Origin of the sequence: Rubrivirga marina (genome assembly GCF_002283365.1) — a bacterium.
Lineage (GTDB): Bacteria > Bacteroidota > Rhodothermia > Rhodothermales > Rubricoccaceae > Rubrivirga > Rubrivirga marina.
Window position 1 is genome coordinate 3,421,951 of sequence record NZ_MQWD01000001.1, and the last position, 56,493, is coordinate 3,478,443.

A 56,493-nucleotide genomic window follows, 5' to 3' on the forward strand; every position below is an offset into this window, starting at 1 on the left:
TCTACCCTTCGTTACTCCCTGGCCCTCGGGCTGATGCTCGTCTTCGGGCTCGGCACGACCGGCTGCTCGAACACCGGCCGTGGCGCGGCCATCGGCGCCGGCACCGGCGCCGTCGTCGGCGGCGTCATCGGCCGGGCGACCGGCTCGACCGCCCGCGGCGCCATCATCGGCGCGGCCGTCGGCGGCACCGCCGGCGCCGTCATCGGTCGTCAGATGGACAAGCAGGCTGAGGAGCTCGACGACGAGCTCGAGAACGCCACCGTCACGCCCGTCCCGGGCGAGGACGGCGAGACCGCCGGCATCGCGATCCGGTTCGACAACGCGCTCCTGTTCGACCTCGGCCAGGCCACCCTCCGGCCCGGCGTCCAGGCCGACCTCCGCGACCTCTCGTCGAGCCTCCGCAACTACCCGGACCACGACGCCGTGATCGTCGGCCACGCCTCGACCGACGGGTCGACGGCCACCAACCAGAGCCTCTCGGAGCGCCGCGCGCGCGCCGTCGAGGACTTCCTCGTGGGTCAGGGCGTCTCGGCCTATCGCCTCGAGGCCTACGGCCGCGGCGAGTCCGAGCCGCTGGCTGGCATCCCGGGCGAGTCGCCGCAGAACCGGCGGGTCGAGATCGCCATCTACCCGAGCGAGCAGTACCGGCAGAACGTCCAGAGCCAGTACAACTAGCCCGGCCCGCCTCGGGCGGCCTCTGGCCTCCCGTCGCTAGCTTCGCGGCCCCCGATGCTTCGGCGTCGGGGGCCGCCCCCGTTCTCCCCCGCCCCGATGCCCGACTCCCCCCGCGTCGAGACCCCGTACGCCGCCGACCGCCCCATGTCGCCCGAAGACGTGGCCCGGTGGCAGAACCAGCGGATCCAGGACACCTGGCGCATCTTCCGGATCATGAGCGAGTTCGTTGAGGGCTACGAGCGGCTCGGGACCGTGGGCCCCAGCGTCTCCGTCTTTGGCTCGGCGCGCACGCCGGAGGGCACGCCCCAGTACGAGCTCGGCGTGGCCGTCGGCCGTGAGCTCGCGCAACGCGGCTACGCCGTCATCACAGGCGGCGGGCCCGGGATCATGCAGGCGGCCAACGAGGGCGCCAGGAAAGCCGGCGGTGTGTCCGTCGGGCTCAACATCGCGCTCCCCCACGAGCAGCACGTCAACCCGTACGTCGACGCCGACCACGACCTCACGTTTGAGTTCTTCTTCGTCCGCAAGACGATGTTCGTCAAGTACGCCCAGGGCTACATCGTGCTGCCCGGCGGATTCGGGACGATGGACGAACTGTTCGAGAGCCTGACGCTGATCCAGACGCGCAAGACCGCGCGGTTCCCGGTCGTCCTGATGGGGAGCGAGTACTGGGCCGGCCTCATCGACTGGATCCGCGGGACGCTCTTGGACGGCGGGTTCATCTCCCCCGATGACCCCGACCTCTTCGTCCTCACCGACGACCCGACCGAGGCCGTCGACGTCGTCGACCGATACTGCACGGAGGCCGGGATCGCGCCGAACTTCTAGGAACGCGGCCGGACGCGGTCGTCCACCGCGATGGACATAGGAGGCGCACGAATCTCCCCTGAGCCGCCGTTCCCCTTCCTGGCACGACCTCTGTAGTTTTCCATCCGGTCCCCCTTACCGTCCTCACCCTCCCCTAGGATGACACGCATTGCCCTCTTCGCCCTCGCCGCCTTCGCTGTGGCCGCGCCGGCCTCGGCCCAGACGCCGGCCGACACCACCGGCGCCCCCGCCGACTCCGCGGCGTCGGACACGACCGTCGTCGTGATCGAGCTCGACCCGGAGCGCGCCCGCGGCCTCTACGACGAAGGCGTCGGCCTCCTCCGCGACCGCGACTACGCCGCGGCGCTCCCGCTCTTCGACGAGGCGCTCGTCTACGACCCCGAGTACCCGGCCGCCGCGCTCGGCCGCGCCCAGGCCCTCGTCGGCCAGCGGATGCTCAACGACGCCCAGGCCGCGTACGAGCTCGCCATCGAGCTCGCCGATCGGTCCGACGCATCGAACGCCGCCAGCATCAAGCAGACGGCCGAGAACCAGGTCGCCCAGGTCAGCCAGGCCCTCGAGAATCAGGCCGCCGCCGCGGCCGCCGCCCAGGCCGAGGCCGACGCCCAGGCCGCTGCCGGCGCCACGGCCGAAAAGGTGAATCAGGCCACGCAGATGCTCGGCGGCAACGAGATCACCTTCGAGCAGGCGACGGAAGCCTACGCGCTCCTCGAGCAGGCGCGGATGGACGGCTACGACCCGAACCAGGTCGCGTTCTTCTACGCCAAGGCCCTCAACGCGATGGAGCGCGGCGCCGACGCCATCCCGTACGCCGAGACGGCCGTCGAGCAGGCCTCGGACCAGGCCGACCCGTCGGCGGTCTACATCCAGCTCGGCCTCGCCCACATGGGCGCCGGGAACGCCGACGCGGCCCGCGCCGCCTTCGAGTCGGTCCAGGAAGGCCAGGCGTGGCACGGCTGGGCCCAGCACTACATCGGCCAGCTCGACTCGGAGGGCTAAGCCTCCGCTGGCGATCACGTGCGAGCGCCGCGCTGGGAACGTCCCCGGCGCGGCGCTCGTCCGTTCCGCTCGACCCTCGGGTCAGACGATGCGGCGGTGGCCGAGCCACCAGATCAGGACGAGGAGGAGGATCGGCGCGAGGAGGCTGACGTAGACGAGCCACTCGAGGCCGACGCCGTAGCCCTCGAGGGTCGGCGCGAGCAGGGCGAGGAGGGGGAGCATGAGGGCGCGGGGGTAGCTTGCCGAGAAGCTACGCCCCTCCCCCGCCTTCGATCCGCCGTGCCCGTCGCCGCTACCGCCCAGGTCCACCCCACCGCCTCCGTCGGCGACGACGCCGAGGTCGGGCACTTTAGCGTGATCGGGGCCGGGGCGGAGGTCGGACCGGGGGCCGTGATCGGGCACCACGTCGTGATCCACGACGGGTCCCGCCTCGGGACCGGCGTCCGCGTGGACGACCACGCCGTGATTGGGAAGCGGCCGATGCGGTCGCCGCGGAGCGCGACGACGACGGCGGGGCCAGAACTCCCGATCACGGACATCGGCGAGCGGACGATGATCGGGACGGGCGCCGTGGTCTACCGCGGCGCGACGCTCGGAGACCGCGTCCTCGTGGCCGACTACGCGACGGTCCGCGAGCGCGTGACGGTCGGCGACGAGACGATCGTCGGGCGCGGGGTGGCCATCGAGAACGACACGAGCGTCGGCCGGCGGTGCAAGCTGGAGACGAACGCCTACCTCACTGCCTACTCGACGGTCGAGGACGACGTGTTCGTGGCCCCCGGCGTGCTCACGAGCAACGACGACTACATCGGGCGGACGGAGGCGCGGAAGGCCGCGTTCGCCGGCCCGACGATCCGCGAGGGCGCCCGCCTCGGCGTCGGCGCCGTGATCTTGCCGGGGCGTGAGGTCGAGGGCGAGGCCGTCGTCGGCGCGGGCGCCGTGCTGACGGGGACGGCGGCGACCGGCCGCGTGCACGTCGGCGTACCGGCGCGCGACGTGCGGGCCGTGGTGCCCGAGCAACTCCGCGAGAACGGCGGCTGACTCGCTCGGTGGGCGGCTCGAGGCGGACCGTCTGGGGGCGACGATCCGCCCCGGCGCTTCACCGTCCGTCCGGGCGGGGCCGGCTACCTTCGAGGCACGCCACCTCCGCTCCCGTATGGACCTCCAGATGGTCGATCTGCGCACGCAGATCGAGGCCACCCGCCCCGAGATCGACGCCGCCATCGCCGCCGTGCTCGACCGGGGCGCGTTCGTGCGAGGCCCGTTCGTCGCCGCGTTCGAAGCCGAGCTGGCCACCTACCTCGCCGGCCTCGGGAGCGACGCCGACGTGTTCGCCCTCGGCGTCGGGAACGGGACCGACGCGCTCCAGATCGCGCTGATGGCGCTCGGCGTCGGGCCCGGCGACGAGGTCGTCTGCCCGTCGTTCACGTTCGTCGCGACCGCCGAGGCCGCGGCGCTCCTCGGCGCGACGCCCGTGTTCGTCGACGTCGACCCGGTCACATTCAACCTCGACCCGGCGAAGCTCAAGGCCGCGCTCAGCACGCGGACGAAGGCGGTCGTGCCGGTCCACCTGTTCGGCCAGTGCGCGGACGTCCCGGCGATCCGGGCGGTCTGCGACCCGCTCGGGATCCCCGTCGTCGAGGACATGGCGCAGGCCATCGGGGCGACGTGGAACGGGCAGCCCGCCGGCACGCTCGGCGCGCTCGGGTGCCTCTCGTTCTACCCGTCCAAGAACCTCGGCGCGTTCGGCGACGGCGGCGCGATCGTCACGACCGATCCCGAGCTCGCCGACCGCGTCCGCCAGATCGCGAATCACGGGGCGGCCAAGAAGTACCACCACACGGCCGTCGGCGTGAACAGCCGGCTCGACGCGATCCAGGCGTCGATCCTGTCGGTCCACCTCCGCCACCTTCCGGCGTGGACCCAGGCTCGCCGCGCCGCCGCCGCGCTCTACGACGGCGCGTTCGCCGGCATGGACGACGTCGTCCGGCCCGTGCGCGTGCCCGAGGCCCGGCACGTCTTCCACCAGTACACGCTCCGGGTCCCGGCCGAGCTCCGCGACGACCTCGCCGCCGACCTCAAGGCGCGCGGCGTGCCGACGATGATCTACTACCCCGAGCCGATCCACCGGATGCCGCCCTACACCACGGGTGCCGTCCTCCCCGAGACCGACCGTGCCTGTCGCGAGGTCCTCTCGCTCCCCATGCACCCGTACCTGACGGCTCAGCAGGTCGCGTTCGTCGCCGACGCCGTCCGCCAGTCGCTCGCCCCGGTGACCGCCTAGATGTCCTCGTTCGCATTCACCGACGCCGTCCGCGTCGGCCAGATTGGGGTCGGGCGCTGGGGCCGGAACCTGCTCCGCAACTTCGCTGCGCTCGACGCGGCCGAGGTCGTCGCCGTCTGCGACCCGTCCGACCCCGCGCTGGCGGAGGCGGCCCGCCTGGCGCCCGGCGCCCGCGCGGTCCCCAACGCCCTCGGCGTCCTCGGCGACGACACCGTCGAGGCCGTCGTGGTGGCGACCGAGACGCCGCTCCACGTCGAGATGGCCGAGGCCGCGCTCCGGGCCGGCAAGCACGTGTTCGTGGAGAAGCCGCTCGCCCAGACGGTCGACGAGGCGGAGCGGCTCGTCCGGCTGGCCGAGGAGCACGACCGGCGGCTGATGGTCGGCCACCTCCTCCGGTACCACCCGGCGTTCCGCCACGTCGAGGAGATCGCGGCGGAGGGCGCGCTCGGCGACATCCGCTACCTCTACAGCGTCCGCGTCAATCTCGGCGTCGTCCGCCAGCAGGAGAACGCGTTCGACAGCCTCGCCCCGCACGACCTCGCCGTGGCGCGGGCGTTCCTGGGCGACGCCGTCGCGGTGACGGCGCAGGGCCGGGCGATCCTGCAGGAGGGCATCGAGGACGTCGTGTTCGCGACGGTCGAGCATGCCGGCGGCGCGCTGGCCCACCTCCACTGCTCCTGGCTCGACCCCCACAAGGTGCGCCGGACGACGTGGGTCGGGAGCCGCCAGATGGCCGTCGTCGACGACATGGAGCCGGCCGAGAAGGTCCGCGTGTACGACAAGGGCGTCGACACGGTCGAGGGCGCGACGGACCTCGCCGGGGCCCTCGCGGTGCGGACGGGCGACATCGCCGTCCCTCGCATCCCGGCCGCCGAGCCGCTCCGCCTCGAGTGCCAGGAGTTCGTCGACGCCATCCGCGAGAACCGTCCCCCGCGGACCGACGGCGTCGACGGGCTGGAGGTCGTCCGCGTGCTGGAGGCGGCGAAGACGTCGCTCCGCGAAGGCCGCCGCGTCGAGATCGCGCGCTGACCCGGCCGCTCGGAGGGTCGCCCCGGGCGCCAACGTCCCGAAACGGTTTCGACGGGTCAGCCCGTCGGGACGGCCCACCCGTTGTGGTAGGCGGCGCGGAGGAGCGACGAGGCCTCCGGGTCGTCTCGGAAGTCGCCGGTCATGCCGTCGCCCTCCCAGTACAGCTTGCGCCCGGTCTTGTAGGCGATGTTGCCGAGCTGGGCGTTGACGGCGGCCACGGCGCCCGAGTCGATCCGCGTCGCGCACGCCTCTGGGGTCCGGTCCCGGACGCACTGGAGGAAGTTCCGGTTGTGCTCGCGGACGTAGTCGACGCCCTCGGGGACGCCCCCGACCTCGGGGGCCCGCTTCTGTGGCCCCTCCTGGCCCCACCCGACGAACTCCCGCTCGGGGACGACCTCGAACCCTCCTCGCGTCACGATCAGCGTGGCCTCGTTGCCGACGAACGCGATGCCCTCCGGCTTCCGGTCCGGCCCGAGGTCGATCCCGACGGCGTGCTCCCAGAGCAGCGAGTAGTCGCCGAAGTCGTACACCGTCTGCAGCGTGTCCGGCGTCTCGGAGGCGTCGTCGGGGTAGGCGAACTTGCCGCCGCTCGCCATGACGGAGCGGGGCGCGTCGGCGCCCATGGCCAGGAGCGCGATGTCGAGCTCGTGGACGCCCCAGTCGGTCATGAGCCCGCCGGCGTAGTCCCAGAACCAGCGGAAGGTGAAGTGGAACCGGTTGGGGTTGAAGGGGCGCGAAGGCGCCGGCCCGAGCCACATCGCGTAGTCGACGCCCGGCGGGGCGGGCTGGTCGGGCTGCGGCGGGACCGGCTTCATCCAGCCCTGGTACGCCCAGCACTTCACGAGGCGGATGCGGCCGAGCTCGCCCGAGCGGACGATCTCGATGGCCCGGGCGTAGTGCTCGCCCGAGCGCTGCCACTGGCCGACCTGGACCACGCGGCCCGTCCGCTCCTGCGCCGCGACCATCACCCGGCACTCCTCGACGGTGTTGGCGATGGGCTTCTCGACGTACACGTCCTTCCCCGCGTCCACGGCGTCGACGAACATCCGGGCGTGCCAGTGGTCGGGCGTCCCGATCACGACGACGTCCACGTCGGACGAGTCGAGGAGCTCACGGTAGTCGCCCGTGGTCCGCGGCGTGTTCGACCGGAGCCCGGCGTAGTCCGTGAGCCGGCTCGAGAGCACGGACTCGTCGACGTCGCAGAGCCAGGCCAGCTCCGTGTTGGCGTCGACCGCCAGCTGTGCCTGGAGGTCGGTCCACCCCATCCCCTTCGCGCCGATCAGGCCGATGCGAAGGCGGTCGGAGGCCGGCCGGGAGAGCCCGTGAAGCGTGTGCGGGAGGAGCGGGCTCCCGGCCACGAGGGTCCCGGCGGAGGCGAGGAAGCGGCGGCGAGTCGTAGGCATCGGCGGACGGGTGGCGGAACGAGACGAGAGTACGGCACGACGGCCTCGGCGTGGGCTCCGCCGTGCGCCCCCGGTGCCCCCGCCTCGGCGCCGAGGCGGGCCTACCCGAACGCGTCGACCAGGCGCTCGCAGGCCTCCTCCAGAACGGGGCGCTCCTTTGCGTAGCAGAACCGGAGGTGCCCGTCGCCGTCGGCCGGGTCCGCGAAGAACGACGGGCCCGGCACGCAGGCGACGCCGGCCGTCTCGATGAGGGTCGTCGTCGCGGCCCGGGCGTCCTCGAAGCCGGGCTGGCCGAGCCGCTCGCCGAGGCCGGCGAGGACGTAGTAGGCACCCTCGGGCGGGTCGGCCTCGAAGCCGCACGCGCGGAGGGCGTCGACCATCAGCGTCCGCTTGACCGTGTAGTCGGCGAGCATCTGCTCGTAGTAATCGTCGGGCAGCGGGAGCGCGGCGGCGAGCCCGTGCTGGAGCGGCGCCGGCGCGCAGATCGTCGTGAGGTCGTTGACGAGCCCGATCTTCTCGGCGACGGCCACCGGGGCGACGGCGTACCCGAGCCGCCAGCCGGTCATGTTGAACGTCTTGGAGAAGCCCGAGAGCGTGACGGTCCGCTCGTACGCGCCGTCGAGGGACGCGGGCGAGAGGTGGCGGCGGCCGTCGTAGACCATGTGCTCGTAGATCTCGTCGGTGAGCACCCAGAGGTCGTGCCGCTCCGCCTCGGCGTAAAGGGCGCGGAGCTCGCCCTCGTCCCACACCTTCCCCGACGGGTTGGCCGGCGTGCACACGAGGACGGCCTTCGTGCGGCCGGTGATCGCCGCCGCCAGTCGGTCGGCCTCGAACCGCCAGCGGCCCCCGGTCTTCGCGAGCGGGACGGCGACCGGCTCGACCCCCTGCAGCCGGAGGATCCCGGCGTGGTAGCCGTAGAACGGCTCGAACAGCACGACCTCGTCGCCCGGCTCGAAGAGGGTGAGGACCGTCGCCAGGAACGCGCCCGTCGACCCCGTCGACACGACGACCGACTCCGGCCCCTCCACCGGGATCCCGTTGAATGACCGGGCCTTCTCGGCGACCGCCTCGCGGAGGTCACTCGTCCCGTTGTAGGCCGTGTAGATCTGCGACCCGTGCTGGAGCGCCTCGACGGTCGCCTCGACGATGGGCGCGGGAGTGGCGAGGTCGCAGATCCCCTGCCCCAGGTTGATCCCGCCGACGCGGTTGACCTCGAAGGTCACGGCCCGGATGTCGGACTGGCGGAGGGCGTCGGTGCGGGCGGCGAAGGGCTTCATGCGGCGTGCGGAGAGGGGGCGACCAAGGTAGGCCGGTCCGCCCGCGAGCCCGACCGCCTCGGCGCCGAGGCGGGGGGACCCGCGCACCACGGAGCGGGCCGAGCACGCCAATCGGGGCCGGGGCGTTACGATGCGCCAGTGAGCGACGGCTGAGGGCGTCGCGTGTCTTCTCTCCGAACGTCCCCGTCCCCCATGCGTCTGCTCCTCCTCGCCACCGTCTTCGCCCTCGTGCCCGCCGCCGCCCAGTCGCCCACCGTCTCGACGCCCGAGAGCCGCGAGGCCGTCTCGCTGACCGTCTACAACGGCGGGTTCGCGGTCGTCCGCGAGGTCCGGCCGCTCGTGCTCCGGCGCGGCGTGCAGGCGCTCCGGTTCGAGGGCGTCCCGGCCCAGATCGACCCGACGAGCCTCTCGCTCGTCTCGCTCACGGCGCCGGGCTCGCTCTCCGTCCTCGAGCAGAACTACCAGTACAACCTGATCGGGACGAACTCGGTGCTCGACGCGGCCGTCGGGCAGCGCGTCCGGCTCGTTCGCCAGGTCGGCGAGCGGACGATCGTGGAGGAGGGCGTGCTCATCAGTCAGCCCGGCCAGGGCCGGATCATCGAGCTCGACGACGGCCGCGTGCTCGTCAACCCCGAGGGCACGATCGAGCTGCTGACGCGGCCGGAGGGGTTGCTGTCGCGCCCGTCGCTCCTGTGGCGGCTGGCGACCGAGCGCGCGGGCGAGCACCGCGTCGAGGCCCGCTACCTCACGAACGGGATGACCTGGAAGGCCGACTACGTCGCCGTCGTCAACGAGGCCGAGACGCGGGTCGACGTGACCGGCTGGGTCACGCTCCAGAACAACTCGGGCGCGTCGTACCCCGAGGCCGCGCTCCAGCTTATCGCGGGCGACGTCCGGCGGGTCTCCCCGAACCGGCCGCAGCCGATGTACGACCAGGCCGTGGCCGAGGTCGCCATGGCACGCGCCGCGCCGGCCCCGCCGCAGCAGGAGGCGTTCTTCGAGTACCACCTCTACACGTTCCCCGAGCCGACGACCATCGAGGAGCGCGAGACGAAGCAGCTCGAGCTCCTCTCCGCGGCCGACGTCGGCGTCGGGCGCCGGCTCATCTTCGACGGGACGGGCCAGTACTTCCCGTTCTACCGCCCGCGTCGCCCCGGCGCCGTCGGCGACGAGATGAGCGCGGCCGTCGTCCTCGAACTCGAGAACGCCGAGACGAACAACATGGGGATGCCGCTCCCGGCTGGCATCGTTCGCGTGTACAAGGCCGACAGCCGGGGCAACCTCCAGTTCCTCGGCGAGGACAGCATCGACCACACCCCGCGCAACGAGACGGTCCGCCTCTACGTCGGCGACGCGTTCGACGTCGTCGGGACGCGGCGCGAGATCGAAAACCGGCGAATCAACGACTACACGCGCGAGATCACCGTCGAAGTCGAGGTCCGCAACCGGAAGGAGACGGCGACCACCGTCGACGTCGTCGAGCGCGTGTTCTGGGGCGAGTGGACGATCACAGATTCGACCCACGAGCACGAGCGCCTCGACGCGCGCACGGCCCAGTTCACCGTGACGCTCGGCCCGGACGAGACGGAAACCGTCCGCTACACGGCGCGGCTGCGTTCGTAAGGAATCGGGCATGAGGGATGAGGCATGTGGGGTTACCTACCCGATGCCCCCCACCCGCCACAGTTCGATGACGCTAGCGCTCCTTCTGCTCACCACCCTGGCAGCCTGCGCCGACGCCCCCGAGGCGTCCCATTCCCCCTCCCCCGTCCCCCGTTCCTCCGACGGCCCCGCTGTCGTCACCGGCGCCCAGCGGCTGGTGAACGAGCGGTTCCGGCCGCTCGACGGGATGCGGGTCGGGCTCGTCACCAACCACACGGCGCGCGTCGACACGGCCGACGGCGGGCCGGGCCACCTCATCGACCGGCTCCACGAGGCGCCCAACGTGATCGTCGGCGCGCTCTTCGGCCCCGAGCACGGGATCCGCGGCGACGCCGAGGCGGGCGCGGGCGTCTCCGGCGGACGCGACGCGACGACCGGCGCGCCGGTCCACAGCCTCTACGGCGCCTCGAAGAAACCGACGCAGGCCCAGCTCCGAGGGCTCGACGCGCTCGTGTTCGACATGCAGGACGTCGGGGCCCGGTTCTACACCTACATCTCGACGATGGGCTACGCCATGCAGGCCGCGGCCGAAGCCGGCATCCCCTTCGTCGTGCTCGACCGGCCCAACCCCATCGGCGACCGGGTCGAGGGCTTCGGGATGGAGCCCCGGCACGAGTCATTCGTCGGCCTCTACCCGGTCCCCGTGACGCACGGGCTGACCGTCGGGGAGCTGGCGCGGATGATCACAGGCGAGGGCTGGCTCGACGGGCTGGAAGGCCTCGACCTCCGCGTGGTCGAGATGGAAGCGTACCGGCGCGGGATGCCGTGGGAGGACACCGGCCTGCCGTGGATCCCCCCGTCGCCCAACGTGCCGGACGTCGAGACGGCCCGCGTCTATCCAGGAACGGCCTTCTTCGAGGGGACGACCGCCAGCGAGGGCCGCGGCACGCGGGTCCCGTTCACGCACGTCGGCGCGCCCTGGGTCGACGCCGACGCCCTCGCCCAGTCGCTCACCGAGGCGGGCCTCCCCGGCGTCCGGTTCGAGCCCGCAACGTTCACGCCGGTCGACCTGCCCGGCCAGGGGACGAACCCGAAGTGGGAGGGCCGCGCGATCAGCGGCGTCCGCCTCACCGTCACCGACCCCGCCGCGTTCCGGCCCGTCGCGACGGGCGTCTGGGTCGTCGCGGGCGTCTACGCGCAGGCCGAGGGCAACGACCGGCGCGACTACGTCAAGGCCGACTGGCTGGCCAAGCTGGCCGGCACCGATCGCCTCCGCCGGATGCTCACCGACGGCACGTCGCCCGACTCGATCGCGGCGGCCTGGGAGGCCGAGGCCGAGGCCTTTGCCGAGCGCGCCGAGCCCTACCGTCTCTACGAGTAGCCTCGCCTCGGCGCCGAGGCGGACGGAGTCAGCCGGCGAGGTCGATCCGCACCAGCCGATACGCGCCGCCGACCACGTCGAACGTGAGGACGGCGGCCGACTCGGTGACGGCCTCGTCCTCGGGCACGACGTCACCGTCGGCGCCGTAGCCGACGGTGACGGTCACGACCCGGCGCGGGCCGTCCCGTCGGAAGTCGCGGGCCGTGAGGTCGAGGACGCCGTCGCGGAACGGCCCCTCCTCGAACACACCAGGGTAGAGCGCGGCATCGAAGTCGTCGCGCGACAACGACGCGGAAAACGCCGTGAGCGCCGCGACGGCGTCCGGTCCGGACTGGACGGCGCGGCGGAAGTCGGGCCAGAACGTGCGGAAGTCGGGCCGGGCCGCCTGTGCCCGGCGAAGCGAGTCCTGCCGGAGGCTGTCCCGGCGGAGCGAGTCGGCCCGGAGGCTGTCGGGCCGGAGGCTCGGGTCGGCGAACAGGCCGGAGTCGGCGTAAACCGTATCGAGTGGGACCGGCCGGCTCGGCCCCGTGCGGAGTTCGGACTCAGGCGGGGCCTCCGTCACCTCGACGCCCTGGGGACGGTCGCCGCCGCAGGCGCTGACCACGAGGGCGAGGAGGAGCGCGCCACGGCGCATCGCTACACCGCCTCGGCGGGCGCCTCGGACGGCGGCGGGGCCGCGGGGTCGACGTCTTTCGGCACGCCCCACAGGACCGAAGCCGCCACGCCCAGGTAGCCCCCCAGCAGGAGCAAGGGTGCGACGACGAGCGAGAGCGCGCTGTCGACCGGGTTCGGGTTCGTCGCGTTGTCGACCAGCATGATCACGTAGCCGAGCACGATGAGCCCGACGGCGCCGAGGAGCAGCCGGTAGTTCTGCCGGTCGAACGGCATCGTCGTGACGCCCCGCGTGGTGGGCGAGGTCGACGTGGAGCGGCGCGATTTGCGGGAGGCCATGGGGTCGGGATCAGACAGCCGCAAGATAACGGCCGCCGTCCCCCGACCGTGCTCCCCGCCCTCCCGGCTCAGCGGACGTGTCCACCGGCTGGCAGCCTCTCCCCTCCGCCCGCCGATTCGGCGGACCTCCGGGCGGCAAACCAGCCGTTGAGCCTCCACGCCGGATCACCCGGTCTCTGCTCACCAGCGCCCTCCCCTCATGCGCCGACTCCTCCCCCTCCTCGTCCTCCTGTCGCTGCCGCTCGCGGCCTCCGCCCAGAGCCACAGTGACATCGTCCAGGTCGCCTCGTCGAACAGCGACTTCGAGACGCTCGTCGCGGCCGTGCAGGCCGCCGGTCTCGTCGAGACGCTCCAGGGCGACGGCCCCTTCACGGTCTTCGCGCCCACCGACGCTGCCTTCGCTCGCCTCGGGAGCGACACCATCGAAACGCTCCTCCAGCCCGAGAACCGCGCCCAGCTCACGGCCATCCTCACGTACCACGTCGTGCCTGGCCGCTACGCCGCCGCGGACATCGCGGACCTGGACGAGCTCGAAACCGTCAACGGCCAGTCGCTCTCCCTCGGCGTCCGCGTCGACGACGCCGCGCTGGTGGCGACCGACGTGCCAGCCTCGAACGGCATCATCCACGCCATCGACCGCGTGCTGATGCCGCGCGAGATGCCGGCGAGCTCGGCGTCGCACCACTGACGCCGGCCCGGCTCTGTCCATCGCGGGGCGTCTCCAAAAGGGGGCGCCCCGTGTGGCGGGTCAGGGCGTGGGGCGGGCGCTGCCCTCGAGCCCGTCGGCGTACCCCGTCATCTCCAAGAAGCCGACGCCCTGGGCCGTTCCGGTCACGTCGACGGCGCCCTCCCAGTAGCGGATCGTCGCGTCGAGCTCCTGCGCCTCGAACGCCGCGACGACCTGCAGGTCGAGGCCCGCGCTCGGGACCCGGACGCGCCAGCGCGTCGGATACGTGCCCCCGGCCGGGCTCTCCCACGTCGCCAGCGGCTCCAGCACGAACTCTCCCGCGTCGAGGCGGGTCTTGGCGCCGTCAGGCGCGACGAGCGAGCCCTCCGAGAGCGGATCCTTCGTCCCGTCGGACTGGCGGAGCTGATAGAGCATGAGGTCCCGGCCGTCGTCGAGGTGGAGCGCGAACCAGTCCCACCCGACCTGATTGGGCCCGAGCGCCGAGGTCGACCACTCGCGGTCGAGCCATGTCAGGCCCTCGACCGGGACGGTCTCGCCGCTCGTGAGCGTGACCGTCCCCTCGGTCGCCATCCGCGTCTGGGCGTAGTAGTAGCTCGCGTTGCCCGGGCCGGCGCCCTTCTGGCTGAGCCCGCGGTCGCCCTGGAGCACGACCGGCTTGATCGGGCGGGCCACGAGGTCGAACGCGGCCCCGTCGGCCTCCCCGGTGATGCGGAGCGGGACGGCCCCGCCCGCCTCGGGGCTCGCCTGCACGAGGCGGACCGGCCCGAGGAAGGCCTCGACCGGTTCGGCCGTGGCGCCCGCCAGCCCGGCGCCGCCCCGCGCGAACCGCTCGGCGTCGTAGAACCGCTCGGCCCCGACGTCGCCGATCCCGACGTGGGCCATGTAGAGCTGGGTCGACGCCCACCCCGACGGCCGCGCCGAAGCGGACGAGTCGGGCGTGAGGGCCGAGCGGAAGACGGTGAACTGGATCCCGAACCGCCGGTCGGTCCCGTCCGTCGCGCGGACGTTGCCCGTCACGTACCACCACTCGGCCTTGAACGCCGGGTGCGGGCCGTGGTCCGCGGGGAAGACGAAGTCGCGGACGGCGTCGGCGCGGGCGTACCCGGTCGTATCCCCCGACATCGCCTCGGCGACGGACACGCTCGCGCCGACCGGCTGGCGGTCGCTAGAGCAGGCGGCTAGCGCGAGGGCGAGGAGCAGAAGGAACGGTCGCACCGGGAGATCAATCAGTTGGACGACCAGCACTCGGCGGCCCCGCGCGGGGATCCGAATCGGCGCCGCGACACCCGGTGCGTAGCGACCCAGCCCGTTCATTACGGCCTACGAGACCGGCCCCGGCACGGGCGTCGTGTTCGTCGAGACCTCCAACGACATCGAGTTCACGGACGGCCGGCGGTTTCGGATGGAGGAAGTCACCGTCCAGCGCTGTGAGGACGGGAAGGTCGTCCACGAGCGGTTCTACTACACGCCGCCGCCCGGCGCGCCGCCTGCGATCGGCGAGGAGTAGGCCGTCTGGACGCTGGAGGAGGCGGGGTCAAACCTGAGGGGGGGAGGCGACGTAGACTGCCGACCCTCACCCCGGCCCACGTCCCAATGCGCTTCCTGCTCGTCCTCCTGTTCTTCGTGGTCGTCCTCGGCGTCCTCCTCGCCACGCAGGACGCGAACCTGACCAACGAGGTCCGCCTCGCGCTGCCGTTCGTCGACGCCGACTGGACCGGCCCGGTCCTCTGGATGATCGCCGGGTGGTTCGGGGCCGGCCTTCTGCTGGGGTACCTCTCCGCGCTCCCCGGCCGCCTCGGTGCCTCGATGCGGGCCCGGAAGATCGAGAAGGAGCTGGGCAAGACGTCGGCCGAGCGGACCAAGGCCGTCGGGCACCTCAACGAGGCCGACCCCGCGCCGCCCCCCCGCAGCCCCCGCCCGGCAGCCACCGAGGCCGACGAGATGCAGCGGCTGGCCGACGAGGTCGCCCGGCGCACGGAGTCCGTCAAGCGCGACAATCCGCCGCCCCCGCCGCAAACGGTGTAGCCCGCGTCAGCGGACGCGCGTGAACGAGACGGTCCCGCTGCCGTCGGGCGTGTCGAACCGAGCGAGGTAGACGCCCGACGCCGCGCGGTGCCCGTCCGCGCCGCGGCCGTCCCACTCACCGACGCCGCCGGCCAGCGCGACGCGCGTCACGCGGCGCCCCGTCGCGTCGAACACGACCACCTCGCCCCGACCCGCCTCGGCACGGAAAGCGACGGAGTCGGTCGACGGGTTCGGCACGACGCGGAAGCCGAGATCGGTCTCGGGCGCCGGTTCGCGCCACGTGCCCTGCGACGCGCGCCAGAACAGGAACCCGCCGGACGACGTGCCCGCCACGATCTCGGGCCGTCCGTCACCGTCGAGGTCGCCCAGAGCCGGCGTCGTCCGCCGGCGCCCGGAGGGGATCGGCTCGGCGGGCTGGAACCGCGGGGCGGATGTGGACCCGACGTTCTGGTACACGAGCAGCTCACCGCTGGCCGTACCGAGGAGAAGGTCGAGGTCGCCGTCGCCGTCGAGGTCGCCGAGCGCGGGCGCCGTGTCGGCGTCGACGCGATCCGGGAGGCCGATCTCGAGCTGGAACGCCGCGTCCTCGGCGACGGGGGTCCCGTTGCTCTCGGTCTGGAACACGACCTCCGACCCGGAGCCGACATTCCGGTAGAGGCGGATCCGCCCACTCGATGCCCCGCCGATCAGGTCGAGGTCGCCATCGCCGTCGAGGTCGCCAAGCGTGCCGCGGGCGTACTGGCCGACGTCGACGTTCTGGAACCGCTCGTCCACGACCTCGAACGTCGAGCCCGTGTTCTCGAGGAGCGCGAACCGGCCGTTGAACCCGCCGACAAGGAGGTCGAGGTCGCCGTCGCCGTCGAGGTCCCCGAAGGCCGGGGCGTAGGCGCCGTAGTCGTAGGCGAGCTCCAGCCAGTCGTCGTCGGCCCGCTCGAGGGCCGGGGCCGAGGCCGTCCCGACGTTCTCGTACCGGACGAGGTTGGCACGCGACGTGTCGTCGGGATCGGTCTCGTTCGCGAGCACGAGGTCGAGGTCGCCGTCGTTCTCGAGGTCCACGAGCGCGGCCGTCGAGCGGGAGCCGAGGTCGAGCGACTCGATCAGCCGGTCGGTCTGGACCCGGAGGTCGGGCGCCTCGGAGGTCCCGGCGTTCTCGAAGTAGATGAGGTTCGAGACGGCCGTCTGCGACTGGAAGCACAACCCACGCTGGACGCCGACGACGAGGTCCGAGTCGCCGTCGCGGTCGGTATCCCCGTAGGTCGGCGCGTTGTAGCCGCCCGACGTGAGCGGCTGGCCCACGGGAAACCGCTCCGACGCGAGTGCAAGTTGCGGGTCGGCCGGGGTCCCCTCGTTGAGGAAGTAGAACAGGCTCGGCGCGAAGAAGTCACCCCAGAACAGCTCCGGGGCGCCGTCGCCCGTGAGGTCCTCGATGGCGATGGCGTTGGCCCCGTGCATCGTCCCCCGCCCGCCCGGCAGGTTCGGCGCCGCGCGGCCGGCGGCCGAGCGGCACTGCGGGTTCTCCTCGTAGATCACGATGTCCTGAAACCGATCGGTCACGAACCGGAAGACCGGCACGCCGTCGTCATCGACGCCCTCGTGGACGTACTGCGTGATCGTCCCGATGTCCGCTTTGCCGGCGTAGAGGTCAGGGTCCCCGTCGCCGTCGAGGTCGGCGAGGGCCGGGATCGAGGAGTCCTCCACGTTGACCGGCTCGCCGTCGGCGTCGCGGAGCGGGTCGGCGCCGACCTCGAACGCGGGCTCCTGCGCCGTCCCGACGTTCCGCCAGTAGCGGACGCGGCCGGGCTGGCCGCGCGCGAGGAGGTCGAGGTCGCCGTCGCCGTCGAGGTCGCCGAACGTGGACCAGTTTCCGGGCTCGATCCCGCCGAGCCGATCGGTCCGCCAGATCCAGTCGTCGCCCTCTCGCTCAAAGAACTGGAGCCCCGACCCGCCGACGTTGAGGATCAGGTCCGCGTCGCCGTCCGCGTCGATGTCGACGAGCGCCGGACGGGGCTCGAAGAAGCCGCCGACGAACGGGTGCGGCACCTCGACGCCGTCGGCAGTGACGGGGAACGGGGAGGCCTCACGGGTGAACGTCTGCGCCGCCAGCGGGGCGCTGGCGACGGCGGCGAGGAGGAGGAACGTGCGCACGATGCGGAGGGAGTATCGAAGGCGGCGGCCCCGACGGCCGAGCGCCGCCGGACGTGCCAGGAGTGCCTGCCTCGACGCCGAGGCGGGCAGGGTCGGCTAGTGGTTCGAGTGGTCCATGCCGGAGGGGTCCGTCTCCGAGTGGTCCATCTCGTCGTGGGACATCCCGCCGTGGAGCATCACGGGCTCGAGGCCGGACGGGTACGTGCCGAGCTGGACCACGCCGAGCAGCTCGCCGGTCGGCGAGAACGCGGCGAGGTTGCCGAACGCCTCAGCGCCCTGCGGCTGGCCGTCGGCGTCGAGAAACAGGAAGTCAGGCGTCCACCCGCCATTGAGGTTCGACGACGTCACGAAAAAGCGGGAGCCGTCGAACGCTGGCGCCGGGCTGTGCGGCTGGCTGAGCGGCGGGGCCTCGACGGTCCGCACGAGGGCGCGCGTGTCGGCGTCGAGGATCGACACGGCGTCGCCGCGCTGGTCCGGGATGAGGATCGAGGACCCGTCGTGGTTGGCGTGGGCGTGGTACGGCCCGTCGCCCGCCGGGTAGGCGTCGGTGAACGTGAGGTCGCCGTCCTCTGACAGCTCGAAGAACAGGACCTCGTCGGTCGAGCGCGAGGTGAGCGTCACGGTGTACGGGTAGCCGGCGGCGCCCTCCGCCATGCCCCCGTGGTCGGAGCCGCTCGCGTCGGCGTCCATCTCGCCGCCCATCGTGTGGTCCCCGTGGTCCATCCCCCCGCCCATGTGGTGGGCGCCCAAAATGCTGAAGTGGATGAACTCGCGCGGCGCCCCGTCGGCCGGGATCGGCACGATCGAGATGTCGCCGGTCTCGGCGTCGTAGACGAGCGCGCGGCTCTCGGCCTGCGTGCCGGTCAGTTCCGCCGTGATGGCATAGCGCCCGTCAGGCGTCGCGGCCATCGCGTGCGGCACGTTGAACGGCGTGGCGACGACCTCCATGTCCATCGTCTCGCGGTCGAGGATGCCAAACCCCGTCTCGAGCGGGTCGGAGAGCGTCGAGCGGCCAACGAACAGGCGGCTCGTGGACGGGTCGAGCGCCAGCATCCCCGGGGTGGCGAACCGATCCTCGGTCCGGCCAAGCAGGGCCGCCGGGTCCGAGGGGTCGAGCGTCAGGTCGAGCGACACCTTCGCCACGACGCCGGCCGACACGAGCGAGACGTACATCGCGCTCCCGTCGGGCTCGAAGGCGAAGTGGTGCGGGCCGTACGGGTAGCTCTCGATCCCGAGATCGTCGAAGTCGATCCGCCGGATGAGACGGAGCGTCTCGGCGTCGACGAGGGCGACGTGGTTCTCGGCTTGGACGCCGGCCGCGAGGACGTGGTGCGCGTCGGCGAACGGGATCGTGTCGCCGTCGCGGGCGCCCGCCTCGATCCACCGCGCGAGGTAGCGGGCCTCGTCGTCCTCCAGGTCGCGGAGGGCCGGGAACGGGATCTCGGCCGTGTCCGGCAGGTCGCGGACGAACCGGAGCATCAGGCTCCCCTCGCTGTCGAACGGGACCACGAAGCCGCTCGGGCCGGCCATCACGACGTCCATCACGTCGTAGTCGTCGGGGTTGGACGAGCCGAGCACGGCGCGGGCCGCCAGGAGCGGGCGGACGTACTCGTCGTAGTCGAGGGAGGAGACTGCGTCGTAGTCGACAGCCGACGGGTCGAACCCGTCACCGGGGCCGACCAGGTTGCCCGTCGTGTCGCACGCGGTGAGGACGAGGGCGAGGAGGAGAACGGGGACGGAGCGGAGCATCGGGGGAGAGCGACGGCGGAGAGAAGGTCGAACGCGGAGACGAGGACCCTGTTCGGATGCCCGGCGCCTCGCCGACCGTAGGAACGAGCGACGGGCGGAGGCCGTGCCGAGCCTCCCCAAGAGATCAGGGGCACACGGGGAGGCCCGCGTCCGCGGATCGCCTAGAGGACGGGAAACGGGCCCGCTCCAGACCGGCCGTCAGACGCCCTCGGCCGTCCGCGCCGGCGGCGATCGAGACCCGGAGAAGGTAGCGCACGACGTGCAGGCTCCCGGTAGCTTGAGGCGTCCTCTCCGGTCGCCGTGTCCCTCCCCCGTCCGCTCGCCCCGTCCGGCCACGTCGCCGTGGTCTCGCCGTCGAGCGCGGCCCTCGACCCCGCCGACGTCGAGGCCGGGCTCCACGCGCTCCACCGGCGGGGCCTGACCGTCGACGTGCTCGACGTCGCCGGCGGCCCCACCGCCTACCTCGCGGGGGCTGACGACGCCCGTGCCGACGCGCTCAACGCCGCGCTCCGCCGTGACGACCTCGACGCGGTCGTCTGCCTGCGGGGCGGCTACGGCCTCCTCCGCATCCTCGACCGGGTCGACTACGCCGCCGCGCGCGCGCACCCGAAGCTGGTCGTCGGCTACTCCGACGTGACGGCGCTCCACCTCGCGCTCTACGCCGAGGCGGGCCTACCCGGCGTCTCCGGCCCCATGCTCGCCTCCGACTGGGCCAAGGGGCTCGACGCCGAGACCGAGGCCGACTTCTGGCGCGTCGTCGGCGGCCACGCGGGCTACGACGTGGTCGGCCCCGGTGGGGAGGCGCTCTCGCCCCTCGCGGACGGCGACACCGAGGGCGTCCTCCTCGGCGGCAACCTCGCGCTCGTGACGGCCCTCCTCGGGACGCCCTACCTCCCCGATCTCGACGGGGCGATCCTGTTCGTCGAGGACGTCGGCGAGGCGCCGTACCGGATCGACGGGATGCTCGCCCGCCTCCGCCTCGGCGGCGTGCTCGACCGACTCGGGGGGCTCGTGTTCGGGATGTTTACCGGCGCCGACGTCCCGGAGGGCCGCCCGACGTACTCCGTCGACGAGGTGCTGGCGCAGTACGCGCCCCACGTCGGCGGGCCGGTGGCGACGGGGCTCGTCTACGGGCACGTGCCGCGGAAGAGCACGGTCCCCGTCGGCGTCCGCGCCCGGCTGACGTGCGGCGACGGCGAGGCTCGACTTCACGTGATCGATCCGGTGGCCCGATGAGTGGGGTCACTCTCCTCGGGCTGGTGGCGGCCGCCTGCACCACGGCGTCCTTCGTCCCGCAGGTGCTGAAGGCGTGGCGCTCGGGCTCCTCCGCCGACCTCTCGCTGGGGATGTATGGCCTGTTCACGCTCGGCATCGTGCTCTGGCTCGCGTACGGGCTCCTCATCCGCGACACGCCGATCATCGTCGCGAACGTCGTCACGCTCGTGCTCGTCCTGTCGATCCTCGTCCACATCCTCCGGTTCGGCAAGCCGCGGCCACCGGCGGCGTGAGGGGAGCGCCCCTCCCCCGTCCCCCTCCTCCCATCCCCCATGCGCCTCGCCCTGTTCGCCTCCGGCGGCGGCTCCAACGCCGGCGCGATCCTCGACGCCATTGACGCGGGCCGGCTCCGCGCCGAGCCCGTCCTGCTCGTGAGCGACCGGCCCGGGATCGGGGCGCTGGCGCGGGCCGAGGCCCGCGACATCCCAACCGAGGTGATCGCCCCGCTGTCGGACGCGTCCCGCTTCGCGCAGGCGCTCCTCAACGCGCTCGCCCGTCAGGAGGCCGACGCCATCGCGCTCGCGGGCTACCTCAAGAAGATCCCGGACCCCGTCGTGTGGGCCTTCAGGGACCGGATCCTCAACGTCCACCCCTCCCTCCTGCCGGCGTTTGGCGGAGCCGGGTGGTACGGGAAAAGAGTCCACCAGGGCGTCCTCGACGCGGGGTGCCGCGTGACCGGCGCGACGGTCCACCTCGTCGACGACGAATACGACACCGGGCCGATCGTGCTCCAAGAGGCCGTCCGCGTCGAACCCGACGACACGCCCGAGACGCTGGCCACGCGCGTCCTCGCCGTCGAGCACCGGCTGTTCCCCCAGGCCCTCGCCCTCCTCGCCGACGGCCGCCTCCAGGTGGAGGCCGGCCGCGTCCGCATCCTCCCTCCGTCCCGCCCCTCCGCATCGTGATCTCTGCCAAGGACCTCCCCGCCCCGGACGACCGCTACCCCGTCCGCCGCGCCCTCCTCTCCGTCTCCGACAAGGCCGGCCTGGCCGACTTTGGTCAACGCCTCCACGCCCTCGGCGTCGAGCTCCTCTCGACCGGCGGCACAGCCCGCGCGCTCCGCGAGGCCGGTGTGCCCGTGACCGACGTGGCCGCCGTCACCGGCTTCCCCGAGATTCTCGACGGCCGCGTCAAGAGCCTCCACCCGGCCATCCACGGCGGCATCCTCGCCCGGCGGACCGATCCCGACGACCTCGGCCAGCTCGAGGAGCACGGGATCGCCCCCATCGACCTCGTCGCCGTCAACCTGTACCCGTTCCGGGAGGCGACGGCAGGCGGGGCGACCGACGCCGTGGCCGCCGAAAACGTCGACATCGGCGGACCGGGGATGCTCCGCGCGGCGGCCAAGAACTTCGCCTTCGTCGCCGCCATCGTCGACCCGGCCGACTACGACGCCGTCGCCGACGAGCTCGAGGCCCACGACGGGACGCTCTCGATGGCCACGCGCCGCCGCCTCGCGGCCAAAGGGTTCGCCCACACGGCCGACTACGACGCCGCCATCGCCGCCTTCTTCGCCGGCGACTCCCCCCACCTCGGCATCGAGGCGGACGAGGCGGAGGCGATGCCCGAGCGCTTCGCCGTCGATCTCCCGAAGGCCGACGACCTCCGCTACGGCGAGAACCCGCACCAGCGGGCGGCGCTCTACGGGGACGCGTCGGGGATCTACGAGGTGCTCCATGGCAAGGCGTTGTCGTTCAACAACCTCATCGACCTCACGGCCGCGCTCGACCTCGTCAAGGAGTTCGCCGGAGGGCCACCGACCGTCGCGATCCTCAAGCACACGAACCCGTGCGGCGTCGGGCAGGCTGACGGCTTGGAGACGGCCTACCACAAAGCGTTCGCGACCGATCGTCAGAGCCCGTTCGGCGGAATCGTCGTCGTCAACCGGCCGCTTGACCAGGCCACGGCCGAGGCCATCGACGCCGTGTTCACCGAGATCATCATCGCGCCCGACTTCGAGGACGGCGTGCTCGACTTCCTCCAGCAGAAGAAGAACCGCCGGCTCGTCAGTGCGGACCTGGCCGCCTCGGGCGACGGTCGGAACGTGCGGACGGTCTCCGGAGGGCTCCTCGTGCAGGACCCCGACGCCCCTCTCGCGGCCGACGTTCGCGACGGCTGGACGGTCCCGACCGAGCGGCAGCCGACCGAGCGCGAGTGGGCCGACCTCGACTTCGCGTGGCGCGTCTGCAAGCACGTCAAGTCGAACGCGATCGTCTACGCCCGCGACGGCGCGACGCTCGGGATCGGGGCCGGGCAGATGAGCCGGATCGACGCGAGCGAGATCGCCGTCGCGAAGGGCGCCAAGTCGGAGCTCGACTTCGCGGGCTGCGTCGTCGCGAGCGACGCGTTCTTCCCGTTCGCCGACGGCCTCGAGGCCGCCGCCGAGGCGGGCGCGACGGCGGCCGTCCAGCCCGGCGGGAGCGTCCGCGACGACGAGGTGATCGCGGCGGCCGACGCCCGCGGTGTGGCCATGGCCTTCACGGGCCGGCGGCACTTCCGCCACTGAGCCCCGGCGAGGCGGGCACTTCGATCGAGACGCGCGTCCCTGCCCCGGGCGCCGACGTGATGTCGAGGCACCCTCCGACGAGCCGGATCCGGTCCCGGGCCCCCGCCAGCCCGATCCCGCCCGCCCGGCGGGCCGCCAACGGGTCGAACCCGACGCCGTCGTCGGCCACCACGATTCGGACGCCAGCCGCCGCCGCGGCCTCGACCGTCAGTAGCACCCGGTGGGCCCCGGCGTGCTTGACCACGTTGAACAGGAACTCCCGGAGCACGCCGTAGAGCAGGACCCGCACGGCCTCGTCAACCTGGGGGATCCCGTCCTCAACGTCCACTTCGACCTCGAGCCCGTAGACGTCTTTCTGCTGATCGGCCAGCCAGCCCACGAGTTCGCCGAGCGTCCCCTCGTGGAGGACGGGCGGGGTCAGTTCGTGGGCCAGCGTCCGAGTCAGCCGCGAGGCGTGTTCCACGAGTTCGGAGGCCCGGTGGTGGTCGCCGACAGCGAGCATCATCTGGACCCCGTGGAGAACTTGCTGGAGGTCGTCGTGGAGCACGTGGCCGATCCGTCGGCGCTCCTCCTGCTCCGCCATCGTGAGGGCATTCGCCAGACCCTGGACCTCCTCGGTCCGCTCGGCCACTCGGGACTCGAGGTCCTGGTTCAGCAGGCGGAGCGACGCGCTGGTCGCTTCGAGTTCGGCGGCGGCCGCGTTCCGCTGCTCGAGGTGATACCGGACGGCGATCTCCGTCATCACCGACTCCGCCAGCGCCTCCAGCGTCGCGAGGTCTCGCTCGGTCCACTGCCGCGGCTCGGGGGCGATGGCGCAGAGCGACCCGATCACGACGTTGTCGGGCGTGGCGAGCGGGACGCCGAGGTAGGCCACCACCGAAAGGTCCTCGATGGCCAGGTTGTCCTGGACCAACGGGTGCTCGCGAGCGTCGGGGACGACGAGCGGCTCCGCCTGGTCCACGACGTGCTGGCAGAACGAGTGCGAGAGCGGGGTTTGACGGAGCGAGCACCACGGCTCGGGGAGGCCCTGCTGGCTCTTGAAGAACTGCCGGTCGCGGTCGATGAGCGACACCAGCGCGACCGGGACGTCGAGGATCATCCGCACGAGGTCCGTCAGCCGGTCGAAGGAGGGCTCGGGCGGGCTGTCGAGCAGCCCCGTGACCCACAACGCCTGCTGGCGGAGGGAGGGCTCAGGCGGACGGTTCGGCATGGGGAGGCGCAGCGGCCCCCACAGTCTACACACGCTCTCGCATCCATCCGCTAACCCCGGACTGCGGCGGCACGGGCCGCGGCCGGGGCTCTCGGTCCTCCCTGAAAAATCAAGCCCGCGGGCCCGGGTCTGGAGGGGGCGCCTCGTTAGCTTGACGCCCGTGCGTGCTGCCCACCACGGCCCCCGGACGGACGGGGCCGACGACCACGTGCCTCCCGCTGCCTCCGACCGGCGCCCATCGCGCCGCCCGATCTCCCCCCGCCCCCGTGCTCAACCCGTTCTCGGTCGACGTCGCCATCGACCTCGGCACCGCCAATACGCTCATCCACGTCCGCGACAAGGGGATCGTGCTCAACGAGCCGTCCATTGTCGCCATCGACCGGCGGTCCGGCAAGCCCGTCGCCATCGGGACCGAGGCGCTGCTGATGCACGAACGAACGCACAAGGACATCGAGACCATCCGGCCGCTCAACGACGGCGTCATCGCCGATTTCTCGGTCGCCGACGCGCTGATCCGAGGCCTCATCCGCCGCGTCAAGCCGGGCTGGCTGACGAGCATCGGGCGGATGGTCATCTGCGTGCCGAGCGGCATCACCGAGGTCGAGCGCCGCGCCGTCAAGGACGCGGCCCAGAACGCGGGCGCGCGCCAGGTCATGCTCATCGATGAGCCGATGGCCGCCGCCATTGGGATCGGGCTGACCGTCCAGGAGCCCGTCGGCAACATGATCGTGGACATCGGCGGCGGGACGACCGAGATCGCGGTGATCGCCCTCAACGGCATCGTCGTCGACGAGTCGATCCGAGTGGGCGGCAACGAGCTCGACGAGGCCGTGATGCAGTACTTCAAGAAGCACCACAACCTCCTCATCGGGAGCCGGACGGCCGAGCGGATCAAGTGCGAGATCGGGAGCGCGCAGAAGCTGGACCCCGAGCTCGAGCTCTCGGTCAAGGGCCGCGACCTCGTGACGGGCGTCCCCAAGACGCGCGTTGTGTCGAGCGAGGACGTCCGCGAGGCGCTCCGCCCGAGCGTCAACCAGATCGCCGCGGCCGTCGTCCGGGCGCTGGAGCGGACGCCGCCGGAGCTCGGCGGCGATGTCCTCGAGCGCGGCATCATGCTCACCGGCGGCGGCGCGCTCCTCAAGGGCCTCGACGACTACCTCCGCGAGCGGACCGAGCTGCCGGTGTTCTCGGCCGAGGACCCGCTCACGGCCGTCGTCCGCGGGACGGGCTCCGTGTTGGAGGACATCGACGGCTACATGCCGGTGCTGAGCAACTGAGTCCTCGAGCGTGAGGCGGATGACGAGAGGCTCCCCGCCTCGGCGCCGAGGCGGACATAGCGGGGGGTCCTCACGTCTCACCCCTAGGACCTCCCGCCTTCCCCGAACCGCCCCCGCGCTCGGGAGTAGGCGGCCCGAACCCTCCCCCCTCCTCTCGGATGGCCCTTGCGCAGCAGGTCTGGGAGCGCTCGCGCGACTACGTCGTGTTCGGAGCGCTTCTCCTCGTCGGCATCGTGATCTTCGTCGGCCGGAACGGGCCGGCGCTCCGGGCCGCCCGCGCGGCGAGCCTCACGGTCACAGCCCCGGTCGAGGGCGCGTTCGAGCGGGCCGCGCAGTTCCGCCGGTCGCTCGTCGAGAACGAGCGGCTCCGCTCCGAGACCGCCCAGCTCTCCGCCGAGGTGGCCCGGCTGCGGGAGGCGTCGGCCGAGAACGCCCAGCTCCGCTCGCTCCTCCAGTTCCCCGACACCACGAACACGCGCCGCGTCGTGGCCCGCGTCGTGGCGAAGGACATCACGGAGCAGACGAACCTGCTGACGATCGACGCCGGGGCCCGCGACTCGATCGAGGTCGGGATGCCCGTCATCAACGAGCGCGGCATCGTGGGGCGCGTCGTGCTCACGAGCGACCGGTACTCGGTGGTGATGCCGCACCAGAACACGCAGTTCCGCGTGCCGGCGGCCATCGAGGCGCTCGGGCGCGAGGGCGTCGTCCGGTGGGACGGCGCCGCGTTCGACCGGCTCACGATGGAGTACGTCGTCAAGACGGAGCCCGTCGAGCGCGGGATGCTCGTCGTGACGAGCCCGTTCTCGGGCGTCTTCCCCGCCGGCATCCCCGTCGGCCGCGTCGACACGGCGTACGCCGCGGCCGGGCGCAACGACTACGTGATCCACCTCGACCCGGCCGCGCCGATCTCTGAGGTGGGCTACGTCTACGTGCTCCTGACGCGGCCCGATCCGGAGCAGGCCATCCTCGAGGCTGCCGCGCGTGACTCGCTCGGCATCGAGCGCCAGCAGGCGGCCCTGGAGGCCCGGCTCCAGGCGACGACGCCCGACGAGTAGGCCGGCCTCGGACGCTCTGAGGGTCGACTCCGGTTTCTCCCCCCGCGCGGCGTCCGGGAGCGCACGATCCTGTTTCTTCCCGCCGTTCCGGCCGCCGTCCCAGTCCGCCCCCCGATGTCCGTCCGCCACCGACTTCTCCCGCTCCTCCTCGCCCTGTTCGCCGTCGCCGCCGGCGCCCAGCCGACCTCGACGCAGGCGGGCCTCGCCGAGCGGATCGACGAGGTCCTCGACGCCCGGGCCTTCGACGACGCCTACTGGGGCGCCTACGTCGTCAACCTCGACACCGGAACGGAGCTCTACGACCGGAACGCCGCACGCCGGTTCATCCCGGCGAGCAACATGAAGATCCTCTCGACGGCCGCCGCCGTCGACGCGCTCGGACCGGGCTTCCGCTACCGCACGCGGCTCTACGCCGACGGCGAGGTCCAGAACGGGACGCTGCTCGGCTCGCTCATCGTCCGGGGCGCCGGCGACCCGACGATCGGCGGGCGCTACGCCGACGGCGACATGCTCCGCGTCTTCCGGCAGTGGGCCGACAGCCTCCGCGCGGCCGGCATCCGCCGGATCCAGGGCGACGTGATCGGCGACGACGACGTGTTCGACAACGTCCACCTCGGGCAAGGCTGGCAGTGGGACGACCTCAAGTGGTATTACGGCGCCGAGGTCTCGGGCCTCCAGTTCAACGAGGGGACGGTCCACGTCGAGGTCCACGGCACCTCCCCGGGGTCGCCTGCCCGGATCGAGGTCGAGCCTGACTACGGCTACGCCCGGTTCGTCAACCGCTCGACCACGACGTCCGGCGGCGGCATCCGCGAGGGGTACGACCGCGCGCTCTCGGAGAACGTGTTCACGGTGTCGGCCAGCGTTCCCGCCGGGCGGACCGAGACCGAGGACCTGTCGATCGTCAACCCGACCGACTACTTCGTCTCGACGATGATCGGAGTGTTCGAGGACCAGGGGATCGAGGTCGTCGGCGCGGCCGTCGACGTCGACGAGTGGGGCCGCCGGCCGCGGTACGAGCTCCTCACCCGCGTCGCGACCACCACGTCGCCGCCGCTCTCGGAGATCATCAAGGAGACGAACGAGTCGTCGAACAACCTCTACGCCGAGCACCTTCTCCGCACGCTCGGCGCCTACGTCTATCGTGGGGCCGACCTCCCGACGGGCTCCGCGTTCGCGGGCTTCGAGGCGTCGAAGCCGTTCCTCGAGCGCGTGGGCGTCGACCCCGAGAGCTTCCGCGTGGCCGACGGGTCGGGGCTCTCGGCGCTCAACCGGCTCACGCCGGTCGGTCTCGTCGGCGTCCTCCGCGGGATGTACCAACACCCCGACCGCGCCACGCGCGAGGCGTTTTGGAACTCGCTAGCCGTGGGCGGCTACACCGGCACGATCCGCAGCCGCTACCGCTCGGGCGACGCGCGCGGGAACGTCCGCGCGAAGACCGGCTACATCTCGGGCGCCCGGACGCTCTCGGGCTACGTCCGGAGCGCCTCCGGCGACATCCTCGCGTTCTCGCTGCTGTGCAACAACTACACGGTCTCGACGAGCCGCGTGAACAGCGCCCAGGACCAGATCGTCGAGCTCCTGGCGGACTACGAAGGGCGGTAGGCTGTCTCCTTACCCACGTCGCGTGGGGGCCCGGCCGCCACGAATCACGCAACAAGCCGGCCCGCACTCGAAACCCCGCCCGCCTCGGCACGTCGCCGGGCGCCCACAGACCGCACGCGTTTTGACCCCGATCCACGCCACGACCGTCCTCGGCGTCCTCCACAACGGCCGCGTCGCCCTCGGCTCCGACGGGCAGGCCACGATGGGCGACACCGTCATGAAGCACAAGGCGCAGAAGGTGCGCCCGCTCTACGGCGGCAAGCTCCTGGCCGGCTTCGCCGGCTCCACCGCCGACGCGTTCACGCTCTTCGAGCGGTTCGAGGCCAAGCTGGAGCAGTACGGCGGCAACACGGTCCGCGCCGCCGTCGAGCTCGCCAAGGACTGGCGGACCGACCGGTACCTCCGCCGCCTCGAGGCGCTCCTCGCCGTCGCCGCCCCCGACCGGCTCCTCCTCGTCTCGGGCACCGGCGACGTCATCGAGCCCGACGACCCGATCCTCGCCATCGGCTCGGGCGGGAGCTACGCGCTCGCCGCGGCCCGCGCCATGATGAAGCACGCCCCCGACCTGTCGGCCAAGGAGATGGTCGAGGAGGGGCTCCGCATCGCGGGCGAGATCTGCATCTACACGAATCTCCACACGACGGTCCTCGAGCTCGACGCCGAGGAGTAGTCGGCCCTGGCTCCCCCCACCTCGGCGTCGACGCGGTGGGGGAACCCCCGAGCAGACGAGCGGACGTAGCTTGCGGCCGCGCGCCATTCCTTCGCGCGCATTCCGTACCCCGCAAGCCATCGCTCCCATGTCTGAGATCGCGCCCGAGGGCGTCGAGGGCGCCCGCCAAGCGGCCGTCCTCGTCGATTATCAAAACCTCCACCACTACCTGAAGGGCCGCCTCGGCCGCGACGGGTCCTCCGCCGACCTCGCCGGCCACCTCTTCAAGGCCCTCCGCGACCGCCTCGCCGCCGACGACACGCGCCTCGTCCGCGGCCGCGCCTACGCCGACTTCGGCGGCCTCGACGACCACACGCGCCACGTCCAGCGGACGCTCTACCTCCACGCCATCGAGCCGGTCTACGTCCCGGCCACGATGCACCGGAACACCACGGACCTCCAGTTGGCCGTCGACGCCGTCGAGATGCGGAGCCGGCACCCGGAGATCACGACGTACGTCCTCCTGGCTGGCGACCGCGACTACGCGCCGGTCGTGACGGCCCTCCTGGCCCAGAACAAGCGCGTGCTCGTCGTCGGCTTCAAGGAGCACCTCTCGCCGTACCTCCTGGAGCACACCGACGCCGGCGAGTTCGTCGACGCCAACGACCTGCTCCCGAGCAACTCGCTCCCGCCCGAGGCCGAGGTCGGCACGCCGATCCAGACGACCGAGTTCGAAGAGGCCCAGGACCCGCAGTACGAGATCGACTACGACGCCCTGGAGGTGATCGAGAAGTTCTTCGGGCAGTACGAGGAGATCTACCTCACGCCCCTCCTCCGCCGCCTCAGCGACGAGATCGGCGAGGTCGACGGGCACGACCCGAAGTCGCTCGTCGCGGACCTCGAGGAGTGCGGGGCCGTCCGCCTCGAGCGCCGCAAGGGGATGCCGTACGACTACACGGTGCTCTTGGTGAACGGCGAGCACCCCGCCGTGACGGAGGTCCGCGAAGAGATCCACGGGGCGTCGGTCCAGACGGCCGATGACGGGCTCCCGTTCGAGGACGACGCGGAGATTTGAGGGGTGCCCAACGGGGAGTGGGGATTGTGCCGTCACCCCTCACTCTTCACGCATCACCCCTTACCCGGTGGGCGTAGCCGGCGCACAGACGCAGACTCATTCCATGGACGCCACCACGACCCTCCCCGCGACGACCGCCAGCGCTGAGCCCGTCGACGACCTCGCCGGGCTCACGCCGCGCCAGATCGTCGCCGAGCTCGACAAGTACGTCGTCGGCCAGAGCGACGCCAAGCGGTCCGTCGCCATCGCCCTCCGCAACCGCTGGCGCCGGCTCCACGCCGACGAGGCCCTCCGCGACGAGATCACGCCGGCCAACATCGTGCTCATCGGGCCGACCGGCGTCGGCAAGACCGAGATCGCGCGGCGGCTGGCGAAGCTCACCGGCGCCCCGTTCGTCAAGGTCGAGGCCACCAAGTTCACCGAGGTCGGCTACGTCGGCCGCGACGTCGAGTCGATGATCCGCGACCTCGTGGACCTCGCCGTGACGCAGGCCCGCGACGCCCAGGTCGAGCGGGTCCAGGAGCCCGCCCGCGAGCGCGCCGTCGACCGGCTCCTCGACATCCTCGTCCCGCCCTCGAAGCCGAAGGCCGGCACCCAGAACCCGTTCGGCTTCCCCCTCGGAGGGCAGCAGCAGCCCGCGACGCCTCAGACCGAGGCGTCCGACGATGACGAGCAGCACCGCCAGCGGACGCGCGCCAAGTTCCGCGACTGGCTCGACGAGGGGAAGCTCGACGAGCGCGAGGTCGAGGTCGACGTGACGCTCGACAAAACGACGAACCTCCAGATGTTCGGGCCGATGGGGCTCGAAGAGATGGGGATCAACCTCCAGGAGATGCTCGGCGGGATGGGCAAGAAGCGCCAGAAGCGGCGCGTGAAGGTGCCCGAGGCGCTCGATCTCCTGGCTCAGGAGGAAGCGCAGAAGCTGATCGACCAGGAGTCGGCCAAGGCCGAGGCGCTCCGGCGCGTCGAGCAGGCCGGGATCGTGTTCATCGACGAGATCGACAAGGTCGCCGGGCGGCAGGGCGCCGGCTCCGGCGGCGGCTCCGGCCCGGACGTCTCGCGCGAGGGCGTCCAGCGCGACCTCCTCCCCATCGTCGAGGGCTCGACGGTGATGACGAAGCACGGCTCGGTCAAGACCGACCACATCCTGTTCATCGCCTCCGGGGCGTTCCACGTCTCGAAGCCGAGCGACCTCATCCCGGAGCTCCAGGGCCGCTTCCCGATCCGCGTCGAGCTCGGGTCGCTGTCGGAGGACGACTTCGTCCAGATCCTGACGGCGCCCGAGAACGCGCTCCTCAAGCAGTACGCGGCGATGTTCGCGTCGGAGGGCGTCGAGCTCACGTTCACCGACGACGCGGTCCGCGCGATCGCCCAGACGGCGGCGCGCGTGAACGAGGAGGTCGAGAACATCGGCGCGCGTCGACTCCACACGATCCTGACGACGCTCCTCGAAGACCTCCTCTTCGACGTCCCCGACGGCCCACACGGCGACGCCATCGAGATCACGGCCGCCGACGTGGACGACAAGCTGGCCGGCGTGGTCAAGAACCGCGACCTCAGCCAGTACATCCTCTAGCGGGATGAGGCATGCGGGATGGGGGATGAGGCGGGTCGCCGGCTGCGGGGCGGCCGGGCGCTCCGTCCACCCCGTCCCCGAGGCCGGCCGCCTCGGTGGGTCCGTGGGGGCGCCGAGGTGAGCCGGAGGCGCGCGGCTCTCGACCGGCTCCAGGCGCTCGGCGGGGGGCGGTCCGCCCGGCAGGTGCTCACGCTCGTGACGGGGGCGACGGCGGCGCAGGCGCTCGTGTTCGCCGCGCGGCCCGTCCTCACGCGGCTCTACACGCCCGAGGCCTTCGGCCTCCTCGGCGTGATCCTCGCGCCGGCCTACCTCCTCGCGACGCTCGCGACGCTCCGGTACGACGACGCGATCGTGGTGCCGCGCGACGACCGCGACGGCGCCGGCGTCCTGATGCTCGCCCTCATCGGGTCGGCCGCCACCGGCGTGCTGCTGGCGCTCCTGCTGCCGCTTCGGGACGCCGCCGGGGCCGCGCTCGGGGTCCCCGAGGTCGCGCCCTTCCTCGTGGTGCTGCCGGTCGTGGTGACGGCCCTCGGCGTGGCCGCCGCGACGCAGTCGTGGCTGACGCGGGTCGAGCGGTTCCGGGCGATCTCCCTGGCGATTCTTGCGCAGGCCGTGGTCTCGGTCGGCGCCCAGATCCTGTTCCGGGACCGCGCCGCATGGGGGCTCGTGGCCGGTGCGGCAGCCGGCGCGGTGGTGCTGGCGGCCGTCGGCCTCGCGGCGGCCGTCCGCGGCGGCGCGTTCAGCGAGGCGGCCGGGGCCGACCTGCGCGCGCTCGCCCGGCGCTTCCGACGGTTCCCCGCGTTCGGCCTTCCGGCCTCGGGGATGACGCAGCTCGCGGCCCGCCTCCCGCCGCTCGTCCTCATCGGCGCGTTCGGGCCGGCGCTCGTGGGGCAGTTCACCGTCGCCATCGCGTCCGTCGCCGTGCCGATCGGGCTGGTCACCGACGCCGTCGGGCAGGTGTTCTACGTCCGCGCGGCCGAGGCGACGCGGGAGGGCCGCCTCGGGCCGCTCGTCGAGACGTCCTTTGGCCGGCTCGTCGCGTTCGCGGCGTTCCCGGTGGGGGCGGTCGCGGTGCTGGGGCCCGAGCTGTTCGCCGTCGTCTTCGGCGAGCCCTGGCGGGAGGCCGGCGTCATCGCTCGGACGCTGACGCCCTGGCTCCTCCTGGCCGCCGTGGCCCCTCCCCTCACACGGGTCTTCGACGTCACCGAGCGGCAGCGGGAGGAGCTGAGCACGGGCGTCTGGACGGCCGCGCTGGTCGGCGGCGCCCTCGTGGCCGGCGCGTGGGTCGGCGAGATCACGCTCGCGCTCCAGCTCCTGGCGGCGGGTGGCGTCGCCGCACGGCTGGTCCAGCTCGCGGTCATCGCGCGGGTCTCCGACGCCCCGTTCGCCCGGATCCTGGTGGACCTGATCTGGAGCGCGTGCGCGGCGGCCCTCGCCCTCCTCCCCGCCGGGCTCGGGCTGGTGTGGGGCGGCCTCTGGGCCGGACTCGCGGGCGCCGTCGTCGGCGCACCGCTCTACGGCCTCCTCGTCTTCCGCCTCGCGGCTCGCGCCGTCGGGCCCACCCGAAACGACTGACCCCGGCCGCCTCGGTGCCGAGGCGGCCGGGGCCGGAAACGAACGACGGTCCGCCTACTGGGCGACCTGGATCCGCGCGAGGCGCTTGCCGAACCGGTAGTCGCCCGACTGCGCGAGGACGGCGTCGACGAGCGGCTCCGGCACGTCGACCAGCGTGTGGCGGTCGTCGATGAGGATCTTGCCGAGCGCCTTGCCCGGGATGTCGGCCGTGCGCGCGAGGGCGCTGACGACCTGCCCCGGGCGGACGCCCGCGTCGTGGCCCGCGTCGAGCGCGAGGCGGACGAAGCCGGACTCTCTCGAGCTCCGATCCGACCCGTTGGACGACCGGCCGTGGGACCGGCCGCGATCGGAGTGGTGCGAGTTCGAGCGCGAGCGGGTCTCGCGGACCTCGGAGATCGGCTCGATCGGCATCTCGTTGCGCGCCTTCCGGGCGACGGCGAGCGCCGCGGCGGCGATCCGCATCGGGTCCTCGCCGGCCGACACGAGGTCGAGGATGATCTTCCGGTCCTCGACCGGCGGGTGCTCGATGTTCGCGGCGACGGCGGCGACGAGGCGCTCGGCCCGGGCAGTCTCGACGTCCTCGACCGACGGGAGCTCCGCGAACGGGATCTCACGCTGAGCGGCCCGCTCGACGCGGTGCAGGAGCCCTCGTTCACGCGGGTCGACGAGCGAGTAGGCCGTCCCCTCGCGCCCCGCGCGGCCGGTCCGGCCGACGCGGTGGACGTAGGACTCGGCGTCTACCGGGAGGTCGATGTTGAACACGTGCGAGACGTGGTCGATGTCGAGCCCGCGCGCCGCGACGTCGGTGCCGACGAGGATGCGGACCTGCTGCTTCTTGAACCGGGCCAGGACGGCCGTCCGCTGGGCCTGGCTGAGCTCGCCCGAGATCGGCTCGGCGGCGTAGCCGAGCGCGCTGAGGTCGGCTGCGAGCCGGGCCGTCGCCTCGCGGGTGCGGACGAAGGCGAGCGCGCTCGTCACGTCGTCGGTCTCGATCAGCCGGACCATCGCGGCCAGCTTGTCGCGGCCCTGGACGAGGAACGCCTTCTGCTCGATGTCCTCGGCCGTCCGGTCGCCCTCGGCGACCGCGATCGTCTCGGGGTCGGTGAGGTAGGTCTGCGAGATCTTGCGGATCCGGCTCGGGAGCGTGGCCGAGAGGAGCGCCGTCTGGCGGACCTCCGGCGTGGCCTGGAGGATCGTCTCGAGGTCCTCGGCGAAGCCCATCGAGAGCATCTCGTCGGCCTCGTCGAGCACGACGGTCTCGACGGCCCCGAGATCGATGGCCTGGCGCGAGAGGAGATCCACGAGCCGGCCCGGCGTGGCGACCACGACGTCGACGCCGCGGTTGATCCGGCGGATCTGCTTGTGGTAGGGCTGCCCGCCGTAGATCGGGAGCGAGCGGATGTCGAGGGCCTCGCCGTAGGTGTAGATCGCGCTCGACACCTGGACGGCCAGCTCGCGGGTGGGCGTGAGGACGAGCGCGCGGATCGTGCCGCGGTCCTCGTGCGTGGCCAGCTTCTGGAGGAGCGGGAGCGCGAACGCGGCCGTCTTGCCGGTGCCCGTCCGGGCCTGGCCAATGGCGTCGCGGCCGTCGAGGAGGACCGGGATGAGGCCGGCCTGGATGGCGGTCGGCTCGGTGTAGCCGAGGTCGGCCACGGTCTGCGCCAGCTCGGGGCGCAGGGAGAGATCAGAAAACGTCATGGGAAGCCGCAGCGCGGCGGAGGAGAGGCGTCGGCCTCGAAGCGTGGGATGGCCGTCGTGGCCTCGGGCGTTGCCCGGTCCGCGTCCACGCTCCTGCCTCTCGTCCGGAGAGTCCCCTCACGGGGGAAAGCCTGGGCCGGCGGCGTCTCCGCGCGCCGGTGCTGGGTCCCTTTCGGTGCACAGGCTAGCCCCAGACCGGCGCGGGCGTGCGCGGCCGGAGTGATGAGAACACGAAAACCCTGCGCAGGCCGCCGTCCCCCAAGGCGCTCCCGGCGTCCGGTACCTTCCGGGTCCACTCCCGCCGCCCGTCCTGCCCGCCCCCGACGACCCCCGCTACGCCGCGCTCTGGGAGCGGAGCCCCGGGCGCTCGCCGTTCTCGCACCCGGCCGCCGTCGCCGCCTACGCCGACGCCTTCGACCTCCCCGCCCGCGTCCTGGCCGTCGAGGATGACGGCGCGTGGTCGGCCGCCGTCCCCGTCTTCGAAAAGCGGCGCGGGCCGTTTGTGGCGGCGGCCCTCCCGCCCGTCTGCCCCGTCCATCGGCCGCTCCTGGCGGCGCCGCTCCGCGAGACGGACACGCACGACCGGACGTCGCCGCTCGACCGGCTCCTCCTCCGCCTCGACGCCGAGGTGGACCAGGCCACTTTCGCACTCGGCGACGAAGACCTCCGGCCCTACACCTGGGCCGGCTGGACGGTCTCGCCCCGGTCCACCTACCGCCTCGCGCTCGGCGAGAACGACGTCCTCCCCGGGTACTCGTCGTCGACCCGCCGGACGGTGCGGCGGGAGACCGAGGCGTTCGACTTCGTCGTCGGCCCCGAGTTCGCCGCCGACGCGGTCCGCCTGATGATGGAGGGCTACAAGCGTCACGGCACTGACCTCGGGCTCGATCCCCAGCGCCTCGTGCGGCTCGCGGGGGCGTTCGACGAGGCCGGGCTCGCGCGGACGTTCGCGGCTCGCCGGGGCGGCGTCACCGAGGCCGCCTTCGTGGCCCCGAGCGATGGGCGGACGGCGACGTACTGGATCGCCGGCAGCGAGCCCGGGCCGGCCATGACGGTCCTCCTCACGCACGCGCTCCGCCAGCTCGCAGCGGAGGGCGTCGCCGCGTTCGACTTCGGGGGCGCCAACACGCCGCCCATCGCGGAGTTCAAGCGCCAGTTCGGCCCGTCGCTCGCGCCGGCACCGATCGCACGTCGGGAGATGCACCCCGCACTCCGGCTCGCCAAGCGGCTGACCGGTCGCTGACTCGGTCCGCCTCGGCGTCGAGGTGGGCGGGGCTAGAGCGAACCGCGGAGCTTCTCGGCGGTGACGACGCGGCCGATGGCGAGCGCGAAGGCGGCCTCGCGCATCGTCGAGCCGAGCTCCTTCTGCTTCTCCGCGACGTCGTGGTAGGCCTTGAGGAGGATGTTCTCCAGCCGGTCGTTCACGTTCTCGAGGCTCCAGCGGTACTGCTGGAAGTTCTGGCTCCACTCGAAGTAGCTCACGATCACGCCGCCCGCGTTCGCGAGGATGTCGGGGACGACGATCACGCCGCGCTCCCGAAGCGCCTCGTCGGCGCGAGGCGTCACGGGGAGGTTGGCGCCCTCCACCACGAGGTTGGCCTGGACGGTGTGGACGTTGTCGATGTGGATCGCGCTCTCGATGGCGGCCGGGATGAGCACGTCGCACTCGACGCCCATGAACTCGTCGCCGGAGACGGCATCGGCGCCGTCGTAGCCGCGGAGGGTCCGGTCGCCACCCTCGCGGTTGACGTACGCCACGAGGCCGTCGAGGTCGAGGCCGTCGGCCTTGTAGTAGCCGCCGGTGTGGTCGCTCACCGCGACGACCGTCGCACCGCGCTCGGCCAACAGGAGCGCCGCGTTCATGCCCACGTTGCCGAAGCCCTGGACGGCCACGCGGAGGTCACCGGGGACCTTGCCGAGGTGGTCCCGCGCGGCGGCCAACGTCACGAGCATGACGCCGCGGCCCGTCGCCTGCTCGCGGCCGGGGCTCCCGCCGAGCTCGAGCGGCTTGCCAGTCACGACGGCCGGGTTGTACCCGTGCTGCCGTCCGTACTGGTCGACGATCCAGGCCATCGTCTGGGCGTTCGTGCCCATGTCGGGCGCCGGGACGTCGCGGTTGGGGCCGAGGATGAGATGGATCCGCGAGATGTAGCGCCGCGTGACGTGCTCGAGCTCGCGCGTCGTGAGGTCCGGCGGGTTCACGTTCACGCCGCCCTTGCCGCCCCCGAACGGGACGTCGACGAGCGCCGTCTTGTAGGTCATCGTCTCGGCCAGGGCCCGGACCTCCTGCTCGTCGACGAGCGACGAGAACCGGATGCCGCCCTTGAACGGCCCGCGCGCCCCGTTGTGCTGGATGCGGTAGCCGATGAATGTCGTGAACGAGCCGTCCTCGCGGTAGAGCGGGACCTCGACCTTCATCTCGCGGAACGGCGTCCGGATGAGCTTGCGCCACTCGGGGCTGAGGTCGAGGAGGTCAGCGGCGCGCTCGAAGTTGCCGGAGGCGATCTCGTAGGCGGAGACCTTGGGGACTGCGGACATGGGGGCAGGTCGGGGAGAAGGGACCGCAAGGTCGGAAGCGCTCCCGAGCCGTGCCACTCTCATTTCGGTGCGCCCCGACGCGTCCGAACTGCGGAGGGACCGGCGACCTCTCCCCTGCTCCCCATGCCGCGACTCCTCGTCCTCGCCGCCCTCGCCCTCCTCCTCTCGGCCCCGGCCGAGGCGCAGATCCGCGACTCGCTCCTCTGGTTCCGCGCCGGCATCATGTTCGAGACCGTCGACGGCGGCCCCGGGCGGGCCGTCTGGAAGGCGCCCGCCAACGCGCCCGCCGCCCGGTCGATCTCGTTCGGCCAAGGCCGTCGGTTCTCGCCGCCGATCGAGCTCCGGTACCTGGACTCGCTCTACGTCGGGTCCGGCCGAGTCCCCGGGGCGGACCGAGTCTCCGCCGTCCGGGTCCAGATGAGTAGCGGCACGCTCACCGTCCGCGCGCCGCAGGGCGGGTGGGACGAAGGCGTCGCCGCGGCCCGCGCCGTGTTCGAGCCGAACGACGCGAACGCGCAGCAGGCCGAGGTCCGCGTGTGGACCGACATGCGGCCGGGCGAGGCCCAGTTCAACATCGGGATGCCGCCGTCGTTCGCGTCGGGCTGGGACGTCGGGCGCGGCGGGCGCTGACCGGCGCCCTGTGGCCGCCCCGCCTCGGCGCCGAGGCGGGGCTACTCGCGAACCATCACGACGACGCCCTTCGGCTCGACCACGACGGACGTCGGGCTCCCGCCCACAACGGAGACCGTGTCCGGCACCTCACCGTCGAGCGCGACGATCGCATCCTCCGCCGTCGAGCGGGCGACAGTCCGCCAGGACCCGTCCGGCGCGTCGACCTCGATCTGGACGCGCTGATCGCCTCCGTTGATGCCGACCAGCACCCGGCCGCCGACGAGGTACGCGAGGACACGTCCGTCCTCCCCGTAAAACGGGCGGACCCACCCCTCCGGCACGGCCTCGCCGACCCGGAACACCTCGCCGGCCTCCGACAGCCGGAGCGCGATGAGCCCCTCCCACCAGTCGAACATCTCGGCGTGATCGACCGGGCCCTCCCGGTTGCCGACGGTCTCCCAGAGGAAAGCGTTCGCCGCGCGGAGGTTGTAGGTGTCGCCGCGGCCCTTGATGTAGATCGGTGCGACCGCCATCTCGGTCCGCTCCCACTCGCCGTCGATCTCCCCGGGCAGCGACGCGAGGCCCTTCGAGCGCGCGATCTCCGTCCCGCCGTGCATCACGACGGGGCCGAGGGAGGTCAATAACAACGTCGCCGCGATCCGCATCTCGGCGGCACGGACGCCCTCCCTGCCGTCCCACGCGCAGTCGCCCGTCTGGCACGACGCGAAGCGATCCGCGAGGGCCCAGTTGTCGTGGATGTCGAGGTAGTTGATGCCGGCGTTCGGCGTCGGCTCCTCGGGGTAGGCGTTGGCGACGCCCACAAGCGCGGCCTCGCGCGCCTCGGGGTCGCCGCCGGCGAACCCGCGGGAGCTCGGGGCCGGCGTCGGGTCGTCGAGCGGCGAGCCCTTGAACGCGTTGCGGGCCTCGTCCTGGAAGAAGGTGATGGGCGAGTCGGCCTTGTACCAGTCCCAAGACGGGTTCGCCTCGTAGTCGGGGTCGTTCGACCCGATCCACGGCTCGCCGTAGATCAGGACGTCCTCGCCCAGCTCGGCCTGGAGCCAGCGGAGCGTCTGCTCGTCGGTCTGCCCCGCGAGGTCGATCCGGAAGCCGTCGATGCCGAACACCTCGACGAGTTGGCGGAGTTGGTCGAGCAGCCAGCGCTGCACGAACGGCCGGTTTTCCGACTTCACTTCGTTGCCGAACGCTCCGATGTGGTTGCCGTCGTCGTCGAGCCGGTAGTAGTACCACTTGTCGATCCCGTTGAAGGTCAGGAGTTGCTCGACGCCCTCCATGTTCTCGCCCGTGTGGTTGAACACGACGTCGACCACGACGGCGATGCCGCGCTCGTGGAATGCGTCGACGAGGTCGCGGAGCCGCTCGCGCTCGTGGCCCGGCTCGTCGCCCTCGGAGCGGAACCGGCTCTCGATGGCGAGCGCGTGGGTCGTCCGGTAGCCCCACTGGTAGTTCTCCTTGGCGATGCCTTGCTCCTGCATGAACGGGTCGTCGGCGAAGGCCGCCTGCCACGCGTCGTCGGGGTAGTGCAGAAACTCCTGGACGGGCATGAGGTGGACCACGTTGACGCCGAGGCGCTCGACGTAGTCGATCCCGACCGGCTCGCCGCGGCTATTGGTGAGGCCAGGTATCGCGAACGCCTCGAGGGGCCCGACCCCCTCCGGCACCGGGAGTTCGTCGGTCGCGTCCTGGAGGTGGACCTCCCAGGCGACGACGTCCTCCATTGCTGGGCGCCCGCCCGCGACGGGCTGCGGGGGCTCGAAGTCGTCGCGCCAGATCCGGGCGCGGCCCCACGAGTCGTCGGAGACGAGCGCGTACGGGTCGGAGACGGTCTCTCCGGTCTGGTTCGTAAACGCGGAGCCGGGGCCGCCGGGGCCGTAGACCGAGAAATCGTACCACGTCCCGGGCAGGTCCCCGCGGACCCGGGCGTGCCAGACGCTGCCCTGTCTAGGGGACAGCGCGTGCCGGGCCACCTCCGGTCCCGTACGGGACTCGTACAGGTGAACGACTACCGAATCGGCCCGGGGTGCGAAGAGGCGAACGTCGTGAGCGGAGGCGCACCCGATCGCACAGTCCGGGTTGCCGCCACAGCAGTCGGAGGGCGCCACGCCGAGCGGGACGTCGCTCGCCACGTCCCGCCACAGCCCGTCGAACCGGGCCATCGCCCGCACCGTGCCCGCCTCGGTGTCGGCCTCGACGTAGTGGACCTGGTCCGGGTCGAGGGGAGCGCTCGTGAGCAGGGCCGTCTCCGCCTCGTGGGGCGTCAGGCCCGTCACGGCCACGGGTTCCCCGTCCCACCGCTCGACGCGGTAGGCCTCCGCCGCGAGCGGCCGGGCGGCCCCCTCGACTCGGACCCACACAGCGTTCTCCCCGCGGAGCTCGGCCACCAGGCGCGTCGGGACCTCGCCGAACCGATAAATGAGGTTGCCGCCCGCGACATTGGCTGCCCCGGCAGGAGGGTCGAGCCAGCTCCCGTCGGCGCGGAACTTGAACGGCGTGGCCGGCCCGAGGCGGGCCGCCTCGGCCTCGACGGCCAGCGTCCACAGGCCGGCGTCGCCCGGGGCCAACTGCCACTCGGCCTCGGCGTCGTTCGTGCTCCACGCCCGGAACGGGCCAGTCACGACGACGCGGTCGGGGCTCAGACCGTACAGCGCCGGGTCGAACACGAAGACGACCTCGTCGCCACGGTCCGCGTAGCCCCGGAGCCGGTCGGCATCGGAGGGCTGCGCGTGGGCGGTGGTGGCGAGCAGGACGAGGACGAGAAGCGGAGCGACTGTCGGCATCGAGGAACGCGAGCGCGGGGGCCGGAAAGTAAGCGCTTCCACTCTCGCTCCCTCCTACCCCGGCTTTCGCGCGACGAACACCCCGTAGCGCATCGCGCCCGTCCGGTAGGCGAGCACGAGACGGAGAATCGTCCACACGAACGCGCGGTCGCGCTGGGACGCGTCGCGGAGGTAGCCTCGATAGCGGGCGTCCGCGAGGAGACCTCGGGCGACGCGCCGGGCGACGCGCGTCCACGTCGGGGCGACGGCGCGGCTCCAGTCCTCCTCGCGCTCGACCTCGAGGCCGGCGTCGCGGAGCCAGCCGAGATTCTCGGCGGCCGTGCCGAGGCCGGCGAGGCGGCCCTCGCGGCAGATCGGCTCGAGGAGGTGGCGAACCTCCCACTCGCGCGGCGACGGACCGGCCATCCACACGCACAGCACGAACCGGCCGCCGGGCCGCAGCACCCGGGCCGCCTCGGTGAACACGCGGGGCCGGTCGGGCATGTGCGTCGTGCTCTCGACGGCCCACGCCGCGTCGAAGGCGCCGTCGGGCAGGTCGTTCGCCAGCCAGTTGCGGACGAGGACCGTCGGCGCCGTTCCACCCGGCGGTGCCGGCCGCTGGCGGGCGACGGCAGCCTGGGCCTCGGACAGCGTGAGCCCGGTCACGAGGGCGCCGCGAGCCGCCCCAAGGTGGGCCGTCCCGCCGTACCCGCAGCCGACATCGACGGCGCGGGTGCCCTCCCCCACCCCGGCCGCGTTGAGGACCCACAGCGCCAGCGCCTCGGTGGCGTCCTCGACCGACTCGCGTCCCGTCTCGAACAACCCGTGGTGGACGTGCTCGCCCCACACCTCGCGGTAGAACGCGTCGAGCTCGTCGTAGTGGCCGTCGACGGCGTGAGGAGCGAACGGGGTTCGGGGGACGATCACGGCGGTCTGGGCGAGACCGCCAAGATCGAGCGCCGGCCTAGAACAGCACGCGTGTGCGGATCGTCCCCTCGACCTCGCGGAGCGCCTCCTGCGCGTCCTCCGACGCCCGCTGGTCCACGTCGGTCACGACGTAGCCGAGCTCGCCGCGGGTCTGGAGGTATTGCGCGTCGACGTTGGCGCCGAGGTCGGAGAACACACGGTTCACGGCCGCCATCACGCCCGGCACGTTGCGGTGGACATGCAGGATCCGGTGGCAGTCGGGGTGCGGCGGGAGCGCGACCTCGGGGAAGTTGACCGACGTCATCGTGCTCCCGTTGTCGCTGTAGCGGACGAGCTTGCCGGCGACCTCGGCCCCGATGTTCTGCTGCGCCTCGACCGTCGAGCCGCCGACGTGCGGCGTGAGGAGCGCGCGGTCGACGCCCTGGAGCGGCGTCGCGAACGGGTCGTCGTTCGACGTCGGCTCGGTCGGGTACACGTCGACGGCCGCCCCAGCGAGCATCCCGCCGTCGAGCGCCGCCGCGAGGGCCTCGAGGTCGACGACGGTCCCGCGCGAGGCGTTGATGAGGACGGCGTCCCGCTTCATGCGCGCGATCTGGTCCTCGCCGATGAGCCCGCGCGTCTGCTCCGTGTCGGGTACGTGGAGCGTGACCACGTCGGCCTCGGCGAGGAGGTCGTCGAGGCCGGGCACGGGGTGGGCGTTGCCGAGCGGGAGCACGTCGGCTGTGTCGTGGAACAGGACGCGCATCCCCAGGCCCTCGGCGAGGACCGACAGCTGCTTCCCGATGTTGCCGTAGCCGACGATCCCGAGCGTCTTGCCCCGGATCTCGCGGCTCGTCCCGACGCTCTTGGCCCACTCGCCGCGGTGGGCCTTCGCGTTCTTCTCGGGCACGCCCCGGAGCAACAGGATCGCCTCCGCCAGCACGAGCTCGGCGACCGACCGCGTGTTCGAGAACGGTGCGTTGAACACGGCCACGCCGTGCCGACTGGCCGCGTCCAGGTCGATCTGGTTCGTCCCGATGCAGAAGGCGCCGACGGCGACCAGCTTCTCGGCCGCTGCCAGCACGTCGGCCGTCAACTGTGTCCGCGAGCGGATGCCGAGAAAGTGGACGTCGCGGACGAGGCCGGGGAGGTCGGCCTCCTCGACGGTCCCCTTCAGGCTCTCGACGTGGTCGTAGCCGGCGTCGGCGAACGTCTCGACGGCGTTCTCGTGGATGCCCTCCAGCAGGAGGATCTTGATCTTGTCCTTGTTGAGTGACGTGTTCGCCATCGGGGAGGTGCGCGGAGACGGGATCCCCAAGGTCGCACGGTTGGCCGTCCGCGTCAGGCGTCGGAACCGGTTCCGAGCGGAGGATCGGATGGAGTCTCGACGCGGAGCGGCGTCATCGGGTCCGCCATTCGGATCACGACGGTCCCCGCGATCTTGTCCTCGACGCCCTGCCGGTTCGGGTCCCAGAGCACCTGCGCGAACCCGACGAGCCCCGTCACGATGGCCGCCGCGTATCCGCCGAACCGCTCGAACGCGTTCCACAGGGACAGCGGCCGGCCGTCGAGGCGGACCACGCGGATCCCGAGGAGCCGCTTCCCGGGCGTGTATCCGCCCCACCACGCCAGCGTGAGCGTGAAGTAGACGCCGATCCAGCCGAGGGAGAGCCCGAAGTCGGCGCCGAACGCGCGCACGGAGCGCATGAAGCTCGGGGACTCGATCGCCTCGCGGAGGTCGTCGACCTCGTCGTCCAGGTCGTCGGCGCGGTCGTCGAGCGCCGCGTTGCGGGCGTGGAGTCGGGCGACCTCGGCGCCCGCGACGACCGGCGTCACGGTCTCGCGGAGGCTGTCGACGGCGAGCGTGTCGCCCGCGGCGAGCGCGTCGGCGAGGGCCCGGAGGTCGCGCTCGGCGGCCGTGCGCTCCTCCGCGCTGAGCGTGTCCGACGCCGCATTCCCGAGGGCATCGCTCAGTTCGACGTCGATGCCCGCCTCGGTGAGCCCGCGGTCGAGGCCGGCCATGCCGGGGACGTCGTCGAGGTCCTGGGGTCCGTAGGCGTAGCTCTCGTCCGAGCCAGGGCCCCCGTAGGTCTCCAGCGAGTCGCCGCCCGAGTCGATGAGCCCGTAGGCGATGCCGAACAGGATGAGCGCGCCGACGCCGACGAGCGCGCCGCGGACCGCCCGCCGGAACGGGTGGCGGCTCCCGCGCCGCATCGCGACGAGGAAGAACAGGATCGCCGCCGCCAGCGCCGCCGCGCCGGGCCCGCCGAGGGCGGTGACCAGTCCGGCCAGCAGGAGGTCGATGCCGAGCGCCGCGGCCCGCCGCGCCGGCGTCGCCAGCCGGACGCCGAGGAGGTCCGGGGCAATCCGGAAGGCCGTGGGAGTGACCCGGTCGCGAGGGTCGTCGAGGCGGGCCACCTCCGCCGCTACCCGACGACTTGAAGCCGCGCGAACGCCAGCTTCAGCTTCTTCATCCCGACCGACTTGAAGTTGACCGTCGCCGCGGCCCGCTCCCCCGCCCCCTCGATCGAGATCACCTTCCCATTGCCGAACGACTTGTGGTGGACCTGGACGCCCGGGACGATCTGGGCCTCGCCCTCGTCGTAGACGATCGTCCTCTCGCCGCGCGCGGCCTCGACGGTCTTGGTCCGCGGGCGCGTCTTCCCGTCGTCGGGCCGGAGCGACTGCTTCCAGTAGTTCGGGTCCATCTTCCCGTAGTCGCCGAACCCGCCGTCCGACGTCTGGAACCGGCCGCGGCGGCTCTCGAACTTGCCCCCCGACTCGGTGCGGAGCAGGTCCTCCCCGTCCAGTTCGTCGAGGAACCGGGAGCGGACGCTCGACTGCTGGTCCCCGTAGCGGTAGCGGCTCCGGGCGTAGGTCAGGAAGAGGGCCTCCTCGGCCCGCGTCACACCGACGTAGAGGAGCCGGCGCTCCTCCTCGAGCTCCGTCGCGTCCTGGGCGGCCTTGGCGAGCGGGAACAGCCCTTCCTCGAGCCCGGTCACGAACACGACCTTGAACTCGAGGCCCTTCGACGCGTGGAGCGTCATGAGCGTCACGCGGTTCTCGTCGTCCGAGAGCCGGTCGACGTCGGCCACCAGGCTGACCTCCTGGAGGAACTCGGAGAGCGTCCGCGGCTCGCCCGTCGGGTCGCCCCCGGCGAACTCGGCGACGGCGTTGAGGAGCTCGTGGACGTTCTCGAGCCGCGCGAGGGCCTCGGGCGTGTTCTGGTCGCGGAGGTCCTGGAGCAGCCCGGTCTCCTGGATGAACTCGCGGGCGAGCTCGTCGGCCGGCGCCGTCCCCGCCTTCGAGGCGAACCGCGAGACGAGGAAGCCGAACCCCTCGACGGCCTTCGACGCGCGAGCGCTGAGGCCCGCGCCGCCCGGGTCCTGGACGGCCTGCCAGAGCGCCACGCGGTGCTCCGTCGCGTAGTCGCGGAGTTGGTCGATGGTCTTCGCCCCGACCCCACGCGTCGGCGTGTTGATGACGCGGAGCAGCGAGGCCTCGTCGGTCGGGTTGACGGCGAGGCGGAGGTAGGCGAGCGCGTCCTTGATCTCCTTGCGTTGGTAGAAGCTCGTCCCGCCGACCATCCGGTACGGGATGCCGCCCCGCCGGAGCGCCTCCTCGATCGACCGCGACTGAGCGTTCGTCCGGTACAGCACGGCCACGTCGCTCCACGAGATGCCGGTGCGGGAGCGGATGTCGCGGATGGTCCGCTCGACCTTTTGGGCCTCGTCGCGCTCGCTCAGGGCCTCCATCAGGACGATCGGGTCGCCCTCGTCGTTGTCGGTCCAGAGCGTCTTGTCGAGCTGCTTCGCGTTCCCCTTGATGACGGCGTCCGCGAGGCGGACGATCCGCTGGGTGCTCCGGTAGTTCTGCTCGAGTCGGATTTCCTTCGCGCCCGGGTAGTCCTTCTGGAACGAGAGGATGTTCTGGATGTCGGCCCCGCGGAAGGCGTAGATCGACTGGGCGTCGTCGCCGACGACGCAGAGGTTGTGGTGGTCGGCCGCGAGGAGCTTGGCGAGGACGTACTGCGTCCGGTTGGTGTCCTGGTACTCGTCGATGTGGAGGAATCGCCAGCGGCGCTGGTACTCCTTGAGGATGTCCGGATGCTGCTCGAAGAGGCGGATGGGCCAGCCGAGCAGGTCGTCGAAGTCCATCGCGTTGGCCTTCCGGAGCGCGGCGGCGTAGGGCGTGTACAGCTTCGAGGCGGCCTCGGTGAACGGGTCCCCCGCCAGTCGGGCGTACTCGTCGGGCCCGACCATGGCGTTCTTCGCGCTCGAGATCGCGCTCCGCACCGACCGCGGCGTGACGCGCTTCGGGTCGATCCCGTACCGCGTCATGAGCTCCTTGATCAAGCGCTCCGTGTCGTCGGAGTCGTAGATCGTGAAGTCGCGCGAGAACCCGATGTGGTCGGCCTCCCTGCGGAGGACGCGGGCGAAGATGGAGTGGAACGTCCCGATCCACATCCCCTTGGCCTCGTCGCCCACGAGGTCGACCACGCGCGACCGCATCTCGCGGGCGGCCTTGTTGGTGAACGTGAGCGCGAGGATCTGGCTCGGCCACGCCTGCTTCGACGCCAGGAGGTAGGCGATCCGGTGCGTGAGCGTCCGCGTTTTTCCAGAGCCCGGCCCCGCGATGATCATGACCGGGCCCTCGGTCGTCCGGGCCGCCTCGGCCTGGACGGGGTTGAGCCCTCCCAAGAGGGCCTCGGCCTCCGAGCGGTCCGCCTCGGTGGGCTGGCGGGGGGAGGCGGAGGGGGTACGGTCGGGGTCGGGTCGGAGAGCGAACGTCTTCATCGGATCGGAGTCGGCTGCCGAAACCTAGCGCCGATGAGGGCCCGACCCGGTGAAGACGCGGACGCCCCGTAGGGCGCCCCCGCAGACACGGGGGCTTCACGGATCTGCCCCTCCCAGCCCCGGTTGAACGACGGCCCCCTCTCCACTCTCCCCCTCTCATGGCTGCCACCAGCAAGACCGCCCAGATCCCGTACTCCACCCGCCTCGACATCGCCGAGGACGACCGGCACAAGCTGGTCACGATGCTCAACGAGACGCTCGCGGCGACCTCCGACCTGTACTCCCAGACGAAGCAGGCCCACTGGAACGTCAAGGGCAAGGACTTCTACCAGCTCCACCTCCTCTACGACGAGCTCGCCGAGAAGCTCGAGGAGCCGCTCGACCTCGTCGCCGAGCGGATCGTCCTCCTCGGCGGCTACGCGTACGGCACGGTCCGGATGGCCGCCGAGGCGAGCCCGATCGCCCCGTTCCCGGGCACCGACCAGGAGGGCGACCAGGACACGTTCAACGACCCGTCGTTCCTGACCACGCTCGCCGACCGCTGGGCCCAGTACGCCGACCACATCCGCGAGATGGACAAGAAGGCCGACGACATCGGTGACCCCGGCACGGCCGACCTCTACGACCAGATCATCCACATCGCCGAGCGAGGGACGTGGTTCATCGAGGGCCACCTCCAGCGGTATCACGGCGGGCTGAAGGAAGAGGGCCAGGACCCGAAGTAGCGTCCGTACCCGACCCGAGTCGCACGACAGGGTTGAACATTTCGAGGCGGGCAGGCCCTTGCAGGTTTGCCCGCCTCGTGTACGTTCTGGGGCACCCTTCCGAGGACCCATGCCTGCCCCCTCGATCGACGCCCTCTCGCTCCGCCTGCCCCGCGGCCAGTACGTCGACCGCCCCGAGCCCAAGGATCTCGTCGTGATGCACCACACGGCGGGCGGCTCGGCGGCCTCCAGCGTGAGCTGGTGGCGGCAAACCGACGTGCGCGTCGCGACCGCCTACATCATCGAGCGGGACGGGACCATCTACGAGTGCTTCGACCCCGGGCTCTGGGCCTACCATCTCGGCGCGAGCATCCAGTCGCTCGAAGAGCGGTCGATCGGGATCGAGCTCGCGAACTGGGGCGGGCTGAAGCACGACGGAGCGACATACCGCACGTGGTCCGGCGCCGAGATCCCGAAGACGGCGGTCCACGACCACGGCCGGAGCTGGCGCGGCTTCCGCTACTACGAGGCGTACCCGAAGGCCCAGCTCGACGCGGCGATCGCCCTCGCCGCTCACCTCGTCGAGCGGTTCGGGATCGCCCCCGACGTGGCGCCTGCCCAGCTCGGCTCGCCCGACGTCACGCGCTTCCGCAAGTACCGGGGGGTCGTCGCGCACCACCACGTCCGGGCCGACAAGTCGGACATCAGCCCGGCCTTTCCGTGGGACCGCCTGACGGACGAGATCGAGGCCCTCGCGTCCGATCCCGACGTCCCGCCCCCCGCGCCGCAGGTGCCCAAAAAGTCGCTCGGCGTCGGCGACGGCGGCGACCGCGTGGTCCTCCTCCAGAAGCGGCTCGCCGAGATGGGCTACAACGTCGGCCCGGCAGACGGCGACTTCGGCCCGCGGACGCTCGCGGCCGTCCTCGCTGCACAGCGCGACGCCGGTCTCCTGGCCGACGGCATCGTCGGGCCGCAGACGGCCGCGACGCTCGGCCTCTCGTGGCCCGACCTCGACGACGCCTGACCGCTACGGGTCGTCGTCCCCTTCGAGTTCACCGGCACCGAACAGCTTGAGTGCGGCGCCGAAGATGCCGCCGAGTTGAAGCCCCTCCTGTGGAATGAGGAGGTCCGACCACCTGGACTGCTCGACCCACTCGGACGTCGCGGCGACAGATTCGAGGCTGTCGAGCGGGAGCATGCCGCGGCCCGCGCGGAACACCTCATAGCCCGCGTACGCCCCGCGCGGGTTCCGGTACCGCCGCCCGAGGCGGGCCGCCTCGCCGCGGACGCCGGGCAGGACGAGGTCGAGGACCGTCTGCTGCCGGAAGCCGACGGTCGGGACCCGATTGCCCGTAAGGGTGACTGACACCGTCCCTTCCCGCTCGAACGTGTGGGGGAGCCACACCGAATCCCGAAGGGCCTCGTCAGTCCAGGCCGATCGGTAGTCCCAGCGGTACGCCGCGTCGAAAAAGTCGACGGAGCCGCCGGGCACGAAGTCAGCCCGGAGGTCGGCCTCGGCGATGACGAGGAGCGTGTCGACGACGCGGATCCGCCCGGCGAGGAGGCCAGGGCGCCGCGGGATGACGGCGAGGTCGAGGAACCGGTGGCCGTCCCGCTCGATCGTCTCCCCGAGGCGGAAGGCGTAGAAGTCGAGCGCGTTGGGGTTCGTGGGCGACGGCACGACCTGCCCGTCGAGGACCAGGGCGTCCTCGAAGTAGAGGTCCGGGATCGGCCCCATCCGCGCCCACCGGAACGGGCCACCGAAGGGCCGCCGCCGTCGGGCGACGACTTCCTCCTGGAGCCCCCAGCCCCGATTCCAAGACAGGTTCGAGACCGTCTCCTCAAGCCCGATGGCGACGGGCCGCACGTCGGTCACACCGTCGCGCGTCAGGAGGAGCCGCGAGTAGCCCTCGGCAGCGTAGGCCCCCATCCGGGCCGCCAGCTCCTGCCGGCGCCGCAGGAGGCGTCGCCACAAGACCTCGCCCGGCGGCTCGCCCGTCACCTCCACCTCGCCCAGCACGAACGGCGCCGGCGACAGGCGGACGTCGCGGCGAACGACGCCCGCGCGCACGTCGGCCTGTGTGATCACGACCTGGGCCCCGGCGTAGCCGACGAACCGGACGAGGACCGTGTCGGGCAACGACGGGAGCGCGAGTCGTAGGCGCCCGTCGGCGTCGGCGGAGGCGCCGCGGTCGGTCCCCATCACCTGCGCCGTCGCCCCGGGCAGCGGCGCCCCGGACCGGGCGTCGCGGACCGTGGCGTCTAGCTGGACCTCTTGCGCCTGAACCGCCCCGATGGCGAAGCAGAGGAGAGCGAGACGGACGAGGCGCAAGAGGCGGAGCGGGGATCGAGACGGCCTCAACGGCGGACGCCGGCCCGTGGTGCCCCGGCTAGTCCGCGGCGCGGACCGTCACCGTCAGCGACGGGAGGCCGGTCGCGGTCGCCACCAGCGTTTCCCCGGGGTGGACGGGCCCGACGCCCTCGGGCGTGCCCGTGTAGATGAGGTCGCCCGGCTCCAGCGTGAACACCGACGACAAGAACGACACGATGCGGGCGACCGAGTAGATCATCAGCCCGGTCGACCCCTTCTGACGGACCTCCCCGTCGATCTCGAGCGCGACCTCGATGGCCTGCGGATCCGAGACCTCCGAGGCCGGCACGAGCGCGCCGAGCGGGGCGAACGTGTCGAAGCCCTTGGCCACGCTCCACGGCTTGCCGCCCTTCTTCGCGTCCGATTGCAGGTCGCGCGCCGTCATGTCGAGGCCCACGGCGTAGGCCGCGACGTGGGCGAGGGCGTCCGCCTCGGGGATCTCCTTGCCGCCCTCCCCCATCACGGCCACCAACTCCACCTCGTGGTGGACGTCGGCCGACTGGCGCGGGATCACGATCTCCCCGCCGTCGGGGATCAGCGCCGTCGACGGCTTGAGGAACGCGACCGGGTCGTCGGTCCCCGTCCCGCCCATCTCGATGGCGTGGGCGACGTAGTTCTTGCCGATGCAGAGGACCTTGCCGGGCCGCACCTCGCGGCCGTCGGGGAGAGTCAATGTCATGTCGAATCGGTTGAGGGGTGAGGTCAGAAGGGCGGGCCCCGCCGGACTGGGGAGCTCAAACTTCGCCCGATCTGACCTCACCCGATCTGACTTTTTCCTAGGCCGCGAACAGGAACGGCTTCCACGACTCCTCCCCCGTGCCGATGAGGTCGCGCATGTACATCACGTGGCTCGGGCGGAACGGGCGCTTCCGCATCGCGAGGCCGGCCTCGTCTGGCGTCCGGTTGCCCTTGCGGTTGTTGCAGGGCGTGCAGGCCGCGACAAGGTTTTCCCACGAGTCCGGCCCGCCGCGCGACTTTGGGAGGACGTGGTCGATCGTGAGCCGCTCGGCCGCGCCGCAGTACACGCAGCGGTGACCGTCCCGCCGGAGCACGTTGCGCCGGGTGAGCAGCACCTTCCGGTACGGCACGCGGACGTAGCGCTTGAGCCGGACCACGCTCGGCCACGGGTACGACGCCCGCGTCGACCGGAGCGCCCGGTCGGACCGCGCGGCGACCATCTCGGCCTTCTGCAAGAACACGAGACCCACGGCCCGCTCGACGCTGCAGACCGACAAGGCCTGGTAGTCCTGGTTCAGGACCAGGACGTGACCGCCGAGCGTGCTCATGGCGAGCCCGCCTCGGTGCGGGCGGCCGGCGGCCTGGAGTCGTGGGGGGACGACGTTGGGAAGTCGGGGGTGCGGCTGGCGGCCGGCACCGTCGCCGGACGCCCCATGATGATACGAAGAAGCCCCCCGGCCGCAAGCGCAGCCGGAGGGCCCTAATGCATCCCTAACGCGGGACGCGGCCGGCTACTGGCAGTTCGAGGTCGGCACGCGACGCCACGTCTGCGAGCGCCCGAGCGCCCGGATGCCGAGATACCCGCGGAGGTACAGCCGATCGCTGTTGCCCTCCATCAAGTTCATCACGGCGTTGTACGACCGGCCGCTCTTGGGGTCGACGATGCTGCCGCCCTCGTACCTGTCGCCGTCGGCCCGGAAGCCGCTCATGATCCGCTCATTGCGGAGGACGCGGCCGTCGAACCGATCAGCGCAGTCGACGCAGCGTCCGCCGTTGACGGTGAGCCGGACGATGTCGCCGACCTTGGTGCTGCCCTCGTCGTAGATCTTGACGTAGGACTTGACGGTGCCGTCCTCGTCGTCGACGGTGGCCCAGCAGCCGTTGACGGACTGGGCGAAGGCGGGGGCGGCGAGGACGAAGAGCGCCGCGGCGCCGAGCGTGCGGATCAGGAGTCGGGACATCGTGTGCGGGGAGGGTGGGAAGACCGGGGTCGTCGGAGAGAAGTCAAGCGCCGTGCCAGCGTCGTGGCGCGGCCCAGCGAAGAACGCGTGCGGGAGCGCTTCCGTGCCCACCAGTTTACACCGTTCACCGGCCCCCGTCACGCGTAGCCGACGGCGACGGCGATCGTGAGGACGACGACGCCGAGCGCGAACAGCCCGATCTGCAGCGGGAGAATCCACCGCGCCCACGTCGGCCAGGGCACGCGCGCGAGCGAGAGGACGCCCATCAGGACCGGGCTGGTGGGGATGATCATGTTCGTGAACCCGTCGCCCATCTGGAACGCGAGAACGGCCGTCTGGCGGCTCACCCCGACGAGGTCCGCGAGCGGCGCCATGAGCGGCATCGTGAGCGCGGCCTGCCCGCTCCCTGAAGGGACGAAAAAGTTGATCGCCGTCTGGATCCCGAACATCGCCGAGGCGGCCACGGTGGCGCCGGCCCCGCCCAGCCCGGACGCCAGGGCGTTGAGGATCGTGTCCACCACCTGACCATCTTGGAGGACGACGAGGATCCCCCGCGCCAGGCCGATGATGACGGCCGTCGGCGCGAGGTCGCGGACGCCGGCCATGAACGCCTTCGCCGTCCCGTTCCCCCCCAGCCCGCCGACGGCGCCGAGGACGGCGGCCAGCGCCACGAAGAGGGCCGCGATCTCGACGATGTACCACCCGGCCGTGAGCACGCCCGTCACGAGGGCGACGATGCCGAGGGCGAACGCCAGCAGCACGGCGCCGTGGCGGCCGGTGAACGCCGCGCCCTCCGCGTCGAGCGCCCGCATGGGCTCCACGTCGAGCCCGTGCATGGGACTGCTCGTCGCGTCGCGCCGGACCCGCCGCGCGTGCCACATCACGAAGCCGGTGACGATGGCCGTGACCACGATCCACAGCCCGACGCGGAACGCGAGCCCGCTGAACAGGGCGACGCCCGCGATCCCCTGCGCCACGCCGACCGTGAACGGGTTCAGGAACGCCGCCGCGAACCCGGCCCCCGAGCCGAGGAACGGGATCGCCGCGCCCGTGATGGCATCGTAGCCGAGCGCGAGCGCGAGCGGGACGAAGATGAGGACGAACGGGATCGTCTCCTCCGACATTCCAAATACGGCCCCGCCGAGCGAGAACACGGCGATGAAGAGTGGGATCAGCAACAGATCCAAGACTGGCGACCGCTCGGCCCCGGCGACGACGCGCCGCAGCGCGGCGTCCACGGCCCCCGTCTCCGTGAGCACGGCGAACGCGCCGCCCACGAGGAGGACGAACGCGATGATCGGCGCCGCGTCCTCGTCGATGAACCCCAGGATCGGCGCCTTGAAGATCATGGCGACGCTGTGGACCACACGTGCGCCCAGGTCACTCCCCTCGCGCTCGATCCGCTCGTAGGAGCCCGGCACGACGACCTCTCGGGTGCCGACTCCCTCCACCTCGATCTCATTGCGGGCGAACTCCCCCGGGGGGACGATCCAGGTCAGCAGGGCCGCGAGGACGATGATGCCGAACAGGATCAGCGTCGTGTCAGGTGCGCGGAAGCGGGGCGTCGGGGCGTCGTCGGGCATCGGGCGGAGTACGAACCGCCTGGAAGCTAGCGTTCGGCCGGCCCCGACCCGTGCGATCTTCCGCCCATGCGCCGCGCCCCCCTCCTCCTGCTCCTCCTGACGACGGCGGCCACGGCCCAGAGCGGGGTCGACGCGCGGCTGGAGGGCCGTTTCGTCCGCGCCCTCACGGCGGTCGCGATCGAGGACTACGAGACGGCCCGCGAGACGCTCGACCAGATCCTCGAGACGACGCCTGGCGACGCGAGCGTCCTCGCCGTCCGCGCTGAAGTCGCGACGGGGCTCGGCGCGACGGCCGACGCGGTCTACTATGCCCGCCGCGCCACCGAGGCGGCCCCGGACGACGCCGCGGCTTGGCTCGCCTTCTCCGCCGCCCTCCTCGACGCCGGCCAGCTCCGCGAGGCCGCGGACGCCGCGGGCCGCGCCGTCACGATCGACCCCCACGACCTCGACGCGCTCACGTCGGCCGCGGAGATCGCCGCCCGGCTCGGCGACCCCGCCGCCGAGCGCGACGCCCTCACGACCCTGGTCCGCGTCGGCGACACGGCGGCGGCGCGGCTCCGTCTGTCGACGCTGGCCGAGCGGGCCGGCGACCGCGACGAGGCCCTCGCTCAGGCCCGGGCCGCCGCCCGTCTCGCCCCGACCGAGCCCGCTGTCGCCCGCCGTCTGTCGGACCTGCAGGGCACCGACCGCCCGGCTCCCCCCGCCTCGGGTGCCGAGGCGGGCGAGGCCGACGACGTCGACGCGCTCCTCGCCCTGATCGACGCCGACCCGCGGCGCGTCGACCTCTGGGCGCAGGCGCTCGACGCCCTCGCCGCCTCCGCCGACCCCCGCGCCGGGGCGACGGCCGATGACGCGCTCCTCCTCTTCCCGAGCGTCCCCGCCGTGCTCGCCGCGGCCGCCGAGGCCTACGCCGCCGCCGGCCGGGCCGACGACGCTCGGGCCACGGCACAGCGCGGGCTCGCCGCCCTCGACCTTCTCGGCGACGACCTCCCGGACGCCGACGCGCTCCGGCTCCGCCTCGACGCCGTCCTCTCCCGCTAGTCCCCTCCCCTGTGATCGCCCGTCTCTCGCTCCTCGCCGCGCTGCTCCTGGCCGGCTGCGTCCCCACCGGCCCGCTCGTCACCGACGCGCCCGGCGACGAGCAAGCCGCCGGCTTCCCGAACCACACGGCCGAGCAGATCGTCGCCGAGGTCGCCGCGTCGGTGGCGCCGGTGCTAAGCGTCGCAGCCGACGGGGACCTCCGGATCGTGCAGGGCGGGAGCGACCAGAGCGCATCGTTCAGCCTCCGCAGCCGTCTCGGCGACAGCACGACGGTCGTCGTCCGCGGCCCGCTCGGCATCACGGTCGCCCGCGGCCTCGTCACGTCCGACTCCGTGTTCGTGTCGAACCAACTCCAGGACGAGTTCATCCTCGGCCCGCTCTCGGCCGCCGACGCGTTCGTGCCCGGCGCCAGCGAGGACGCCCGGGTCGTCCGCGCCGCCCTCGGCCTCCTCGTCCCAGAGGCCGACGTAGCCTGGACGCGGACGGTCCAAGCCCGGACCTACCAACTCACGGGGCGGCTCCCCGGTGGCACAGGCACCCGGGCGTACACGATCGACCCGGCCCTCTGGCGCGTCGTCCGCGTGGTGGACTTCGGGCCGGACGGGCGGCAAGCCGGCCTCCAGCAGGTCGACGCGTTCGACACCGTCGACGGCGTCGTGCTGCCCCGCCAGGTTCGATTGGAGAGCACGGACACGCAGATCGAGTTGGAGCATCGGCGTCTGCAGGTCAACCCGCCCGACCTCCGGCTTCGGTTCTCCCGCCCGGAGGGCTACGAGGTCATCGAGATCCAGTAGGCTCGCCGCGCTCGCGGGACGGGGCAGAGCGAACGGACGTCGGCGCCTCGGACAGATTGAGCGGCGCCCTTCGAACCTCGGACCCCCAACCTTTACCTTCCGCCCGACCCGCCGACACTCCCCCCATGCTCCGCGCCGCTCTTCTCTGCTGCCTCGTCACGGCCCCCGCCTTCGCGCAGGACCGGGCGGCCACGGAGCAGCGGCTGTCGAGCCTCCGCGACCAGATCTCGGCCGTCGAGCGGCAGGTCCGCCAGACCCGCGGCCAGGAGCAGAGCGCGCTCCAGGCGCTCGAAGGGCTCGAGGCCGAGGTCCAGCTCCGCGAGACGCTCGTCGCCGGCTACCGCAACCGGATCGACACGACGCGGGCGGAGACGCAAACGCTCCGGCGCTCGATCGAGCGGCTGGAGACCGAGATCGAGGACGCCAAGCGGTCGTACCGCACCCGCGCGCGCCACGCCTACATGCATGGCCGCCGCAACTCGCTCGCGCTCATCCTCGCCGCGGGCTCCGTCAACCAGATGATCGTCCGCGCCCGCTACCTCCAGCAGTTCGCGCGGCGCCGCCGCGGGCAGGTCGAGCGGATCGCGCAGAAGACGGGCGAGATGCGGGGGCGAGAGCAGGAAGTCCGGGAGTCGCTCGAGGAGACGCAGCGGCTCCTCCAGCAGAGCCAGGCCGAGCAGGCGCGGATCGCCCAGAGCCGCCGCGAGCGCGCGGCCCTCGTGACCGACCTCCGCTCGCAACGCGGACGCCTCGAGCGCGAGCTCCAACAGCGCCGGACGGACGCGCAGCAACTCGCCGGCCTCGTCCAGGACCTCGTCGCCCAGGAGCGTGCGCGCGCCGAGGCGGAACGCCAGCGCCGCGCGGCCGAAGAGGCCGAGCGCCAGCGACAGGCCGCCGCCGCCGCCGAGGCGGCCCGGGTCGCGGAGGTCCAGCGGCGCGCCCGCGAGGCCGAGCGGCGCGCGCAGGAGGCCGACCAGATCCGACGCCGGCCGGAGCCTCGCACCACGACACCTGACCCCTCGCCTCCGATCGCTGCCGCGGAGCCGCCGCCCGCACCGACGCCTGCGCCCCCCCCGACGCCCGCGGCGCGCCCTGCCCCACCGCCGGAGCCCGCCGAGGACCGCGTCGTCGACCTCACGGGCTCGTTCCGCTCGAACCGCGGCCGCCTCCCCAGGCCCGTCGAGGGCACCGTCACCGGCTCGTTCGGGACGCGGACGGACCCCGTCACGAACACGACCACGTCGTCCCCCGGCATCGACATCTCGACGCGGCCCGGCGCGCCGGCGCGGGCCGTGTTCGAGGGCGTCGTCCAGCGGATCGGGACGATCCCGACCTATGGGACCTACGTGATGATCTCGCACGGCGAGTTCGTCACACTCTACGGCAACCTCTCGCAGGTCGGCGTCAGCCAGGGCCAGCGGATCCAGGCCGGGCAGGTCGTCGGACGGGCCGGCACGACGGCGCAGCGGCGCGGGTCGAGCCTGTTCTTCGCCCTCTACCAGGGGGGCCAGGCCGTCAACCCCGTGAGCTGGTTCCGCTAGCGCCCGAGGCGGACGGAGACGACACTGCCCGCCTCGGTCGGCTCGACGTCGAGCGCGCCGCCGCGCTGGCGGACGATGCGGAGCGCTTGCACGAGCGGGTTCTTCGTCCCCGGCAGGCGCCGCCGGAGGCCCGGCGCGCGGACGGCCACCGGGCGGTCCGCAACGACGCGGAGCCCGATGCCCGTGTCGTCGACCGTGACGGTCACGCGGAGTTCGTCCGGATCGGCCGTCTGGAGCGCGTGGTCCAGCAAACAGGCCAACACCGAAACGAAGTCGTGCTGGAGGTCGTCGGGCAGCGAGGCCGGGGCGGCCGACCAGTCGGTCTGGATCGCCACGTCCGGAGCCTGCTGGCGGGCGCGGCGGACGGTCGCGTC

The 56,493-nt window shown here is 72.4% G+C and carries 51 protein-coding genes (1 of these 51 only partly in view); 29 read left to right on the forward strand and 22 right to left on the reverse strand.

Annotated elements, in window-relative coordinates; genetic code table 11:
* The 3 genes from BSZ37_RS14505 to BSZ37_RS14515 all read left to right on the forward strand — a co-directional run.
* A partial coding sequence (locus BSZ37_RS14505) for a YiaD family glycine zipper/OmpA-like lipoprotein (RefSeq protein ID WP_218830511.1) occupies positions 1-675 on the forward strand: 675 nt, incomplete at its 5' end.
* A gap of 144 nt (positions 676-819) precedes the next feature.
* On the forward strand, positions 820-1,503 hold the full coding sequence (locus BSZ37_RS14510) for an LOG family protein (RefSeq protein WP_342761218.1): 684 nt from the start codon (positions 820-822) through the stop codon (positions 1,501-1,503).
* A gap of 138 nt (positions 1,504-1,641) precedes the next feature.
* Positions 1,642-2,502, forward strand: a complete 861-nt coding sequence (locus BSZ37_RS14515; RefSeq protein WP_095511246.1) for a tetratricopeptide repeat protein — start codon at positions 1,642-1,644, stop codon at positions 2,500-2,502.
* A gap of 81 nt (positions 2,503-2,583) precedes the next feature.
* Here the strand turns inward: BSZ37_RS14515 and BSZ37_RS22110 are convergent, their stop codons facing one another.
* Positions 2,584-2,724 carry a hypothetical protein gene (locus BSZ37_RS22110; protein ID WP_179299659.1) on the reverse strand — a complete coding sequence of 47 codons (141 nt, stop codon included), beginning with the start codon at positions 2,722-2,724 and terminating at the stop codon, positions 2,584-2,586.
* A gap of 57 nt (positions 2,725-2,781) precedes the next feature.
* Between BSZ37_RS22110 and BSZ37_RS14520 the strand changes: the two genes are divergently transcribed.
* The 3 genes from BSZ37_RS14520 to BSZ37_RS14530 all read left to right on the forward strand — a co-directional run bounded on the left by BSZ37_RS14520 (position 2,782) and on the right by BSZ37_RS14530 (position 5,815).
* Positions 2,782-3,543, forward strand: coding sequence for an acyltransferase (locus tag BSZ37_RS14520; protein WP_095511247.1), 762 nt, complete (start codon positions 2,782-2,784; stop codon positions 3,541-3,543).
* Between the two features lie 115 nt (positions 3,544-3,658).
* Positions 3,659-4,786 carry a DegT/DnrJ/EryC1/StrS family aminotransferase gene (locus tag BSZ37_RS14525; RefSeq protein ID WP_095511248.1) on the forward strand — a complete coding sequence of 376 codons (1,128 nt, stop codon included), beginning with the start codon at positions 3,659-3,661 and terminating at the stop codon, positions 4,784-4,786.
* Positions 4,787-5,815, forward strand: a complete 1,029-nt coding sequence (locus BSZ37_RS14530) for a Gfo/Idh/MocA family protein (RefSeq protein ID WP_095511249.1) — start codon at positions 4,787-4,789, stop codon at positions 5,813-5,815.
* Positions 5,816-5,871: 56 nt separating this feature from the next.
* Here the strand turns inward: BSZ37_RS14530 and BSZ37_RS14535 are convergent, their stop codons facing one another.
* The gene (locus BSZ37_RS14535) at positions 5,872-7,218 is read right to left on the reverse strand and encodes a Gfo/Idh/MocA family protein (protein WP_095511250.1); all 1,347 of its coding nucleotides are present in this window, start codon (positions 7,216-7,218) and stop codon (positions 5,872-5,874) included.
* A 101-nt stretch (positions 7,219-7,319) separates the two neighbouring features.
* On the reverse strand, positions 7,320-8,495 hold the full coding sequence (locus BSZ37_RS14540; protein WP_095511251.1) for a pyridoxal phosphate-dependent aminotransferase: 1,176 nt from the start codon (positions 8,493-8,495) through the stop codon (positions 7,320-7,322).
* Between the two features lie 192 nt (positions 8,496-8,687).
* Here BSZ37_RS14540 and BSZ37_RS14545 point away from each other — a divergent pair, with 192 nt between their 5' ends.
* Both BSZ37_RS14545 and BSZ37_RS14550 read left to right on the forward strand, forming a co-directional pair.
* Positions 8,688-10,118, forward strand: a complete 1,431-nt coding sequence (locus BSZ37_RS14545) for a DUF4139 domain-containing protein (protein ID WP_095511252.1) — start codon at positions 8,688-8,690, stop codon at positions 10,116-10,118.
* Between the two features lie 67 nt (positions 10,119-10,185).
* Entirely contained in the window at positions 10,186-11,478 is a 1,293-nt protein-coding gene (locus tag BSZ37_RS14550; protein WP_143537674.1) for an exo-beta-N-acetylmuramidase NamZ family protein, read from the forward strand.
* Between the two features lie 28 nt (positions 11,479-11,506).
* Here BSZ37_RS14550 and BSZ37_RS14555 read toward each other — a convergent pair whose 3' ends face one another.
* Together BSZ37_RS14555 and BSZ37_RS14560 are read right to left on the reverse strand one after the other, a co-directional pair.
* Positions 11,507-12,112, reverse strand: coding sequence for a hypothetical protein (locus BSZ37_RS14555; RefSeq protein WP_095511254.1), 606 nt, complete (start codon positions 12,110-12,112; stop codon positions 11,507-11,509).
* A 2-nt stretch (positions 12,113-12,114) separates the two neighbouring features.
* Positions 12,115-12,429, reverse strand: a complete 315-nt coding sequence (locus tag BSZ37_RS14560) for a DUF3098 domain-containing protein (protein WP_095511255.1) — start codon at positions 12,427-12,429, stop codon at positions 12,115-12,117.
* Positions 12,430-12,628: 199 nt separating this feature from the next.
* Here BSZ37_RS14560 and BSZ37_RS14565 point away from each other — a divergent pair, with 199 nt between their 5' ends.
* Positions 12,629-13,117 carry a fasciclin domain-containing protein gene (locus tag BSZ37_RS14565; protein ID WP_095511256.1) on the forward strand — a complete coding sequence of 163 codons (489 nt, stop codon included), beginning with the start codon at positions 12,629-12,631 and terminating at the stop codon, positions 13,115-13,117.
* A gap of 60 nt (positions 13,118-13,177) precedes the next feature.
* Here the strand turns inward: BSZ37_RS14565 and BSZ37_RS14570 are convergent, their stop codons facing one another.
* Positions 13,178-14,332: a lipocalin-like domain-containing protein gene (locus BSZ37_RS14570; protein ID WP_218830512.1), complete on the reverse strand. Its 1,155-nt coding sequence runs from the start codon at positions 14,330-14,332 to the stop codon at positions 13,178-13,180.
* 133 nt (positions 14,333-14,465) lie between these two features.
* Between BSZ37_RS14570 and BSZ37_RS21605 the strand changes: the two genes are divergently transcribed.
* Both BSZ37_RS21605 and BSZ37_RS14575 read left to right on the forward strand, forming a co-directional pair.
* Positions 14,466-14,624: a nuclear transport factor 2 family protein gene (locus tag BSZ37_RS21605; RefSeq protein ID WP_143537675.1), complete on the forward strand. Its 159-nt coding sequence runs from the start codon at positions 14,466-14,468 to the stop codon at positions 14,622-14,624.
* Positions 14,625-14,710: 86 nt separating this feature from the next.
* On the forward strand, positions 14,711-15,142 hold the full coding sequence (locus BSZ37_RS14575; protein WP_095511258.1) for a LapA family protein: 432 nt from the start codon (positions 14,711-14,713) through the stop codon (positions 15,140-15,142).
* Positions 15,143-15,148: 6 nt separating this feature from the next.
* Here BSZ37_RS14575 and BSZ37_RS14580 read toward each other — a convergent pair whose 3' ends face one another.
* Together BSZ37_RS14580 and BSZ37_RS14585 are read right to left on the reverse strand one after the other, a co-directional pair.
* Complete coding sequence (locus tag BSZ37_RS14580; RefSeq protein WP_095511259.1) at positions 15,149-17,287, reverse strand: FG-GAP-like repeat-containing protein; 2,139 nt, start codon at positions 17,285-17,287, stop codon at positions 15,149-15,151.
* A 96-nt stretch (positions 17,288-17,383) separates the two neighbouring features.
* Positions 17,384-19,036: a hypothetical protein gene (locus tag BSZ37_RS14585; RefSeq protein WP_095511260.1), complete on the reverse strand. Its 1,653-nt coding sequence runs from the start codon at positions 19,034-19,036 to the stop codon at positions 17,384-17,386.
* 300 nt (positions 19,037-19,336) lie between these two features.
* Between BSZ37_RS14585 and BSZ37_RS14590 the strand changes: the two genes are divergently transcribed.
* The 4 genes from BSZ37_RS14590 to purH are packed head-to-tail and all read left to right on the forward strand — an operon-like array spanning position 19,337 to position 22,817.
* Entirely contained in the window at positions 19,337-20,272 is a 936-nt protein-coding gene (locus tag BSZ37_RS14590; RefSeq protein ID WP_095511261.1) for a S66 peptidase family protein, read from the forward strand.
* Positions 20,269-20,544: a SemiSWEET family sugar transporter gene (locus BSZ37_RS14595; protein ID WP_095511262.1), complete on the forward strand. Its 276-nt coding sequence runs from the start codon at positions 20,269-20,271 to the stop codon at positions 20,542-20,544. Before BSZ37_RS14590 ends, BSZ37_RS14595 begins: the two co-directional genes overlap by 4 nt.
* 39 nt (positions 20,545-20,583) lie before the next feature.
* Positions 20,584-21,216, forward strand: coding sequence for a phosphoribosylglycinamide formyltransferase (gene purN / locus BSZ37_RS14600; protein WP_095511263.1), 633 nt, complete (start codon positions 20,584-20,586; stop codon positions 21,214-21,216).
* Complete coding sequence (gene purH, locus BSZ37_RS14605; RefSeq protein ID WP_245838634.1) at positions 21,213-22,817, forward strand: bifunctional phosphoribosylaminoimidazolecarboxamide formyltransferase/IMP cyclohydrolase; 1,605 nt, start codon at positions 21,213-21,215, stop codon at positions 22,815-22,817. The genes purN and purH overlap by 4 nt, the downstream gene beginning before the upstream one ends.
* Here purH and BSZ37_RS22385 read toward each other — a convergent pair.
* Complete coding sequence (locus BSZ37_RS22385; RefSeq protein WP_095511264.1) at positions 22,789-24,027, reverse strand: GAF domain-containing sensor histidine kinase; 1,239 nt, start codon at positions 24,025-24,027, stop codon at positions 22,789-22,791. The two genes, purH and BSZ37_RS22385, sit on opposite strands and share 29 nt — an antisense overlap.
* A 266-nt stretch (positions 24,028-24,293) precedes the next feature.
* On the opposite strand from BSZ37_RS22385, the gene mreB reads away from it, so the two are divergent.
* The 7 genes from mreB to BSZ37_RS14645 all read left to right on the forward strand — a co-directional run bounded on the left by mreB (position 24,294) and on the right by BSZ37_RS14645 (position 32,842).
* Positions 24,294-25,304 (forward strand): rod shape-determining protein, encoded by a 1,011-nt coding sequence (mreB, locus tag BSZ37_RS14615; protein ID WP_095511265.1) that lies wholly within the window; start codon positions 24,294-24,296, stop codon positions 25,302-25,304.
* 158 nt (positions 25,305-25,462) lie between these two features.
* On the forward strand, positions 25,463-26,362 hold the full coding sequence (gene mreC / locus BSZ37_RS14620) for a rod shape-determining protein MreC (RefSeq protein ID WP_095511266.1): 900 nt from the start codon (positions 25,463-25,465) through the stop codon (positions 26,360-26,362).
* A gap of 114 nt (positions 26,363-26,476) precedes the next feature.
* Complete coding sequence (gene dacB / locus BSZ37_RS14625) at positions 26,477-27,967, forward strand: D-alanyl-D-alanine carboxypeptidase/D-alanyl-D-alanine endopeptidase (protein WP_095511267.1); 1,491 nt, start codon at positions 26,477-26,479, stop codon at positions 27,965-27,967.
* A 121-nt stretch (positions 27,968-28,088) separates the two neighbouring features.
* Complete coding sequence (gene hslV / locus BSZ37_RS14630; protein WP_095511268.1) at positions 28,089-28,637, forward strand: ATP-dependent protease subunit HslV; 549 nt, start codon at positions 28,089-28,091, stop codon at positions 28,635-28,637.
* A 127-nt stretch (positions 28,638-28,764) separates the two neighbouring features.
* The gene (locus BSZ37_RS14635; protein WP_095511269.1) at positions 28,765-29,691 is read left to right on the forward strand and encodes an NYN domain-containing protein; all 927 of its coding nucleotides are present in this window, start codon (positions 28,765-28,767) and stop codon (positions 29,689-29,691) included.
* A gap of 103 nt (positions 29,692-29,794) precedes the next feature.
* Positions 29,795-31,267 (forward strand): ATP-dependent protease ATPase subunit HslU, encoded by a 1,473-nt coding sequence (hslU, locus tag BSZ37_RS14640; protein WP_095511270.1) that lies wholly within the window; start codon positions 29,795-29,797, stop codon positions 31,265-31,267.
* A gap of 117 nt (positions 31,268-31,384) precedes the next feature.
* Positions 31,385-32,842 carry a lipopolysaccharide biosynthesis protein gene (locus tag BSZ37_RS14645; RefSeq protein WP_179299660.1) on the forward strand — a complete coding sequence of 486 codons (1,458 nt, stop codon included), beginning with the start codon at positions 31,385-31,387 and terminating at the stop codon, positions 32,840-32,842.
* Between the two features lie 54 nt (positions 32,843-32,896).
* Here the strand turns inward: BSZ37_RS14645 and BSZ37_RS14650 are convergent, their stop codons facing one another.
* The gene (locus BSZ37_RS14650) at positions 32,897-34,540 is read right to left on the reverse strand and encodes a DEAD/DEAH box helicase (protein WP_095511272.1); all 1,644 of its coding nucleotides are present in this window, start codon (positions 34,538-34,540) and stop codon (positions 32,897-32,899) included.
* Between the two features lie 502 nt (positions 34,541-35,042).
* Here BSZ37_RS14650 and BSZ37_RS14655 point away from each other — a divergent pair.
* Positions 35,043-35,783, forward strand: a complete 741-nt coding sequence (locus tag BSZ37_RS14655) for a GNAT family N-acetyltransferase (protein WP_179299661.1) — start codon at positions 35,043-35,045, stop codon at positions 35,781-35,783.
* A 32-nt stretch (positions 35,784-35,815) separates the two neighbouring features.
* On the opposite strand, the gene BSZ37_RS14660 is transcribed toward BSZ37_RS14655, so the two are convergent.
* The gene (locus BSZ37_RS14660) at positions 35,816-37,078 is read right to left on the reverse strand and encodes a Glu/Leu/Phe/Val family dehydrogenase (protein ID WP_095511274.1); all 1,263 of its coding nucleotides are present in this window, start codon (positions 37,076-37,078) and stop codon (positions 35,816-35,818) included.
* 123 nt (positions 37,079-37,201) lie between these two features.
* Between BSZ37_RS14660 and BSZ37_RS14665 the strand changes: the two genes are divergently transcribed.
* Complete coding sequence (locus BSZ37_RS14665; RefSeq protein ID WP_095511275.1) at positions 37,202-37,708, forward strand: hypothetical protein; 507 nt, start codon at positions 37,202-37,204, stop codon at positions 37,706-37,708.
* 41 nt (positions 37,709-37,749) lie between these two features.
* Here the strand turns inward: BSZ37_RS14665 and BSZ37_RS14670 are convergent, their stop codons facing one another.
* From BSZ37_RS14670 to BSZ37_RS14690, 5 genes are read right to left on the reverse strand one after another with little or no spacing between them, the layout of a single operon-like run.
* Entirely contained in the window at positions 37,750-40,485 is a 2,736-nt protein-coding gene (locus BSZ37_RS14670) for an alpha-amylase family glycosyl hydrolase (RefSeq protein ID WP_095511276.1), read from the reverse strand.
* 54 nt (positions 40,486-40,539) lie between these two features.
* Positions 40,540-41,391 (reverse strand): methyltransferase domain-containing protein, encoded by an 852-nt coding sequence (locus BSZ37_RS14675; RefSeq protein ID WP_095511277.1) that lies wholly within the window; start codon positions 41,389-41,391, stop codon positions 40,540-40,542.
* A 37-nt stretch (positions 41,392-41,428) separates the two neighbouring features.
* Positions 41,429-42,658 (reverse strand): phosphoglycerate dehydrogenase, encoded by a 1,230-nt coding sequence (gene serA / locus BSZ37_RS14680; RefSeq protein WP_095511278.1) that lies wholly within the window; start codon positions 42,656-42,658, stop codon positions 41,429-41,431.
* A 53-nt stretch (positions 42,659-42,711) separates the two neighbouring features.
* The gene (locus tag BSZ37_RS22390) at positions 42,712-43,788 is read right to left on the reverse strand and encodes an RDD family protein (protein ID WP_218830513.1); all 1,077 of its coding nucleotides are present in this window, start codon (positions 43,786-43,788) and stop codon (positions 42,712-42,714) included.
* An 8-nt stretch (positions 43,789-43,796) separates the two neighbouring features.
* Positions 43,797-46,166: an ATP-dependent helicase gene (locus BSZ37_RS14690; protein WP_095511279.1), complete on the reverse strand. Its 2,370-nt coding sequence runs from the start codon at positions 46,164-46,166 to the stop codon at positions 43,797-43,799.
* Between the two features lie 158 nt (positions 46,167-46,324).
* Here BSZ37_RS14690 and dps point away from each other — a divergent pair, with 158 nt between their 5' ends.
* Complete coding sequence (dps, locus tag BSZ37_RS14695; RefSeq protein WP_095511280.1) at positions 46,325-46,891, forward strand: DNA starvation/stationary phase protection protein Dps; 567 nt, start codon at positions 46,325-46,327, stop codon at positions 46,889-46,891.
* 109 nt (positions 46,892-47,000) lie between these two features.
* Positions 47,001-47,894, forward strand: coding sequence for a peptidoglycan recognition protein family protein (locus BSZ37_RS14700; RefSeq protein ID WP_095511281.1), 894 nt, complete (start codon positions 47,001-47,003; stop codon positions 47,892-47,894).
* Between the two features lie 3 nt (positions 47,895-47,897).
* Here the strand turns inward: BSZ37_RS14700 and BSZ37_RS14705 are convergent, their stop codons facing one another.
* The 5 genes from BSZ37_RS14705 to BSZ37_RS14725 form a co-directional block, all read right to left on the reverse strand.
* Complete coding sequence (locus BSZ37_RS14705) at positions 47,898-49,202, reverse strand: carboxypeptidase-like regulatory domain-containing protein (protein WP_179299662.1); 1,305 nt, start codon at positions 49,200-49,202, stop codon at positions 47,898-47,900.
* A gap of 58 nt (positions 49,203-49,260) precedes the next feature.
* Complete coding sequence (locus BSZ37_RS14710) at positions 49,261-49,920, reverse strand: fumarylacetoacetate hydrolase family protein (RefSeq protein WP_095511283.1); 660 nt, start codon at positions 49,918-49,920, stop codon at positions 49,261-49,263.
* A gap of 97 nt (positions 49,921-50,017) precedes the next feature.
* A complete protein-coding gene (locus BSZ37_RS14715; RefSeq protein ID WP_095511284.1) occupies positions 50,018-50,527 on the reverse strand; it encodes an HNH endonuclease in 510 nt (169 codons plus the stop codon).
* Positions 50,528-50,710: 183 nt separating this feature from the next.
* Positions 50,711-51,160, reverse strand: a complete 450-nt coding sequence (locus tag BSZ37_RS14720) for a DUF2147 domain-containing protein (RefSeq protein ID WP_143537676.1) — start codon at positions 51,158-51,160, stop codon at positions 50,711-50,713.
* 137 nt (positions 51,161-51,297) lie between these two features.
* The gene (locus BSZ37_RS14725; protein ID WP_095511286.1) at positions 51,298-52,743 is read right to left on the reverse strand and encodes a YfcC family protein; all 1,446 of its coding nucleotides are present in this window, start codon (positions 52,741-52,743) and stop codon (positions 51,298-51,300) included.
* Positions 52,744-52,809: 66 nt separating this feature from the next.
* Between BSZ37_RS14725 and BSZ37_RS14730 the strand changes: the two genes are divergently transcribed.
* The 3 genes from BSZ37_RS14730 to BSZ37_RS14740 all read left to right on the forward strand — a co-directional run bounded on the left by BSZ37_RS14730 (position 52,810) and on the right by BSZ37_RS14740 (position 56,119).
* Positions 52,810-53,784 (forward strand): tetratricopeptide repeat protein, encoded by a 975-nt coding sequence (locus BSZ37_RS14730; protein ID WP_095511287.1) that lies wholly within the window; start codon positions 52,810-52,812, stop codon positions 53,782-53,784.
* Between the two features lie 11 nt (positions 53,785-53,795).
* The gene (locus tag BSZ37_RS14735) at positions 53,796-54,578 is read left to right on the forward strand and encodes a DUF4292 domain-containing protein (protein ID WP_095511288.1); all 783 of its coding nucleotides are present in this window, start codon (positions 53,796-53,798) and stop codon (positions 54,576-54,578) included.
* A 125-nt stretch (positions 54,579-54,703) separates the two neighbouring features.
* Complete coding sequence (locus BSZ37_RS14740; RefSeq protein ID WP_095511289.1) at positions 54,704-56,119, forward strand: murein hydrolase activator EnvC family protein; 1,416 nt, start codon at positions 54,704-54,706, stop codon at positions 56,117-56,119.
* Here the strand turns inward: BSZ37_RS14740 and BSZ37_RS14745 are convergent.
* Positions 56,116-56,493 carry the 3' portion of a two-component regulator propeller domain-containing protein gene (locus tag BSZ37_RS14745; protein WP_179299663.1) on the reverse strand. 2,694 nt of this gene lie beyond the right edge of the window, so 378 of the gene's 3,072 nt are visible here — the last part of the coding sequence; the start codon falls outside the window, past its right edge; the stop codon is at positions 56,116-56,118. The genes BSZ37_RS14740 and BSZ37_RS14745 overlap by 4 nt on opposite strands.

Bases quoted from the DNA above. Each gene is read 5' to 3' on its own strand.
- BSZ37_RS14510 (WP_342761218.1), top strand. From the start codon at position 820: ATGTCGCCCGAAGACGTGGCCCGGTGGCAGAACCAGCGGATCCAGGAC.
- BSZ37_RS14515 (WP_095511246.1), top strand. From the start codon at position 1,642: ATGACACGCATTGCCCTCTTCGCCCTCGCCGCCTTCGCTGTGGCCGCG.
- BSZ37_RS22110 (WP_179299659.1), bottom strand. From the start codon at position 2,724: ATGCTCCCCCTCCTCGCCCTGCTCGCGCCGACCCTCGAGGGCTACGGC.
- BSZ37_RS14525 (WP_095511248.1), top strand. From the start codon at position 3,659: ATGGACCTCCAGATGGTCGATCTGCGCACGCAGATCGAGGCCACCCGC.
- BSZ37_RS14530 (WP_095511249.1), top strand. From the start codon at position 4,787: ATGTCCTCGTTCGCATTCACCGACGCCGTCCGCGTCGGCCAGATTGGG.
- BSZ37_RS14535 (WP_095511250.1), bottom strand. From the start codon at position 7,218: ATGCCTACGACTCGCCGCCGCTTCCTCGCCTCCGCCGGGACCCTCGTG.
- BSZ37_RS14540 (WP_095511251.1), bottom strand. From the start codon at position 8,495: ATGAAGCCCTTCGCCGCCCGCACCGACGCCCTCCGCCAGTCCGACATC.
- BSZ37_RS14545 (WP_095511252.1), top strand. From the start codon at position 8,688: ATGCGTCTGCTCCTCCTCGCCACCGTCTTCGCCCTCGTGCCCGCCGCC.
- BSZ37_RS14550 (WP_143537674.1), top strand. From the start codon at position 10,186: ATGACGCTAGCGCTCCTTCTGCTCACCACCCTGGCAGCCTGCGCCGAC.
- BSZ37_RS14555 (WP_095511254.1), bottom strand. From the start codon at position 12,112: ATGCGCCGTGGCGCGCTCCTCCTCGCCCTCGTGGTCAGCGCCTGCGGC.
- BSZ37_RS14560 (WP_095511255.1), bottom strand. From the start codon at position 12,429: ATGGCCTCCCGCAAATCGCGCCGCTCCACGTCGACCTCGCCCACCACG.
- BSZ37_RS14565 (WP_095511256.1), top strand. From the start codon at position 12,629: ATGCGCCGACTCCTCCCCCTCCTCGTCCTCCTGTCGCTGCCGCTCGCG.
- BSZ37_RS14575 (WP_095511258.1), top strand. From the start codon at position 14,711: ATGCGCTTCCTGCTCGTCCTCCTGTTCTTCGTGGTCGTCCTCGGCGTC.
- BSZ37_RS14585 (WP_095511260.1), bottom strand. From the start codon at position 19,036: ATGCTCCGCTCCGTCCCCGTTCTCCTCCTCGCCCTCGTCCTCACCGCG.
- BSZ37_RS14595 (WP_095511262.1), top strand. From the start codon at position 20,269: ATGAGTGGGGTCACTCTCCTCGGGCTGGTGGCGGCCGCCTGCACCACG.
- purN (WP_095511263.1), top strand. From the start codon at position 20,584: ATGCGCCTCGCCCTGTTCGCCTCCGGCGGCGGCTCCAACGCCGGCGCG.
- BSZ37_RS22385 (WP_095511264.1), bottom strand. From the start codon at position 24,027: ATGCCGAACCGTCCGCCTGAGCCCTCCCTCCGCCAGCAGGCGTTGTGG.
- mreC (WP_095511266.1), top strand. From the start codon at position 25,463: ATGGCCCTTGCGCAGCAGGTCTGGGAGCGCTCGCGCGACTACGTCGTG.
- dacB (WP_095511267.1), top strand. From the start codon at position 26,477: ATGTCCGTCCGCCACCGACTTCTCCCGCTCCTCCTCGCCCTGTTCGCC.
- BSZ37_RS14635 (WP_095511269.1), top strand. From the start codon at position 28,765: ATGTCTGAGATCGCGCCCGAGGGCGTCGAGGGCGCCCGCCAAGCGGCC.
- hslU (WP_095511270.1), top strand. From the start codon at position 29,795: ATGGACGCCACCACGACCCTCCCCGCGACGACCGCCAGCGCTGAGCCC.
- BSZ37_RS14650 (WP_095511272.1), bottom strand. From the start codon at position 34,540: ATGACGTTTTCTGATCTCTCCCTGCGCCCCGAGCTGGCGCAGACCGTG.
- BSZ37_RS14660 (WP_095511274.1), bottom strand. From the start codon at position 37,078: ATGTCCGCAGTCCCCAAGGTCTCCGCCTACGAGATCGCCTCCGGCAAC.
- BSZ37_RS14665 (WP_095511275.1), top strand. From the start codon at position 37,202: ATGCCGCGACTCCTCGTCCTCGCCGCCCTCGCCCTCCTCCTCTCGGCC.
- BSZ37_RS14670 (WP_095511276.1), bottom strand. From the start codon at position 40,485: ATGCCGACAGTCGCTCCGCTTCTCGTCCTCGTCCTGCTCGCCACCACC.
- serA (WP_095511278.1), bottom strand. From the start codon at position 42,658: ATGGCGAACACGTCACTCAACAAGGACAAGATCAAGATCCTCCTGCTG.
- BSZ37_RS14690 (WP_095511279.1), bottom strand. From the start codon at position 46,166: ATGAAGACGTTCGCTCTCCGACCCGACCCCGACCGTACCCCCTCCGCC.
- dps (WP_095511280.1), top strand. From the start codon at position 46,325: ATGGCTGCCACCAGCAAGACCGCCCAGATCCCGTACTCCACCCGCCTC.
- BSZ37_RS14700 (WP_095511281.1), top strand. From the start codon at position 47,001: ATGCCTGCCCCCTCGATCGACGCCCTCTCGCTCCGCCTGCCCCGCGGC.
- BSZ37_RS14710 (WP_095511283.1), bottom strand. From the start codon at position 49,920: ATGACATTGACTCTCCCCGACGGCCGCGAGGTGCGGCCCGGCAAGGTC.
- BSZ37_RS14715 (WP_095511284.1), bottom strand. From the start codon at position 50,527: ATGAGCACGCTCGGCGGTCACGTCCTGGTCCTGAACCAGGACTACCAG.
- BSZ37_RS14720 (WP_143537676.1), bottom strand. From the start codon at position 51,160: ATGTCCCGACTCCTGATCCGCACGCTCGGCGCCGCGGCGCTCTTCGTC.
- BSZ37_RS14725 (WP_095511286.1), bottom strand. From the start codon at position 52,743: ATGCCCGACGACGCCCCGACGCCCCGCTTCCGCGCACCTGACACGACG.
- BSZ37_RS14730 (WP_095511287.1), top strand. From the start codon at position 52,810: ATGCGCCGCGCCCCCCTCCTCCTGCTCCTCCTGACGACGGCGGCCACG.
- BSZ37_RS14740 (WP_095511289.1), top strand. From the start codon at position 54,704: ATGCTCCGCGCCGCTCTTCTCTGCTGCCTCGTCACGGCCCCCGCCTTC.